The organism is Streptomyces sp. NPDC057137, assembly GCF_042670825.1.
Lineage (GTDB): Bacteria > Actinomycetota > Actinomycetes > Streptomycetales > Streptomycetaceae > Streptomyces.
In genome coordinates this window covers 113,730-168,031 of the sequence record NZ_JBHUUW010000014.1, presented here as the reverse complement: position 1 = coordinate 168,031, position 54,302 = coordinate 113,730, and the positions used below count along the sequence as shown (strand labels likewise).

Below are 54,302 nucleotides of genomic sequence, written 5' to 3'. Positions count from 1 at the left end.
GCTCCAACTCCGGCGGCAGCTCCAGCGGTGGCGGTTCCAACGGTGGCGCCGGCTCCATCGGCGGAATGGCCAGTGGCGGGCTCATCGGCGGACTCATCGGCGGCGGCTCGTCCGGCGGTGGCTCCTCCTCCGGCGGCTCGTCCGGCGGCAGCTCCTCCTCCGGCGGCGGTTCGAGCAGCGGCGGTTCGGAGGACAACGACAACGACGACGATGATGACGAAGACGACGACGACGAAGAAGACGACACCGAGACCGTCTGCAATCCGGTCATGGCCCCCTGGGGCATCACCCAGTACTGCGAGGACGTCCCCAAGCCGGATGATCCCCCGGAGGACGACGACAAGGACGAGGACAAGGACGACGAGGACAAGGACGACGAGGACGACGACAAAGACGAGGACAAGGACGACTGCCCGGACACCACCAACGTCGCCTTCTACGGCAGTGTGACCACCGGCACAGCCGGCAGCGGGCGCTACACGCTCGCCTCGGCCGGGGCCCCTCAGCAGGTTGTCGTCAGCAGTACGACGCTCGCGGCCGGCTCCGGAGCGCCCTCCCCGATGAGCATGATGGCGGCCGTGTCCGGCTCCGCCGTCGCCGGCGTCGATACCTACCAGATCGTCGAGGACAGGCTCAGCAACGCGCTCGGTCTCACCGACCCGCCGCCCCCGCCGATCAAGGACGACCCGGACGAGAAGCCCGAGCCGAAGCCGAAGCCCAAGCCGCCGCCCAAGCCGCCGCACCTCGGTGGTTGCCCCCTGAAGACCCCGATGAACGTCCTGGACGACATCCCGGAGTACCAGCGCGGTAAGGAGGCGAGCAAGAAGTGGGCGGCCGAGGTCGAGGAGATCGCCAAGAAGTACGAGCTGACCAAGGACTTCACCGCCGAGGACGCGCTCACCATCGCCGACTACACCGGCTCCTGGGCCGATGACGCGAACAGCCACCTGCGGGGCAACACGATCCCCGGCCTCCGTGGGAACAACATGGATCAGTTCATCGATCGCATGGACCGTGCTCTGGACCACCTGCCCCCGGTCGAGGGGACGTTCTACCGGGGCACGTTCATGCCGGACGAACTGATCGAGAGGTTCGCCAGCGGTGAGGTGGTCGAGATGCCCGAGTACCTCAGCACGTCCAGCGACCCGGCGAAGGCCGACCGTGCCGTCGAAGCCTCGGCGAACAAGAACCGGCCCGGCGGCGAGAACGTTCTGCTCGAAGTCACCACGGACAACGGCCGCAACATCGACCCCCTGTCCCGCTACCGGGGCAGGGAGTCGGAGGTCCTCATCCCGCGCGACGGCAAGTTCGAGAAGGTGGGAGAGCGGACGAAGATCATCGGTGGCAAGGAGTACAAGGTCATCGAGGTGAAGCAGGTCGGCTGAGCCGCCCTTACGGCCCTGTGCGGTGACCGGCCAATCACCGCGCAGGCGCCCGGCGTCGTAACGGCGTTCACGCGGCCGGCACGCGCGGCGGCCGCGTCACTTCTCGTCCAGCCAGGCGAGCATGATGCGAATGTCGCTGAACCGCCAGCCGGCCGGGGTCCGCACGGCGGTGCAGGACTCACGCAGGCCGCTCGTCCGGTAGGGCGGTTCGCCGTCGCGGTAGAAGTACGTGAGTTCGCTCGCCGTCGCCTTCGCGTGGTCGCCGTCCACATCCACCAGCACGTCACCGTGCACGTGTTGGGTGTGCTCCCCCTCCACCCGGCTTCGCCGCAGGTACGCGGTCACCTCGTCGAGGCCGTGCAGCTCGCCGCCGCGCGGTGAACGCACCACCACATCGTCGGTGTAGACGGTGTGGGCGTCGTCGTGACGGTGTTCGTCCAGCAGGTTGGCCAGGCGGGCGAAGAGTTCGGCGATCTCGACGCGGTCGGCGGTGCGAGTGTCGGCGGTGCGGGTGTCGGCGGTGCGGGTGTCGGCGGTGTGCGTGTCGGCGGACATGGCGGCCCCTTTGTCGGGTGCTCGAATGTTGGTCTGACCAACACTAATGCAGATTGTTGGTCTCGCCAACAGTGAGCATTTCTCTCGTCTAGGCTGGGCTCGGCCGCCCCTGCGACACACGACGGAGAGGGACAGATGAACGACGAGACCACCCGGGCCGCACGCCTGCTGGACGCCCAGGCCAAGGCCGCCGACCTCTTCGCCGAGATCGAGTCGCGGGGCCTGGTCGCGCCAGGTGTGGGGGAGCAGCAGGTCAGTGACCGGATCCGGGATCTGGCCAACGAGCTGTTCGGCCCGACCCGCCACTGGCACAAGCGCATCGTCCGCTCCGGGCCGAACACCCTCCACCCGTACCGGGAGAACCCGCCGGACCGGGCCATCGGCCAGGACGACATCGCCTTCGCCGACTTCGGCCCGATCTTCGAGGAGTGGGAGGCCGACTTCGGGCGCACCTTCGTGCTCGGCGACGATCCCGTCAAGCACCGGCTGCGCGACGACCTGCCCGAGGTGTTCGCCGCCGGACGCCGCGCCTTCGACGCCGACCCGGACATCACCGGTGCCCGCCTGTACGCCGAGGTCGCCCGGCTGGCCGCCGAACGCGGCTGGGAGCTGGGCGGTTGGCACGCCGGGCATCCGGTGGGCGAGTTCCCGCACGAGAAGATCGACGGGGCCGACATCGAGTCGTACATCGCACCCGGGAACGAGACCCCGCTGCGCCGCACCGACCGCGTCGGACGTGCCTGCCACTGGATCCTGGAGATCCACCTGGTCGACCGCGAACACGGCTTCGGCGGCTTCTACGAGGAACTCCTCGACCTCGGCTGAGACCCCGGCCTGCCGGGCCTCCCCCTCTCCGCCCCACCCCCGGGCCCGGCGCGTCACCGCAGATCGGCCATGTGATGATGTTCGGATCGCGAACGGGCCCGGGGGTGGAACCGTCGCGCGACATGGGGGAGAGCGGCATGGCCAAGGACGGGGAGTCCATACCGGACGAGGAGTGGGAGCGCTTCCTGCGGGATGCCGAGGCCGGGGCGTCCGGCGCGCCCCAGGAGCCGTCCGCGCGGGCCCGGATGGTCGGACGGCGGCTGCGGGAAGAGCCCGGACCTCCTGCGGGATGGCGGACTCACCAACCGCCCCGGCGTGAACGGGGCAAGGCGTGGTACGTGGTCGGACTGCTGCTCGCGGTCGGCCTGTTGGCCGTGGCGCTGGATCCGGGGCGGGTCGTCGGATGGTTCGGGGACGGCGACGGAGCCGGCGGAACCGCCTCGCCCGTCACTGAGCCGGCTTCCCAACTGCCCACGCCGGAGGAGCCGTTCAGAGGATCTCCGGCGGTGGAGTGGTTCGACGGGACGGCCGGGATCAGCATGCCCGAGGCGCGGGCGACCGGTTGGATGACCAAGGAGGAGGTCGCTCGGGCGCTCGACGAGACCCGGAACTTCCTTGAGGCGTCCAGTCTGGATCCCGCCGTGCTGCGCGGGGAGCGGCCGAAGAAGGCGATCGCGCTGATGAATCCCCATCAGAGCGATGTCCAGGACTACGTGACGGCCGCGTTCCGCGAGCCCGGTGAGGAGAACGACCCCCTGCTGCTGTTCAGCCGCTTCGCGCAGACAAAGGTGCGGCTGGTGGGGAACGTGGTGAAGACGCAGGGACAGATCACGTTCCGTGAGGGCAAGCGTGGCGCGGTCGAGGTGACCAGCGACGTCACGTACGTCTACCCGGTCGTCCGGGCGGCGAAGGGCAGCGACGAGGTCGCGCGCACCATCGCGCGCCGCGAGACGGTGATGAGCTGGGACGACCCGGCGAAGGTGATCACCGAGGCGGGGACGTTCACCCTTCTCTCCTACAAGGTGGACGCCACCAACGGCGGTTGCGCCGACTCCACCGGCTTCTTCCTCCCCGAGTTCACCTCCGAGCGTACGGACAAGGGTTCCGGCCCCGCGATGGACCCGTACGACCGCAGTACGTCGATGGACGTCCGCCTGCAGGACACCGACGAAGACGAGTGCGGAACCGCCTCGCGGTCGTGACCGGCCAAGCCCCGCCGCCGGTCAGGCGTCGTGCTGCCCCGTGATCGCCCGGGCCGTGCGAGCGGCCTTCTCCTCCGTGTCCGTGAGGGCGCCGCCGCCCGCGCCGAACAGGCCCTGACGTAGAAATACGGCGAGTCCGTGCGCGGCGGCGGCGATACGGAGCAGCAAGTCGGACGCCTCGTCCGCGTCCGGGGCCAGCCGACGGGCAACCGGCAGCAGGAGTCCGGCCACCTCGTCGCCGGCCGAGGCCAACTCGGCGAACCGGGACTTGTCGAGGCCCGCGTTGAAGGTGATGTCGAAGAGGGCCGGCTCCTCGGCGGCGAAACGGACGTAGGCGGACGCGAAGGCCGCGAGCTGCTCCACGGGACTCCCGCTGCCGCCCACAGCGACGGCGAAGCGGCTCCGTTGCTCGCGGTATCCCCTGGTGGCGAGTTCGGCCAGCAGAGTCTCCCGGTCGGCGAAGTGCTTGTACGGCGCCGCGACGCTCACGCCCGCCCGACGGCTCGCCTCGGCCAGGGTGAAACCGTGCGGGCCGCGTTCGGCGACGAGTTCGAGGGCCGCCCGCAGCAGGACGTTGCGCAGGTCCCCGTGGTGTTGGCCGGTGGGTCGCCGCTTGACAGGAGGGCACATGGCTTTAAGGTTAATCCCACTTACCAGGTAAGAGGTACTAACCACGGGAGCTGCCATGACCTCCGCTCGTTTCCACCACATCAGCCTCTCGGTCGCCGACCTCACGGCCCAGGAAGCCTGGTACGGCCGCGCCTTCGGGCTCACTCACGTGGATGAGCGCCTGGAGATGCCCGAGGCGGGTGTGCGTACCGTCGTCCTGAGCGATGGGGCCGGCCTGCGGGTGGAGTTCGTCGAACGGCCCGGGTCGAGCCCCCTCGCGCACACCGACCCCTTCGCCGCCACCGCCACGCAGACCTTCACCCACTTCGCCGTCCAAGTCCTGGACCTGGACGCCGCGTTCGCCCGTCTGACCGGTGAATGCCGCGCCGCCTCGGTGTCGTCCCCCGCGCCCGGCGTGACCGAGGGCATGCGCTACGCCTACGTCGCCGATCCGGAAGGCAATCTCCTTGAGCTGATCGAGACGACGCCACGTGACTGACGGTGGCGGCGGACCAGGCTTGGGGTGTGGCAGGCCACACCCCAAGTGGATGGCATACCGCAGTGACCGGGTGGGCGCCGGCGCGGAAGGCTGATCGGCATGACAGCAGCCCCACCGCGATCCGCGGCCATCTCCGCTCGCGCGTACACCACGCTCGTCGCCCTCGCCCTCGCCCTCGCCGTAGCCGTAGCCGTGGCGCTCGTCCCCGCCTTCGTCCTCGTCCCGCGCGCGTGGGCGGCGCGCATGTCGGACGGCGGCTTCACCGACGAACGCGCCCTCGGTGAAAGCCTTCCCGGGCCGTTCGTCGACTACTGGAACTCCGGGGACCGCGAGTTCCCGCCGGACTTGGCGAGGCTTGTCGACTACTGGTTTCACTACCACGTGGCCAAGGCCGTGATCGCCGCGCTCCTGCTGATCGTGCTGGTCGCGCTCGGCAGCGGGCTGTGGAAGGTATTCCTGAGGGCCGGCGGCCTCGGGGCGGGAAGCAGGGCGGCCCTCGCGTCGGCCGGGGTTCTCGTCACGACGCTCGCGCTGTTCTCGTTGGCCGCGCTGATGGCCAACATTCAGGGTGCGGTAGCCCCCTTCTCCTCACTGCTGCCGATGCTGCCGCTCGACGCACCCGAAGGCGAACTCGCCGCTGCGCTCGATCAGATCAAGCAGGGCCTGGCCGAGAACCCGAACCCGAACGTGAGCCCGAACGCGAACGACCGAACCACTCCCGCCCTCCAGGAGATGATCAGCGACTTCTCCCGCTACCACGCGGTGATAGCCGTGGCCGCCGCGATCGTGGGGGCCGTTCTCGTCGGCGTGAGTGTGGTGCTGTGGAAGAGGTTCGCGAGAACAGGGGCGTCCGACAGGCGAACGAGGCGGGTGCTTGGGTCGTTCGGTGTTCTCTCCGCTCTGCTCTCGCCGGCGATGATCGTCGTGGCCGTGGCGAACGCGATCACCACGGCGGACTCGACGCCGGCGCTCCTGGGCTTCTTCGAGGGCGGATGGTGATGACGGCTCACGCTACGGCCGTGCCGTCACCTAGGCGTTGAGATAGGCGAGGACGGCGAGCACCCGGCGGTGCTGGGCGTCGTCGGGCGGTAGGCCGAGCTTCGCGAAGACGTTGCCGATGTGCTTCTCCACCGCGCTGTTGGAGAGCACCAGTCGCCGGGCGATCGCCGTGTTGGAGTGGCCCTCGGCCATCAGCGCCAGCAGTTGCCGTTCGCGTGCGGTCAGCGCGCCGAGTGGGTCGTCCCGGCGCTGCCCGGCCAGCAGTTGGGCGACGACCTGCGGATCGAGCACCGTCGCGCCACGGGCGACCCGGTCCAGGGCGTCGAGGAACTCCTCGACCTTGGCGACCCGGTCCTTCAGCAGATAGCCGACGGCGCCGGAGCCGTCCGCGAGGAGGGCGGCGGCGTACGACACCTCCACGTACTGGCTGAGCACCAGCATCGGGGCGCCCGGCAGCTGTCCGCGGGCGGTGATCGCCGCGCGCAGGCCCTCGTCCCGGTGGGTCGGTGGCATCCGTACGTCGACGAGCGACACGTCCGGGCGGTGTTCGAGCACCGCATCGACCAGGGAGGGGCCGTCACCGACCGCCGCCACCACCTGGTGACCGTCCTCGGTGAGCAGCCGGACCAGGCCCTCGCGCAGGAGCACCGCGTCGTCGGCGACGACGACGCGCAGCGGCCGCCGGGCGGTGCGGTCCGTCTCGTACGAGATCAGCGACATGGCAGCTCCGCGGTGATCGTCGTCGGGCCGCCGTCGGGGCTCGTGATCAGCAGCCGGCCGCCGACCGCACGTACCCGGTCGTCCAGGCCCCGCAGACCGTGTCCCTTGGCGAGGGCCGCGCCGCCCACCCCGTCGTCGGTCGCCCAGACGCGCAAGGTTCCGTCGGCGTGGCGCATTCCGACCGTGCACCGGCGGGCGTCGCTGTGCTTCGCCACGTTGGTCAGAGCCTCGGAGACCACGAAGTACGCGGCCGTCTCGACCGCGGCGTCCAGTCGGCGGTGCAGGGGACCGGCGTCGAGTTCGACGGGTACGACGCAGCGCGCGGCCAGGGCGGCGAGCGCCTCCCGCAGTCCTTGGTCGGCGAGGATCGGTGGGGCGATGCCGCGTGACAGGGCTCGTAGTTCGTCCAGCGCCTCCTGGGTCTGGACGACCGCGTCGGCGAGCGCGGCCCGGACGATCTCCGGCCGGGTGTCGAAGTTGTGCTGGGCGCGGCCGAGTTCCATCGCCAGTCGGACCAACTGCTGTTGGGGCCCGTCGTGGATGTCGCGTTCGAGCCGGCGCAGGGCGGCGGCCTCGGCCGTCACAGCGGCGACGGCCTGCGCGCGGGCGGTGTCGCGCTCCGCCTCCAGCCCGCTGATCCGGCGGTGCAGCGCGGACATGTTGGAGAGCAACGCGTGCCCCAACCCGGCCTGGGCGGCGACGCACACCCGGGTCACCAGCGGCAGTGTGCACAGCAGCGACAGACCGAGCGTGATCGCGAAGACGAGCCGTTCGGCCGGCGACGTCAGCCCCAGGCTCAGGGCGACATGGGACTGGTCGCTGCCCGCGTACAGCGTCATGGGCGGCAGCGACCCGGGAGCGTCCCCGCTGCGCAGGGGGTACGTGACGGTCGCGACTCCCACGAACCACCACAGCCCCGTCACCACGGAGGTGACCAGCACGACGGGCAGCACCGTAACCGCGTGCACCAGGTCCAGCCACAGCCCCGGATCGGCCGCGCCGGCCACTCTCGACCGCTGTTCGCCGCCCCGGGAACGCACCTTGCCGATCCGCCACCACTCCAGATCACCGCCCCACCGCACCACCGCCGACCCCCGCCGCCCCACGCCCGGCAACACCAGCCCGGCCATCCCCATGCACAGCCCACCGACGACCAGCAGCAGACCGACCACGGCACTCACCGGCGCGGTGAGGAGATACACCGACTCCCCGAGCACACGACGCCCTACGCGTACGACAGCCCCACCACGCGGCTGCCACCGACCGGCGACCACGGAGGGCAACGACTCAGCCATCCCCCCAGCCTAATCCCGCCCCGCCCGGACCCAACCGGAGCCGCCGACCGGGCGTCCCTTTGAATCCACTTGGATCCACTTGAATCCACGTGTGCCCTGCTTGTCGGTCGTGCTTCTAGAGGGGGGTCCGACTGGGTGTCGGATCGGGAGCGTTCAGGGAGTCGAGCCAGCGCAGGAGGCGGGTTCCCTCGCGGGTCATGATGCTCGGGTCGCGCAGGGCGTTGGCCAGGAGTGACATGCCCTGATAGGCGGCGACCAGGGTGATGGCGAGATCGTCAGGGGCGGGCAGGCCCAAGGCGCGGAACTGGTGGCCGGTCCAGTCCACCAGGCGTTGGATCACGGCGCCGGCCTCCGTGTCGAGCGTGCCGTCGCCGCGTTTGTCGAGTTCGACGGCCAGGGTCCCGGTCGGGCAGCCGTAGCGGGCGGCGACGTCGCGGCTGCTGATCCAGACCTCGATCAGTGCCTTGAGGCGGTCGCGCGGATCGGGCAACTCGTCCAGTGAATGGGTGAGTTCGTCCAGGTGCGTGCTGTGCTCGGAGAGCGCCGCCCGGACCAGTTCGTCCTTGGTCTTGTAGTAGTAGTAGACGTTCCCGAGAGGGACGTCGGCCGCGCGCGCGATGTCGGCCAGGGTGGTGCGCTCGACGCCCTGCTCGTGCAGGACCTGTGCCGCCGCGGCGGTGAGCCGTCGGCGTTTGTCGGCCGCCCGCACCTTCGGCTTCGCTGAGTCAGTCACCTGACCAACTGTAGATCCCCGGCAGGGGCGCGTGCTAGCGTCCCGAGCAAGGAATTAGTCAGCCAACTAACTCACAGGGAGTTCTCATGATCACAGTGACTGGAGCCACGGGCAACGTCGGCCGCGAATTGGTCCGCGTCCTCGACGCGGCGGGCGAGGCGGTGACCGCGGTGTCGCGTGGTGCGGTGCGCGGTGAGACGGGCGATGTGGTGCGTGACCTGCCCGCCGGCGTACGCCACGTACAGGCCGACCTCACCGCCCCCGACGACCTGCGCCCCGCCCTCGACGGAGCCGACGCGCTGTTCCTGCTCGCGGTCGGCGACCACCCGCAGGACCTCCTCGACGCCGCGAAGGCGGGCGGCGTACGACGCGTCGTACTGGTCTCCTCGCTCGGCGTCGCCACCCGGCCGGACTCCTACCGCCACCCCGCCGCCTTCGAGGCCGCGCTCCGCGGCTCCGGCCTGGACTGGACCGTGCTGCGCAGCGGCGGGCTGAACTCCAACGCCCTCGCCTGGGCCGAGTCGATCCGCACCGACCGCGTGGCCTCGGCCCCGTTCGGCGACGTCGGCCTGCCGACGGTCGACCCGGCGGATGTCGCCGAGGTCGCCGCCGCGGCCCTGTTGCGGCCCGGCCACGCCGGCGCCGTGTACGAACTCACCGGCCCCGCCCCGACCACCCCCCGCGACCGGGCCGCGGCGATCGGCGCCGTGCTCGGCGAGCCGGTCCGCTTCGTGGAGCAGACCCCCGAGCAGGCCAGGGACCAGATGCGCGCCTTCATGCCCGAGCCGGTGGTGGCAGGCACGCTCGCGATCCTCGGCGAGCCGCTGCCCGCCGAGCGGCGCGTGAGCCCCGACGTCCGGCGGGTCCTGGGCCGTGCGCCGCGCCCGTTCGCGGAGTGGGCCACCCGCAGCGCCGCCGCCTTCCGCTGACCCCTTGACCCAGGGATCCGACGGTCCGTCACACGGCCTCAACTCACCCCACCCCCGGGAGAACCCGCATGCCCACCACCCCCGTCCTCGACTCGACGATCGCCCACCGCGAGCACGGCTCGGGCGCGCCGATCGTCTTCCTGCACGGCAACCCCACCTCGTCGTACCTGTGGCGCGACGTCCTGCCGGCCGTCGGCCGGGGCCGCCTGCTCGCCCCCGACCTCATCGGCATGGGCGACTCAGGCAAACCCGACATCGACTACTCCTTCGACGACCACGCCCGCTACCTCGACGCCTGGTTCGACGCGCTCGGCCTCGACCGCGTCGTCCTGGTCGGTCACGACTGGGGCGGCGCGCTCGCCTTTGACTTCGCCGCCCGCCACCCCGGACGGGTCCGCGGTATCGCCTTCACCGAGACCATCGTCAAGCCGATGACCTGGGACGAATTCCCGGCGGGCGGACGCGAGTTGTTCCGGGCCATCAAGACGGAGGGGGTGGGCGAGGCGATGATCCTCGACGACAACGTCATGATCGAGAAGGGCCTGCCCGGCACGGTGGCCACCTCCCTCGCCCCCGCCGACCTGGCCGCGTACCTCCACCCCTACCCGACGCGCGAGAGCCGCCGACCGCTGCTGCGATGGCCGCGCGCGATGCCCCTGGGGGGTGAGCCCGCCGATGTCGTGACCCGCGTCGATGCGTACGACGCGTGGCTCGCGACCAGCGAAGACGTCCCCAAACTGCTGATCGACTTCGCCCCGGGCCCCGGCGCCATGATGGGCCCCGACCTTGTCGCCTGGTGCGTGCGGCACATGGCCGCCCTGGAGGTCGCGCACCACGACGCCCCGGCCGGGCACCACACCCCTGAGGACCGTCCCGTCGAGATAGCCGCGGCGATCTCCTCCTGGGTGGATCGACACGGGCTGCACGAAAAGCGAGAACACTGTTCTTGACTTCGCCCGGAGGGGTGGGGCATGATTCTTCTCAACGGAGAACAGTGTTCTCGATTCTCGTCCCCTCACTCGAAGGATGCCCGTCATGGCCACAGCGACCGTCACCACCGCCACCTCCTCCACCACCACCGCCAATGCCACCGCCACTGTCCCGTCCCGGCGTTGGGACCTTGTCGGCCGGAGCCTGATGGGGCTGAACTCCGCGGTCACGTTCGCGGTGTTCATCAACGGGCTGTTCCTGATGGCGGATGCGGCCGATGACCGGATGATGGTCGAGGGCTGGCGGACGTTCGGGTATCTGGTGTTCAGCGCGATGTGGGCGATGCTCGCGTACCGGCCGCGTCAGGTCCCGGCGATCTGGGAGATGGTGATCTTCCACAAGGTGGCCGCGACGATCCTGGCGTTCACGATCCTGGACACCACCGAGGGGATGCAGTCCTCCATCACCGACACCTCCGTCGCGGCGCTGACGATCTTCGCGTACATCGCCTGCCGCGGCTGGCAGTCCTGGCGGGTCGTCAAGCGCGAGAACGCTCCGCTGTACGCGGCCTGAGCCGTCACGCGCAGCAGGCCGGCCGGCCGGTACACCCCGGCCGGCCTTCGCGCACTGCTGGTCCAGGAGAGAACACCGTTGACTAATAAGGTGGATGCATGGTCACTTCACGGCAAGTAGCACGCGAGCAGATGATGCAGGACATCGTGCGCGTGGGACGCGAGCACCTGGCGACGGTGCTTCCGGCCGACCTGTCCCTGCGGGCCGTGGCCCGCGACATCGGAGTCGTACCGTCGGCGCTCTACCGCTACGTCAAAGACCGCGAAGCGCTTATCACCCTGCTGATCGTCGACGCGTACGACGAACTCGCCGACGAGGTCGACGCGGCCCTCGCGACGGCATCGCGCCTGTCCCACCGCGAACGGCTTGAGGCGGCGGTACTCGCGGCGCGCGCCTGGGCCGTCCGCGAACCGTCCCGCTTCGCCATGCTCTACGGCACACCGGTCCCCGGCTACACGGCTCCCGGCGACCGGACCGTGGAGCCCGGCACCCGACTTGCCCTCGCTCTCGCCCGACTGGTCGAGGACGCTTGGCGAGCGGGCAAGCTGAGAACGGTGGAGGCACCGCGCGATCCGGCAGTCCGCGCCGACATGGAGCGACTGCGAGGGCTGTTCGGCTTCGACATGCCGGTGGGCAATGTGGCCCGGGTCTACGGACTGTGGTCCGCGGTCATCGGCGCGATCCTGTTCGACACCTTCGGCCACTACGCGGCGGACACGGTGACGGACCCCGCAGCCTTCCTCCGCGCCCACACCGACGGCCTGGCGGACACGGTCGGCCTCTGACCGGGGCGGGGCGGGGCGGGCCGAACAGAAATAGCGTTGTCGTTGAACGCCGGGACCGATCTGTCGGAATTGGCCGAGGAAATCAGTCGGATCGGTTATCGGTGATCAGGTGCGACTCGACCTGTTTGCATTCCGTTAAGTCCGCTCGCATTCCACTTGGCGATTGACCGACGGGAAGTGGTCCAGCGTTTTCGTGGTAGAGTTCAATGAATTCACAGGACGCCGCAGAAAAGGGGAATGGCGTGAATACCGAGAAGGTTACGGCTCGACGTCTTACGGCCGAGGAGGTCTCAGAACTGGGGCTCCAGGACGGCATCTTCGTCTCGGCAGAGATGGATGGCCTTCCTCTCGACTGCTACGCCTCGGCTTTCCTCACGGAGCCGGGTAAGAATTTCGAGGGAGGGTCCTTCGCCGCGAAGACGATCTTCGGCGAGGAAATTCATGTTCTCCCGGACAATGCCGAAGAGCGCGGGATCTGGGTCGCCGACAAGGCGGGGGAGGAAATCGAGGTTCTCCAGAGTGCCGGCGTCCTCCTGAACGTCGCCCTCTTCGTTCCCAACGGGAACAAGGAATCCCTGGAGGCGCTCTATTCCTCCGCGCGGGACGCGTTCGGCGCGGGGATCGTGCAGCGCTGGAGCGAGGAAGTCGCCGCGGTGCCGGACGTCAAGGTCGACCTGTTCGAGGAGCCGGCCCGGGGGCGGAAGAACACGAGCAACCAGAATCGCGACCGCCGCGCCTTGGACATCTACCCGACGCGGGTGCGGTTCCTGGAGCCCAGCGACGGCTGGAAGTTCGTTGTCGAACCGCACAAGGAGATCGTCGATGAAACACCGACGATCTGACCTGATCTGACGGCGGCACGAGAAACAGACGCTCGGCTGGGGTCTCCCAGCCGAGCGTTTCGCGTCCTGGGACCGGCGGTCTGTTACGACCCGAGGTGCCGACCGTGCCGGTCGTGCCCGGTGTGCGTGTCGTGCCCGTCGGACTCCGCGTGCCCGTCGCGCCGGGTGCGGCCGGCACGCAGGGACGCCAGCAACTGCAGCCGTTCGGCGTCCGGGGTGCCCGGCTCGGCGGTGTAGACGAACATGACCGGGCCGGGACTGCCGGGCAGCGGATAGCTGCCCCACTCGACCGTGATCTCGCCGACCTGCGGGTGCCGGAACAGTTTCGTCCCGTGCACCGTCTCACGCACCTCGTGCCGCGCCCAGAGCCGTCGGAAGTCCGCGCTGCGGATGCTGAGTTCGCCGATGAGCGTGGTGGCCCGCGGGTGCGTCGGGTCGGTGGCGACGGCGGCGCGCAGCATGCCGATGTACTGGAGCGCGGTGGCTTCCCAGTCGGGGCAGCGCATCCGGGTCTCGGGGTCGTGGAACAGCGAGGTGAGCATGTTGCGGTGCTCCGGCGGCTGTTGGTTCGGGTCGCCGAACAACTCCTCGGCGAGCGGGTTCCACGCGAGCAGGTCGAGGTGCCGGCCGAGCACCACGGCGGGGGTGTTCATGGCGGCCAGCAGGTGCCGGGTGCCGTCCGGTACGCGTTCGGGGGCGCGGCGCCTGCGGACGCGCTGCGGGCGGCGCGCCGCCTGGGCGAGGGCGAAGAGGTGCCTGCGCTCGTCGTCGTCGAGGTTCAGCGCGGTGGCGAGGTCGTCGAGGACGTGGTCGGAGGGGCGTACGTCGCGGCCCTGCTCCATGCGCTGGTAGTAGTCGGTGCTCAGCCCGGCCAGCAGCGCGATCTCCTCGCGCCTGAGCCCGGTGACCTTGCGCCGGGGGCCGGGCTCCAGCCCGATGTCCTGCGGGCGCAGCCGGTCGCGCCGGGTGCGGAGGAAGTCACCGAGTTCACGGGCGAACGAGTGGTCGGCAGCCATACGGACAGTGTGCGGGTGCGGCACGGGCCGAAGGTAGGTCTCGTACTCCTAGGGAAGCGGGTACGACGCCAACTCGCCTCCCTGCTCCTAGCGTTGAGGCCCACCAGCCGTGCACAGCGTCCCTCAGGAGCAGCGGTCATGACGGAATGGACCGAACGTGACATCCCCGACCAGAGCGGTCGGCTCGCCGTCGTGACCGGCGCGAACTCCGGACTCGGCCTGGTCACCGCGACCGAACTCGCCCGCGGCGGGGCGGAGGTGGTGATGGCCGTACGCAACACCGTCGCCGGGGAACAGGCGGTCGCCGAGATCCGGCGGACCGTACCGGGGGCGCAGGTGGAGGCACGCCAACTCGACCTGGCCTCACTCCAGTCCGTACGCGCCTTCGCGAAGGGGATGAACGACGACTTCCCCGCGGTCGATGTCCTGGTCAACAACGCCGGTGTGGTCCACCTCGGCCCGCCCCGCACCACCGGCGACGGGTTCGAGGCCCACCTCGGGGTCAACATGCTGGGCCACTTCGCGCTCACCGGTCTGCTGCTCGGCACCCTCAGCCGGGCGGCCGGCGCGCGCGTGGTCAGTATCAGCTCGACCGCGCACCGGGGCGCCCGACTCGACTTCGACGACCTGATGTCGCGGAACAACTTCAAACCCCGCCGCGCGTACGCCCGTTCCAAGCTGGCCTGCACCGTGTACGGCTTCGAACTCCACCGCCGGCTGGAGAAGGCGGGCGCGCCTGTCATCAGCGTCGTCGCCCACCCCGGGATCTGCCGCACCAACCTCAGCCGGCGGGCGTTCGAGGAGCGCGGGGCGATCCCACGGGCCATCGACCGGTGGACGCAGCGCGCGTTCGCTCCGGTCCACGAGGGCGCGCGTCCGCAACTGCACGCCGCGACCGCGCCCGGCGTACGCGGCGGCCAGTTCTACGGCCCGTCCGGTTTCCAGGAGTTCCGGGGCCCGGTCGCCCCGACGGAGCCCAACCCGGAGGCGTCCGACCCGGCGTACGGGAAGACGCTGTGGGCCGCCGCCGAGGGCCTGACCGGCATCAGCTATCTGTGACGGCCGGACGGGCCGGTCCTCCGTCAGTTCCTCGTGATGGAGTCGGCCGCGCCGAGGTCGCGGCGCATGACGCTGCGGAGTTCGGCCACGGCCGTATCGAATCGGTTCTCCAGCTCCGTGTAGGCGGCGTTGTCGATCGCCGGGCCCCGCAGGAGCAGGTCCCGGGTATCTCGCAGGACCACGAACGCGGTGCGGGCAGCCTCGACGACAACGTGTGGCGCGACAATGGCCAGTTGGTGGCGGATCTCGTACGCGCCGGGCGCCAGGAACAGCTCGCGCACCCGCTGAGGGCGCTCCTCGGCCGGGATGTCCGCCTGGGCGCACTCGTTCAGCGCCGTACGCATCCGTGACAGTGCCGCGGGGATGACCGTCGCGGATCTCCCGCGTTTGTCGCCGGCCCCCTCCGGGTTCGTCCTTGATCGGTAACAGAGGGGTCCTGTCCGGGCGTTCGTATGGCTTCATGAGTGCACGGCATCGGCGGAGACAGCGAAGGGGCGGGCGAACATGTCAAAGCACAAGGGAAAGGGATGGCACGGCCGCCTTCTCACGACGGCGCTCGGGGTCACAGCGGTGGCCGCGGCAGCCTCGATGTGGACCGCGCAGGCCAACCCCGTCGCCGCGCGGCAGCCGGATGCGCGTGTCTCCGTGCCGGACCAGGACCGGCAAGTGGCCAAGGTGGCGGCGGACATCGCGCACGCCTCGGACCGCGGCCCGCAGGGCGTCAACATCACCATCGACGACGGACCGGACCCGAAGTGGACGCCGCAGGTGCTGCAACTGCTGAAGGACAACGGTACGAAGGCCACCTTCTGCATGGTGGGCACACAGGCCCAGGCGTACCCGGACCTGGTCAAGGCGGTGGTGGCGGACGGGCACCGGCTGTGCAACCACACGGTCTCGCACGACACCACCATGGACACCAAGTCCGAGGCCTACCAGTCCAAGCAGATCCTGGATGCCGAGCGCATGATCACCAAGGCGTCCGGCGGCGTCCGGCCGCAGTACTACCGCGCCCCGGGCGGTGCCTTCACCCCGTACAGCCGGCAGCTCGCCGCGTCCCGGGGGATGCGGCCGCTGGGCTGGAACGTGGACTCCAAGGACTTCGAGCGTCCCGGCGTGGACACCATGGTCGCCACCGTCAAGAGCGAGATCTCCGACGGGCCGACCGTCCTCTTCCACGACGCGGGAGGGGAACGCTCCCAGACCGTGGCCGCGCTGCGCGAGGTGCTGCCCTGGCTGAAGCAGGAGGGGTACTCCTTCGGCTTCCCCGTACGGTGACTGAGGTCCGCCCGTACGGTGACTGAGGCCCGCCCGTACGGTGACTGATTCCCGCCCGCACTGACACGCGGCCCCGGACCTCCGCTGCCCCCGACTTCCGCCGTCGCGGCCGACTCCCGGCGCCTTCCATGAAATGACATGGATCACAAAAGTGACCCGTGTGCCGAAAGCAACTGCCCTCTTACGCGGCAATTGCCCTACCTGTGCGGACGGTCTGCCGCACTCGCGCTCTGCCTAACGCGCTTCCGACAACGGTGTTTTCGGTCATACGATCACCAGCCAAGCCCTGCGTGTCGCTGCCGCAGCGGTTGCCTCAACATGTGAACCCGCTTTTCGGGCCTCGCTTTTCGGGCCCGCTCTCAGACCCGTTGTGCAGACCTGTTTGTCGGACCCGCGAAGGACTCCGTTGAAGATTCGCCGCATTCTCGCCACGGCCGTTGTCGCCGCCGTCACCACCCCTGTCGTCCTCCTCACCGTCACGCCCGCGCTCGCCGACGCCAAGCCGTCCGCCGCGTCGCAGGCACAGGCGCAGCAGGACGAGCGGGACAAACCGTCCATCGAGGAGCTTGAGAAGGCCGCCGAGCAGGCGCAGGAGGCGTACGAGGAAGCCCTCGCCGCGCAGCGGGCCGGACAGATCGTCCTTGAGGCGGCTCTCTCCGACGACGCGCCCCTGACCGTCGCCGCGGCGGCCGCCAGGAAGGAGGCGGCAGCCGCCGCCACCGTCAAGGAGGACGCCGACAAGGCGCTCACCGACGCCCGGGCCGCACTCGCCGCGCTGCCGGAGACCGCCACCGACGAGGAGAAGGCGGCCGCGGAGAAGGCAGTCGCCGACGCCGAGACCGCCGCCGCCTCGGCGGGGGCCGCCAAGACCGCCGCGGACGAGAAGGCCGCGACGGCCGGCCGGGTCGCCGACGACGCGCGCGTCGCCGCCGCCCGGGAGTACTCCAAGGTCCAGAAGGCCCTGAAGGAGGCCCTTGAGGCGAAGGAGGCCGCCGACAAGGCGCTCGCCGACGCCAAGGAGGAGGAGCCGGAGGAGCCCAACGAGCCGGACTGCGTGTTCGAGAGCAAGCTCACCACCGTCGCTCACGGCCTGCCGTCCAAGATCGTCGCGGGCTCGACGACCGACTTCTCGGTCCGCGTGTCCAACGGTACGAAGAAGACCTTGGACAAGGTCTCCCCGTTCGTCTACTTCCACGCCACGGACAAGGGCGGCTACAACGTCATCGACGACGCCTTCCACCTGCAGTGGTCGACCGCCGCGTCCCCGGGCTGGAAGAACGTGGGCGACGGCTACGCCGGCTCCATCAGCCCGCTGAAGGCCGGCGCCCACGCCGACGTGAAGCTGCGCCTGAAGGTCGACGCCAAGGCCCCGGCCGGGGACGGCCTCGCCTTCGTCGCCGGTGACTACTTCAACAACGACGAGTCCTGCGGCGGCAACCTCTCCACCGAGTACGCCTTCGAACTCCTCGCCGCCGGCAGCGTTCCCGGCGACGTCGACGACGCCGCGCCCGGCAAGACCACGCCGACCCCGGACACCAAGCCGCAGGGCGGCACGTCCACCACCCCGACGGACTCCACGGACGGCTCCCTGGCCAGCACCGGCTCCTCCTCGCCGCTCCCGCAGCTCGCCGCGGCGGCCGGCGCGGCGCTGGCGCTCGGCGCCGTCACGGTCTTCACCGTCCGCCGCCGCCAGACCAACTCCGCCTCCTGACGCGGTCCCACCCAGCCGCACCCTGAGAGAGGGCGCCTCCGTCACCGGGGGCGCCCTTTCCCGTTCCCTTTCCCGTTCCTGGCCGTGCCCGGCGGACAACTGCTCGCAGGACTGCGAGACCCGTCCGCGAGCCCCGGCTGCGGGCCGCTCGGATCTGGGGCAGTGTGCCGAGAGTGGCAGGTGGCCGCCTCCGGGGTGGCGCGAGCGTAAGGGCGCACTGATGAGTGAGGACTCCCCCACCGGGACCGGTACCGGGCACGGGACCGGGATCGGGCACGAGACCGCGACCGGGCACGAGACCGCGACCGGTGCCGGGCACGGCCGGGCCGTGGTGCCGCTGGTCCGGATGCGGGCCCGTGATCCTCGCGAGGCGCACCGGGCCGCCACTCCGCTGGAGCTGTTCTTCGACCTGTGCTTCGTCGTGGCGGTGGCACAGGCCGGGGCGCGGCTGGTGCACGGCCTGGCCGAGGGGGACACCGGGCATGGGATCACGGGCTATCTGCTGGTGTTCTTCGCGATCTGGTGGGCGTGGGTGAACTTCACCTGGTTCGCCTCCGCCTACGACTGCGACGACGTCCCCTACCGGCTCGCCACCCTGGTGCAGATCGCCGGCGTCCTGGTCCTGGCCGCCGGAGTCCCGCGCGCCTTCGACCAGGCCGACTACACGGTCGCGATCGGGGGCTACCTGATCATGCGCGTCGCGCTCACTCTGCAGTGGCTACGGGCGGCGCGCGGCGAGAGCGGGGCCGCCCGGACGACCGCGCTGCGGTACGCGGCCGGTCTCGTCCTGGTGCAGCTGGGCTGGGTGGGGCTGCTGTTGCTGCCGAACGCGGCCTGGACCTGGGGGTTCCTGCCGCTCGTCGTCGCGGAACTGGCCGTACCGGCCTTCGCCGAGCACCGCCGGCGGACCCCGTGGCATCCGCACCACATCGCCGAACGCTACGGGCTGTTCACCATCATCATGCTCGGCGAGACGATCTCCGCCGCCACCGTGGCGGTGCAGTCGGCGCTGGACGAGTCGGCCGCCCTGGACGAGCTGCTGCCGATCGCGGCGGGGGGACTCGTCATCGTCTTCGCCGCGTTCTGGACCTACTTCGCCGTGCCCGTCCACGAGTATCTGATCTCCAACCGGCAGGCGTTCGCCTGGGGATACGGCCACTACGTGATCTTCGGCTCCGCCGCCGCGATCGGCGCCGGGATCGAGGTCGCCGTCGAACAGGTCACCCACCACGCGCACATCTCCACGCTCACGGCCTCCCTGGCGGTCACCGTCCCCACCGCACTCTTCATGATCACGGTGTGGGCGGTGCACACGCGCCACTTCAAACGGAGTACGGCGCAGCATCTCGTCTCACCGATCGGCGCGGTGCTGGTACTGGCCACCAGCCCCGCCGGGCACTGGGCCGTCCCGCTGGCCGGTGCGGTCGCGGCCGCCACGGTCGCCGTCGGCGTCCACCTCGCCGCCGTCGCGCCTCCCGGGCAGCAGGACTCGTAACCCGGTCGGATACGCCGGTCGGATACGCCGGCCGGATACGCCGATCGCTTACGCCGATCGCCGATCAGGCGGCCGCCCGCAGAGTCAGCGCCGCCAGTGCGTGGGGCGCCCCGCTCTGGCCCCGTACGCCGGGGAACGCGTTGACGTCCACGACCAGCGGGGCGCCGTCGGCCGTCTCGATCAGGTCCACGCCGTACACGTCGAGCGCGAACACCGAGCCGACCGAACGGGCCATCTCCGCCCACCCGTTGGGCAGATCGGCCGGTGCGAGCGGCAGTGTCGGGGAGCGTCCCTCCGGTGCCAGCTCCGAGCGGCGCAGGCCGGCGAAGAGCTGGTCGCCGATCACCCACAGCTTGTGATCCCAGCCGCTGTTCGGGGTGAACTCCTGTGTCACCACCGGTTCTTGGGACCAGGTGCGGCACAGGGCGGTCAGTTCCGAGGTGTCGTCGACGCGGGCGACGAGGTCGTCGCGCCGGCTGTGGCGGCTCTTGACGACCAGCGGATAGCCGAGGCCGGTCTCCACCGCGAGCCGCCCGAGGCTCGGCGCGGTCCGGGTGGCCGCGAAGGGCAGTCCGGCCGACCGGGCCAGCTCGGCCATCCGCGTACGGTCCTGGCAGAGCCCGGTCGCCGAGGCCGAGTTCAGTACCGGGACGCCGCGCTCCTCGAAGGACCGCGCGAGCGCCAGCGCGGACGGTGTACGCGCCTTCAGCAGACAGACGTCGAGGTGTCCGGACGACGACGGGGCCGGCCACGGCGGCGAAGCGCCGGGATCGATCACCTCCACCTGATGACGGGGCGTCAGCAGGGCGGCGGTGGCGGTGAGTAGAGGGTGGTCGGGACGGTGGGTGAGGAAACCGATCCGCAGCGCCCTCATCGTCCCTCGCCGCGCGCCACGGATAGCTGTACGGGGATCCGCACGGGGCCGGGCAGCGGAAGAGGTACCGGGGCGGCCCGTGTGGTCCTGCCCTCACGCGCCAGTTCCAGGACGGCACGTGACACCCGCGCCACGGCGTCCGGCACGGGCCGGAAGCTCGGGAAGTCGTTGACATCGACGATCACCGGACCGTCCGGGCCGAGCAGAACGTCCACGCCGTACAGGTCGAGCCCGTATATTCGGCCCACGTCCGTGACCATCCCGGCCACCTCGGCGGACAGCGGCACGCGCCGCTCGCGCTGAGGCCGCCGAGGCTGGTGCGGATCGAGCGGAGAGGCCCGCTCGGCCGCGAACAGCTCGCCGCGGACGCAGTACACCTTGAGGTCGGTCCCCGAGTTGGGCACGTACGACTGGGCGATCAGCATCCCTTCCCCCGCCAGTTCGGTGTTCAGCGCGGCCAGTTGGCCGGGGGAGCGCACCAGATGTACCGCGCGTCCCGAGCTTCCGTCGGCGGGCTTGACGACCAGCGGAAACTCCCCGTCGGGCAGTTCCGCCAGTGAATCGGGGTGCGCCACCACGTACGTCCGGGGCATCGGCAGCCCCCGGCTGCGCGCGATCACCGCGGCGAGTGCCTTGTCGCGTACGCCACGGATCGACCGGGCGTCGTTGACGGTCGTCAGCCCGACCGCGGCGGCGGCCTCCAGCAGAGTCAGCCCCGGCCCCCCGGACACCGTCTTGAGCACCCAGGCGTCATGGACGCCGGCCTGGATCGTCTCGGGCAGCTGGACCAGCGCACTGCCCGGCCACAGCACGTCCACCTGGTGGCCCCAGGCGGTGAGTTGACGTATCACCTCGCTGGGCATGCCGTCGTTCCGGTAGCGCTCCTCCACCAGAAAGCAGAGTCTCATCGGCTTCTTTCTCCTGGCCGCCCGGGGTGCTGAACATCGGCCGGCTTCGGCGGCGGCTCCGCGTTCACCCAGTTTCGCTCAACCAAGTCAACTCAAGTCAACTCAACTCAGATCAGCTCAGTGCAGCTCAGTGCAGCCCAGCTCGGCTCAGTTCGGCTCAGTTCGAGAAGGGGACAGCGTCAGCGGCGGACGTGTGCCAGCTGGTGACGACCGGCTTGTCGACGACGAACGGGTCGACCTCCAGGGACTCCGGGTTCGGGTCGTCGCCGGCGACGGAGACGACGAGGCTGGACAGCTCCTTGCCGCCGTCCTCGTCGGTGGTCTTCGGGTTCACACCGGCGTAGGCGGCGACTCCCGCGCGCAGCGTGATGTCGCTGCCCGCGGACTGCTCTGCGGGCTCGGCCTCGGTGCCGTCCGATCCGAAGGCCACGACCGGCAGCGCGGCGGGTATGACGCAGGTGATACCGGGCTTGGCCGCGGCCTTGATCAGGAAGTAGCCGCCCGCCTGGGACTCGGAACTGACGCTCCAGGAGATGTCGTTGGTACCGCAGGTCTGCCCGTACCCGCTCTTGTCGCCGGTGTCCTTCGAGCCGCTTCCCGAAGTGCCGGACTCACTGCCGCCGTTGCTCTTCTCCCCGCCCTCGGCGTCGCTCTCGCCCTCACCGTCGCCGTCGCCGGACGCCTGGTCGGGTGCCGTCGACGAGTCCGGCGTGGCGGTCACGGAGGACGGGGCGCCGGTCGGCGCTGACGACGTGTCATCTCCCTCGCACGCTGTCATCAGCAGGCCCGCACCGAGCGCGGCGGTGACGGCAAGGGCGGTGCGCAGACGACGGTTCATTGGAGTTTCTTCCGTTCGGAGTGACAGCTGCGGGGGTGGCAGGTGCTTCGTACCTCGTGCTTACGATCATCAGGATGGACCGCTCATGGCTGCTGGTTCACGCGGTCTCACGTCCATGACGTCGCTGGCACGGCGTCGGCACGCCGCTGTTACACAGCTCACGCGGAGGGGTCCGTCACCACCGCCGATGCACGGTTGCCTTGCTGCCGGTCACCAGGCTCGCCGCCGGAACGTCATCGGTCACGACCGCGCCTGCGGCGACGACGGCGTCGCGCCCGATGCTGACGCCCGGAAGGATCATGGCACCGGCGCCGATCCACACGTTCTCCGCCACATCGATGGGCGCGCCGCTCAGCCACCCTCTTCGCTCCTCAGGGTCGACCGGGTGACCGACGGTGATGAACGTGGCCTTCGGCCCGACCATCACGCGGTCGCCGAGCCGGATGCCGGCGTAGTCCAGGAACGTGCAGTTCTGGTTGATGAACACGCGCTCGCCGAGGTCCAGTTGAAGCCCGTGGTCCGTGTAGAAGGGCGGATAGATCGTGGCTCTCGCAGGCAGCGGGTTGCCGAGGATCTGCTCGAACAGTTCCGCCTTGCCGGCTTCGTCCTCGAAGGGCAGGACGTTCAGGCGCGAGGTGAGTTCGGTGACCCGTAGGACCCTCTCGGCCATGGCCTGGAACTCGGCGCTGTGTATGCGCATGAGTCGGTCGTTGGACATACGGCGTTCCTCTTCCGTGTAATCGGTGAACTGGACACGCCTCCGCAGGCGTTGATGGAGGCTGCTGTCAGCAGCGGCTCACGCCGTCGCCCAGGACGGGAGCCAGACCGGCTCAGGGAGCCTTGGCAGGCTTCCGAGGTGGGCGATGACTCCACTGATCCCTGGATGCGGATTCGTCCGGGGGAGGATGAGCGAGAGCGGGTATACGAGGGTCGGATTCACGACAGGGATGCGGCGCAGGTCGTGGTTCGTCGGCCAGCTGTACCGGTCGCGTGCCCCGACGAGCGTGGCCACGTCCGCGGAGTCCGCGAGGGTGTCGAGGAGTACTTCGTCTCCGAAGTGCGGGCCTGCCGCGTCGATGCGGAGGTCGAACTCGGTGACGAGCTGGTCGTAGAACTCCCCCCATTCGCTACGGGGCGCGATACCCGGCACCCAGATGCGGTGCTTGCGCAACTGCGACGGCGTCAGTTCCCGCGCGGAGGCGAGCGGATGTCCCGGGCCGACGAGAAGTTCCAGCGGAGAGTCGAACGCGTGGATCATCCGTACGCCGGGCGGCAGCGTGGCCGGGTCGGTGACGGAACGGAACGAGGCGTCGACATCCCCTGCTTCGACGGCGGCGACCGCTACGCGCGGGTCGTCGACCCGGAGGGTCACCACGTCGAGGTCGGTTCCGGGCCGCGACCGCCAGTAGTCGTGCAGCACCACGGCCTGCGCGCTCCGCAGACCGAGAACGTCGATCCGAAGGGCGCGGGAGCCCGGCCTGACCGCGCTGACGGCGCGCTCGACACCGGAGACGACGCTCCGCGCGTGGGGGAGGAGGGCCTGACCGTCGAGCGTCAGCTCAACTCCGCGGGCGTTACGTGTGAACAGCCGGACTTCCAGCTCCCGCTCCAGGGCGGCGATCCGCTTGGAGACCGCCTGCTGCGTCACGCCCAGCTCATCGGCCGCACGTCGCAACTGCCCGAGCTCGGCCGCCCGGACGAACGATCGCAATGCCTCGGTGTCCACTGATTCACCTTAGGCACCCACAACTGATCGTTGTGGCTCCCGGAGGATCGGTTGTTTGTGCGTAAGGCCGGGTGACGGCGCCTCGACCGGGCTCGGCGGTCCGCGACAGCGCGGGGCTGGCGGGGGCCGTACGGCCGTACGGCACGATACCGAACAACATGTTGAAATCGGCATCGAGTGGATCGGGTGATCGTGATGTCCAGAGAGACAGAACTCTTCGACTACGACGCGGAGTTGCGGCTCCACAACGAACACCTCCGCGCCGCCGCCCGCGTCGGCTCCCACGACCATGTGCTCGACATCGGCTGCGGCACGGGCCGGACCACGCGCGAGGCCGCCAGTGCCGCCGTCACCGGAAGCGCGCTGGGCGTCGACATCTCCGTGCCGATGCTCGAACGGGCCCGCCGGCTCAGTGCCGAACAGGGACCGCCCAACGTCAGCTACGAACAAGCCGACGCCCAGGTCCACCGCTTTCCACCGGCGCAATTCGACCTCTGTATCAGCCGGTTCGGAACGATGTTCTTCGCCGACCCGGTCGCCGCGTTCACCAATATCGGACGCGCCCTGCGCCCCGGGGCGCGCCTGGTGCTGCTGGTCTGGCAAGACCGCGACGCCAATGAATGGGCCTCCGCGATCCGCCGGAGTCTCACCGGGGCGACAGCGACATCCACGTCTCCCGCGTCCCCTGCGCCTCCCGCGTCTCCCGCCTCCGGTCCGAACGCGTTCTCACTCGCCGACCCGGGCGTCACGGAAGGCATCCTGGCGGCGGCGGGCTTCACGGACGTCAGCTTCACCGACGTCCATGAACCCGTCTACTACGGCCCCGACAGCGCCACCGCCTTCGACAGCGTGCTCCGCCTGCTGAAGTTCCAGGACCTGCTCGTCGGCCTCGACGCCGCGACGGCCGAGCAGGCACGCGCGCGGCTACGCGCCACCCTCGCCGCCCACGACACCGGCGACGGCGTGTACTTCGACTCGCGCGCCTGGCTCGTCACGGCCCGCCGCAACTGACCACCAGGCCCTGACAGGCGGCCGGCGCGGCGCTACGGGCGCGGGCTGATCGAGCTGTCCTTGTCGTAGATGTTGTCCGGCGTGGCGATCGTGGTGATCGCCCGGGCGAGGACGGTGGACGGCTCCTGGCCCTCGTACGGGATATCCGTGTTGATCATGATGACCAGGGTGGCCTTCTTCGAGGGCAGATAGACCGTCACGGTCTCGTACCCGGGGATCGAGCCGTTGTGCCCGATCCAGCCGTTGGCCTTGAAGATCCCGAGGCCGTAGGTGGTGCCGGGGAAGCCGGTGGGCAGCGTCTTGAGCCGTTGCCGCTGGGTCTCGGGGCTCAGCAGCGTCCCGGTGGCGACGATCGGGGCCCAGCGGCGCAGGTCGTTCAGGTCGGAGATCATCGCCCCGGCCGCCCAGGCCCAACTGGGGTTCCAGTGCGTGGTGTCCGCGGTGTCGCCGCTCAGCGTCTGGTCGGTGTAGCCGTGCGGGTGCGGCGCGGGGAACTCGGCGCCCTTCGGGAACAGCGTGTGGTGCAGATGGGCCGGGCCGAGCACTCGCTCGTGGATGAAGTCGGCGAGCCGGTGACCGCTGACCTTCTCGATCACCAGGCCGAGCAGGACGAGGTTGGAGTTGCAGTACTGGAACTGCGTACCCGGCGCGAAGGTGTTCCGGTGCTTGAAGCCGTACGCGAGCGATTCCCGGGGCGTGAAGGTGCGCTCCGGGTTACTCAGCAGATCGTGTGTGAAGTCGGGGTCGGCGGTGTACGGGAACAGTCCGCTGCGCATCTCGGCGAGGTGGCGCAGCGTGATCCGGTGACCGTTGGGCACGCCGTGGACGTACTCGGAGATCGGGTCGTCCAGCCCGATCCGGCCGTCGTCCACGAGTTCGAGCAGCGCGGTGACCGTGAACGTCTTGGTCTCGCTGCCGATCCGCACGGAGGTGTCGGCGGACATCGGCCTGCCGGTGGCGGTGTCGGCCACGCCGGTCGCGCGGACGTAGTTTCCCTGGCCGGGCATCCACAGTCCGACGACGGCGCCGGGGATGCCCGTCTGCTCGCGGACCTCCGCGATGGTCTTGTCGAGCCGGGCGGTGAGTTCACGACCGAGACCGTCGGACGCGGGGCCGGCCTTGTCGTGCGGGGCGGTTCCTGTGGGGGAGACGGCCGTGGCGGGTACGGCGGTGGCGGCCATCGGGGCCATCGGGGCCAGCACGGAGGCCGCGAGCAGCGCGGCGGCCACCAGACGGCGGGAGGGAGTACGTCGCATGTGGGGCGCCTCTTCCAGAAGGGGGGCGGACGGCTGAACATCACCATCCGGCCCCGTGGCTGAGGCCCCCCTGCCGTCCGGGCGCGGCGGAGTCCACTCATTCGGAGCCACGACGGCGTGGAGCCGGCCGTCGGCCCCGAACCTGCCGTCGGCCCCGCGCTTGCAGTCAGCCCCGCGCTTGCAGTCGGCCCCGGGGCCACGACCTCAAGGTCCTGCCCCTTAGGCTGCTGTCGTTGGCCGATGCATCAGTACGGGGGGAGCAGGCCGATGAGTGATGTGACGGATGTTTTCAAGCCACTTCAGGCGACCGATCCGTCCGTGGTGGCGGGCTACCGGCTCGCTGCCCGGCTGGGCGCGGGCGGCATGGGCCGGGTCTACCTCTCGCACACCCAGGGTGGCCGGCCGGTAGCGATCAAGGTGGTACGGCCGGAGCTGGCCGACGACCCGGACTTCCGGCGGCGGTTCGGCCGGGAGATCAGGGCGGCCCGGCGGGTCCGCGGGGCGTACACCGCCGAGTTGATCGACGCCGACGCGGACGGCGTACCACCCTGGCTGGCCACGCTGTACGTACCCGGCCCGTCCCTGGCGGAGGCCGTGGCCCGGCGCGGTCCGCTGTCGGTGACCGCCGTGCTGTGGCTGATGGCGGGGATGGCCGAGGCGTTGCAGGCCATCCACGCCGAGGGCATCGTGCACCGGGACCTGAAGCCGTCGAACGTACTGCTGGCCGCCGACGGGCCGCGCGTGATCGACTTCGGCATCGCACTGGCCGCCGACGGAACCTCGTACACGGCGACGGGACAAACGGTCGGCACGCCCGCGTACATGGCCCCGGAGCAGGCGTCCGGGGTAGAGGTCACGGCGGCGACCGATGTCTTCGCCCTCGCCCAGACGGCGGCGTTCGCGGCGCTGGGCAGGCCGCTGTACGGCGATGGCTCGGGTGTCCAGGTGCTGTACAGAATCGTGCACTCCGGACCAGACCTGTCCCTGTTGCCGGAGCCCTTGCGCCCGTTGTTCGCCCGGTGCCTGGCCGCCGATCCGGCGGAGCGGGCCACTCCGGCGGAGGTCGTGGAGTGGTGCCGGCAGCGACTGGGAGCGGACGGGACACCGTCCGTGTGGCGGGAGATCAGCGGCCCGGCGGTCGCGGTCCCGCCCCCCGTGCCCGACCCCACCCCGGCGCAGCCGCAACCACTGATCGGCCGGACCGCTGATCTGCCGCCGACCCGCCCGGAGCGGAAGGTCCGCAGGCGGCGCACCCCGCTGTTCATGGCCGCCGGTCTGGCGGGGGGCGCGCTGCTGATATCGGCGCTGACCTGGCGGGTCTTGGACGCGACGAGCGGGACGGATCAGCGGGACACCACGGGTTCGTCGGCGTCCACCAAGGGCCCGGCCACCGACTCCTCGGACTCCGAGTCGTCGGGCCCCGGCTCCTCGGGCCGCGACTCCTCGGACCCAGCGGCTCTGGACGACGCCGGCGAACAGGCAGTCTCGCCCAAGGAGCCACGGCCCGAGCCGTACCCCCTGATCATGCTGGACGCGAAGAACTCGGTGAACCTCAAAGACCCGGACACCGAGCCGAAGGGCCGCACGGGGGACATCCGTTTCGCCTGCCCGTCGATCGGTTGCCAACTGGAGAGCGACACAAGCGTGTTCCTCCAGCTGTACGGGAAGCCGGGCGGCACCCTCGAAGAGTGCCGCCGGCTGCTGAAGGACGAAAAGAACCACACCCTCCCGCTCGCCGGCGCGGCGAACGGCACCGAGATCTGCATCAAGGGCCCTGCGGGGGACATCGCGCTGTTCGTGATCTCGACGAAGTCGACGGCGATGCCGGACATCGCCTTCCTCCAGGGCGCCCTGTCGATCTGGCGAGACGCGGCCTAGCCGACGGAGTCCGGTCGCGGAGCCGACCAGCCGCTCCTCCGCGTCGGCGGCTGGTTCTCGCAGGACATGCCGGATGACTTCGTACGTACGGTCAGGCACTCGCGAACAGGATCGAGCTCAACGCCAACAGCCCGAAACCTGCCACGGCCACGACGGATCCGATGATCCGGAAGAACGAGGGACCGATGGAATCGTTGACCGCGAGGCCCAGGTCGCCCGTCCGTTGCCCCTTCAACTCCAGAACGGCACGTCGGCGCTGCAGGGTCGAGTCGACGGCACCACGCAGATTGAACGCCCACCGCGCTCCGATGATGACTGCCACGGCCCCCATGGCCCCAAGGAATATGAGAAGCCCCGTGGGGGTGTCGGCGTCAGTGGCCGCCGCGAAGATCATGAACATGTTGTGGAGCATCTCAGGTGGTGGCGTGAATGTCATCAGCCGATTCGGCTCCGGGCGCGATGAGTTCGGCCGACAGCGAGAGAACCGCGTTCGCAGGGTCCCGCATCAGCTGCCGCAGCAGGTCGCGGCCCCGTACTTCGAGCTCCGGCTCCGCTTCCGCGGCCGACGGACCGCGAGCGCCTCCGGGACGGTCGCCCGCGTCATCAGCGACCGGGGCTGCTGCCCGCCGTGACGGCTTTGAGCGCGTCCAGTGCCTCGCGCATCAGCAGTGACAGCTCGCGTTCCTCGTCCGCCGCGATCCAGTGGTGGAAGCCGACTTTGAAGAGGGCGATCCCCGCCTCGGCGGCCAGGCTCGCCTCTGGTTCCGTGACGCCGTGCCGGCCGCCCACGCGCCGCGAGACGCTGCTGGTCTCCGCGGCGGCGGGCGGTGTCGGATCCGCGGTCGTCCAGCTCGGCAAGATCGCGGGCTGCCGCGTGGTCGACGTCGGGGGGGACCCGAGAAGTGCGCCTGGCTGGAACAGGAAGTCGGGGCGGACGCGACCGTCGATGAGCGGACCCAAGGGAGTGCCGCTCACCCTGATCCTGAAGGACCTCACCATGAAGGGGTTCGCCTTCGGCACCTACTGGGACCAGTTCGGCGAAGCCGACCGTAACTACTCGTCCTGGCTCGAAGACCGACGGATCAAGCCCTTCTACCACGTCATCGAGGGGCTGGAGCAGGCACCGAATGCCCTCGTGGGTGTCCTGGGCGGCGCGAACCGCGGTATGGCCATGGTCCGCGTCTGAGGTCGATGGCCTGACGCCGAAGGGGACTCACCGCCCCCGTTCCTCAGCCGATGAGTGAGCGGACGGTGGGCGCCAGCCGCAGGAGTTGAGGGGCCGCGGTCTGCGCCCGCTCGATGCCCGGAAGAATCTCGTTCCGTACGAGGGACTGGGCCATCGCGTCGGCGAGGTGGCGGCGGTGGGCGTTCTCGTCCGGGTACGAGGTGAGGACCGCGACGACGTTCTCCCCGGTACGGATCGGAAGCCTGGGAAATGTGTTGGCTGCCGTCTCCGTGGTGAGTACGGCGAATGGTGCGGTCCCTGTCTGCCGCAGTAGCGGGACGAGGCCGTCCTGGATCAGTTCGCTGCCGCTGTGGGTGTTCGGAGGGAAGTGCCACAGTGCGACCGCCACGAAGCGGTGCGGTGCCGCGGCGCCTGGCCGCCGCCGTTCGGACGGGGTCGCCGCGAAGCCTCGCCAGGCCGGCGCGCGCCAGGCCGGTGCGGGCCGCAGCAGCAGGACATTGTCGGAATCCAGCATGGTGGCGTTGGCCTGGGGGCCGTGCGCGGCCCAGACCGGCCCGCCGTAGAACGCCGACAGGGCCGCCCGCCGGGCCTCCATGTCCTCGAAGCCGCGCAGCCAGACGAAACGGTCCGGATCGTCGAGGTCGCGGAACTGGCCGAGCACGATCATTCCGGTGTCTTCCTGCGTTTCGACGAACTCCCGGTCGAACAGCTCGATCAACTCGTCCCGTCGGCCGGGGCGCAGGGTGTACTGGCGCAGCTCGATCACAGCAGGGTGGCCGACGGGGTCGGTTCCGGGCACGGCGTACTCCGTTCCTTCTCGCACTTCGAGCCGGGTGGACCGACCTGGACCGACGGTAGGACCCAGGTGTGCCACCACCTGTCAGTGTTTCGGAGCAGAATCCTCGGCATGTCCGCCGACCGCTTGCTGTCGATGCTGCTGTTGCTCCAGACCCGTGGCCGCATGTCGGCGCGACGGCTGGCCGATGAGTTGGGGGTCTCCGTACGGACCGCCTACCGCGACCTGGATCGTCTTCAGGCCACCGGCGTCCCGGTCTACGCCGAGCAGGGCCGTACCGGCGGCTATCAGCTGCTCGACGGTTACCGCACCCGACTGACCGGGTTGAGCGAGCGCGAGGCCAGGGTGCTGTTCCTCACGGGACTGCCCACGCCCGCCGCCGATCTGGGGCTCGCCGACGAAGTGGCCGCGACGCGGCTGAAGTTGCTGGCCGCTCTGCCCGCGGACCTGCGCGATGAGGCGACACGGACCGACGCGGTCTTCCATCTGGACGCTCCGGGTTGGTACCGGGAAGCCGAGGCGACCCCGTATCTGCCCCTGCTCGTCGACGCGGTGTTCAGCCGGCGAGCGGTGGACGTGCGGTACCGCCGTTGGCGCGAACCGCGAGAGGTGGAGCGGCGGTTGTATCCCTACGGCCTGGTGCTCAAGTCGGGTACCTGGTATCTCGTGGCGGCGGCCGGGGGCCGGACCGCCACCTACCGGATCACCCAGGTTCTCGACGCGGCTCTGAGCGATGAGCGCTTCGAACGGCCGGAGGACTTCGTCCTGGGTGAGTACTGGTCGTCCTACCTGGACGGCTTCGAAACACGTCGCTACACGGGCACCGCCACCATCCGGCTGTCTCCCCGGGGGCGCGAGCGGCTGGCTGCCAACGTCCCCGCCGAGGTGGTACGGGCATTCGACGCCACGGCAGGCGCAGTTGGCGGTGACGGCTGGAGCGAGGCCGTCATCCCGACCGAGAGCACCGAGCACGCGTGTGGCGAACTGCTGCGGCTCGGTGCCGATGTCGAGGTCGTCGCGCCGGAAGAACTGCGTCAGCTCATGGCTGACACGGCGTGCGCCCTCGCCCGGACCTACGCGCACAGCTGCCCCGGTGGGACCGGGGCGTGACAGGGGTACCTGGCGCTGGTCTCTGTCTGTTGCCCCGCCGCACGTCGACCTCCAGCAAGTCGACGTTCATCAAGTCGACGTACGGAATTCCTTGAGCCGTAATCTGTAATTCCCAATTCGTTACCCGCGGTCGGTGGATGGCTATGGGTGACGGACTCTGTAATGACTCGCATAAACGCGTACGAGAAGAAGTTTCACGGAGTCGCACAACCATTCACTGGGTCTCCATGTCTGATCATTGGAGTCAGCAGACTCCAGAGAATGACTGGATCGGGCGCCGCGGAAGCATGCAACAGAGCCGTCCCGCGCGCCCCTTTCTCAAACGTGGGGAAACACATGCGCATTCGTGCCTCTGTCGCCGCAGTGACAGGCGCCCTGGCCCTCTCCGCTCTCGCCGTCCCGGCGGCGCAGGCGGATGACGGCAACAGCGTCTCCTCGTTCACGAAGAGCGTCGAGACGGAAGCGGCGATCGACCCGGCCGACGACGTCATTGGAGACACCACAATCTCGAACGTGGTCGTGAACGGCGGCAAGCCCGTCGTCATGGGTACGACCACGAAGAAGACCTTCACGGTCAGCTTCACCGCCACGGACGACTCGGGCATCGAATGGGCGACCGCGGTGCTGTGGCACGGTTCGACCTTCGACAACCTCGACGGGGGCGGGGTGCCCAACGAGGAGGAGGCCGTCTGCACCGAGGTCGACGACACGACCTCCACCTGCACGCACTCCTTCACCGTCGACGCCAACTACGACCTGGTGAACAAGCTGGCCGGCGGCTGGAAGGTCTGGGCGCTCGCTCAGGGCACGGACCTCGACTACGTCCAGAAGGACAACGCCAAGGGCTTCAGCCTGCAGCGCATGTCGAAGCTGACGGTCAACGCGGCCCCCGAGCCGGTGGTGAAGGGCAAGACCATCACGGTCACCGGCGCGCTGACCCGTGCCGACTGGGAGTCGCACAAGTACGCGGGTCTCAGCGGCCAGTCGGTGGTGCTGCAGTTCCGCAAGGCGGGCACCACCAACTACACCAACGTCAAGGGCATCAAGTCGACCACGGGCGGCGCGCTGAAGACCACGGTCACGGCGTCCGCCGACGGCTATTACCGCTTCACCTACGCGGGTATCGCGTCCACCGCGACGGTCAGCGCCGCGGGTGACTACGTCGACGTGAAGTAGCCCATGGCCCCGTAGGCGCGGGGCCCGTAACGGACCGACGGATCAACGGACCGGCGGATCAACGGACCGGCGGATCAACGGACCGGCGGATCCACGGATTTACGCGGGAAAGCGGCGGCCGCCCCACCTCCATACGAGCCGCGGGGTGGCCGCCGCCACCGGCGATACCCGCACTCCTCCGCCGGCGTCACGACTCAGGCGCGGGGTTGCAGGTACTCGAAGACGGAGCCGTCCGGGTGGCGGGCGAGGATTCTGGTGCCGTTGGGGACCTCCTCGGGTTCGTCGATGATCTCGGCGCCGGCCTTGGCCAGGGCGTCGAGGACGGGGGTCAGGGATTCGACGAGGACGGTCCCGTTCTGCGAGACGTACTTCTCCAGCGGGCCGGAGTAGAGCAGGAACGGTCCTACGAGTGCCAACTCCAGTTCGCGGTAAGGAAATCGGCGGACTTCCGCGGTCCCGGCCAGGTCCTGGTAGAGGGGGATCGCTTCCTCAAGGTTCTCGACTTCGACGTTTGCGATCATCGCTCGGATATTGCTGCTCACGGGAATCTCCCTCTCTCGGTCGGCGGTTCTCAGTTGGCGGCGAAAGCGGGGTAGTCGGTGTAGCCCTCGGTGTGACCGGCGTAGTAGGTGTCCCGGTTTCCTTCGGCCGGCGGGTGGCCCTGGGTGAATCGCTCGACCAGATCGGGGTTGGCGATGAAGGGGGCGCCGAAGGAGACCGCGTCGACGATCCCGGCCTGGAGAATGTCGTTGCCGGCTTCCTGGCTGAAGCCGAGGTTGGCGACGATGTTGCCCTGGTAGTGGGCGCGGTAGCGGGAGAAGACGGCGTTGCGTTTCGCGGCGACGGGGGTGCCCAGCAGGTGAAGGTAGGCCAGTTCGCTGTCGTTGAGCTTCTTCAGCAGCGAGTCGTAGTCGGCCAGTGTCTCCTCGTCCGCGGTGAACGCGGTTCCGCTGGTCCAGCCGGGGGACAGCTTCACGCTGACGCGGTCGCCGCCCCATACGTCGCTGACGGCTTCCAGGATGTCGAGGAGGAACCGGGCGCGCTTCTCGCCGCTGCCTCCGTAGGCGTCGGTGCGCCGGTTGAGGCGGGGGTTGAGGAACTGGGGGATCAGGTGGGAGCCCTGGGCGTGGAGTTCCACGCCGTCGAAGCCGGCGCGGCGGGCGTTCTGGGCCGCACGGCGGTAGTCGGCGATGGTGTCGGCGATCTCGGCGGCGGTGTAGGCGCGCGGCGTGAGGGTGTCCTTCGGGCCGGTGGGAGTGAAGGACTTCTCGCCGGGGTTGACGGCCGAGGGGCCCGCGGGCAGGCGCCCGCCGAGGTGGGAGGGGTGGGAGGCCGCGCCGACGTGGCCGAACTGGGACATGATCCGCCCGCCCGCCTCGTGGACGGCTCCGGTCACCTTCGCCCAGCCGGAGACCTGCGCGTCGGTGTAGATGCCGGGGACGTTGACGAAGCCGATCGCGTCGGCGCTGACCCAGGTTCCCTCGGTGACGATCAGGCCGGCGCCGGCACGCTGCGCGTAGTAGGTCGCCATCAGGTCGGTGGGGGCCAGTTCCGCGTTCTGGGCGCGGGCGCGGGTCATGGGGGCCATGACGACGCTGTTCGGCAGTTCCAGCGCGCCGAGGCGGACGGGCTGCAGCAGGGGCTGGGTGGTCATGCGTAACTTCCTTGTGCCGAGGGTCGGATGAGACGGAGGGGAGGGAATGGGCGGGGAATCGGCGAGGAATGGGCGGGGAACGGGCGAGGAATGGGCCGGGGGAGTCCGGCTCAGTCCTGCTTGAGGGCGTGGAGGCCGGAGAGTGGGCCGCCGAGCTGCATGAGGCGTCCGCCCTCGCGCAGGGAGCCGAGGTCGACGGGGGCGAACCCGAACTCCGCGGTGAGGTCCTTGACGGTGGTCTTGGCGTCGGTGTCGTCACCGGCGAGGAACAGCACCTGGCGGCCGGCCCGGTGGCGCGGGTCGGCGGCGATGTACTGGCCGTAGAGGGTGTTGAACGCCTTGACGACGCGGGCGCCGGGCAGCAGCGAGGCGACGTATTCGCTGCCGGTCAGCTCGCCCAGGTCGGCGATCCTCATCTGCGGGGGCAGGGACTCGAAATGGTTGGTGACGTCGATGACGATGCGCCCGTCGAAAGGCGGCAGGCCGGCCACCGCGTCCGGGATCTGGGGCCAGCCGACCGCGAGCACGACGAGTTCCGCCGCGGTGGCTTCCTTCGCGGTGCCGGCGCGGGCGAGCGGTCCGAGGTCTTCGGCGAGGCCGGCCAGGGACGCGGGGCCGCGGCTGTTGCTCAGTACGACCTGGTGGCCGTGGGCCACCGCGTGGCGGGCGATGGCCTGGGCGACGGTTCCGGCGCCGAGGGTTCCGATCTTCATGGCGGTGCCCTTCGTTGGGTTCAGGAGGCGGGGCTGGTGAGCAGGACGGTTCCGCTCCTGCCCGGGCGGCGGACATGGTCGACGGCCTTCGCGAAGTCGGCGAGGTCGTGGCGGGCGGCGACCTCGAAAAGCTCCGGGGTGGTCAGGGCCAGCCGGGCGGCGAACGCGACGTCCTCGGCCCGTTCCTCAGGTGTACGGGTCATCCACCGGCCGATGGACACGCCTCGTACGGTCAGGGCCCGCGGGGTCAGCGCGAGCGATTCCAGCGGCGTGCTGCCGGAACCGAGCTGCCCGTAGGTGATCAGCGTGCCTCCGTCCGCGAGCAGTGCGGCCAGTTCACCGGTCAGGGATCCGCCCACCGCGTCCAGTACGACCTGGGCGCCCCGGCCGCCGGTCGCGTCCTGGACCTGGGTGCGCCAGTCCGCGTCGGCCGTCGAGATCGTCGCGAGCCCGGGAAAGCGCTGCCGCAGGGCCTGCGCGCCGGTGGCGCCGCGGACCAGATTGACCAGCGGGATGCCGTGCTTCAGCGCTGCGGCGCTGACCAGCTTTCCCACCGACGAACCGGCGGCCGTCTGCACCACCGGCCCGGCCCGGCCGTGCTGGGCGTCCTCGACCGCCCGCAGCAAGGTGAGCAGGGTGAGCGGGTTGACCAGCATCAAGGCCGCGGTCTCGTCGCTGACGCCCTCGGGCACCGGCACCACAAGATCGGCCGGCGCCGTGACGAGCTCACCCCACGCGCCCGGCACCGGGAAGAACGCCACCCGCTGACCGGGGCGCAGGTCCTGCACCCTCTCGCCGACGCTCTCGATGACACCCGTCCCCTCCACGCCGGGGATCCGCGGGGTGGTGAACCGCTGCGCCGGCCCACCCGGAAACCCCTGCACTCCCGCCAGGTCACCGGGGTGGATCGGGCGGGACAGCACCCGCACCCGCACCTGCCCGGCGGTGGGTGCGGCAGGGGCCGGTCGCTCGCCCAGGCGCAGTACCTGCCCGGCATCTCCGTGCCGGTCGTGGGTGATGGCGCGCATGGCTTTCCCCTTCCGCAAAGTATTAATGACATGCATCATCATAACTCTTGTTATGATGAGAGTCGTCATCAAAAAGGTCAAGTCGAGAGCGACGCGAGAGGACGGCCATGCCGCGGATCACCAAGGAGGACAAGGCCAGAAACCGGCAGAACATCCTCGAAGCGGCAGGCCGCATGTTCCGCTCGCAGGGCATCGACGCGGTCGGCATCGCCGAGCTGATGAAGGAAGCCGGGCTCACCCACGGCGGCTTCTACAACCACTTCGCCTCCAAGAACGATCTGGCCGTGGAGGTGTGCGGCGCCGCCTTCGCCGCCTCGCTCGGGGGCCTGGCCCGCACGATCGAGGACGGTCCGGGCGAGGCCGGCTCCCCGCTGGAGCAGGTTGTCGCCGGCTACCTGTCCACCGCGCACCGTGACGCCCAGGACGGCGGCTGCCCCTCCGCCTCCCTGGTCACCGACGCCGGTCGGCAGAGCGAAGCCGTACAGAGCGCGTACGCCGAAGGCGTCGAGGGCTACCTCACCGGCTTCGCCGCCGAGTTCCTGCGCGAAGCCGAGGAGAAGGGGCAGGAGCTCGACCCGGGCGAGGCCCGCGACAGGGCCGTCCGCCTGCTCAGCGAGATGGTCGGCGCGCTGATGCTCGCCCGCGCCGTACGCCACGTCGAGCCCGAGCTGTCGGACGAGATCCTGCGGGCCGGCCGCGGCCAGGCGCTCGAGACGCGATGAACTGTTCGCGCCGGCCGAGGTGTTGGTCTGTACGGACGGTCCGGTGGCGCAGTCGCGATGCTCGCCTTCACGGCGGCCCAGCCCGCCCAGGGGGAGCAGACCTGAACCGCCCTGATGGTGGGGCGTGTTCACGCCCGCAGGCCGTAACTACGCAGCCCCGCATGGCGTTTCGGCGTGCGGGGCTGTTGTGCGTGTCTGTCACCTCGTGGGGTGACCAGGCCGGATCCGTGGCCGAGGACGACGACGTGCACCGCCGTCAGGGCCTGCGCCGACGTGCCGTCTCATGATCCGTATCTGCCGAATCCTGATGTGCGCCATTCCCGGCCGTCGGGCAGTACGGCGAGTGCCTCGTGGTCGTCCAGTGTCTCCAGCCACTCCCGTGCGCCGTCGCCTCTGGCGAACGCCGCGGTGGCGTAGGCGTCGGTCGTGGTCAGCCGGGGCCCGACGAGGGTGAGGGAGGCGAACGCGGTGGCGGGTGTGCCGCTGTGCGGGTCGAGGATGTGGGCGCCGCGTTCGGCGGTGCCGGAGGTGGCGACGGCCAGGTCGTGGCCGGCGGTGATGACGGTGGCCAGTTCGCCGGGGCGCAGCGGGTGGGTGATGCCGATACGCCACGGAGTGCCGGCGGCTGCCCGGCCGCGGAGCTGGAGGTCGCCTCCGCCGTTGACGCAGGTGTGGTGCGCGCCTGCTTCGCTGAGCAGTTGGGACGCGGCTTCGGTGGCCCAGCCCTTGACGAGGCCCGAGGGATCGAGGGTTCCGCCGGGGGCGGTGCTGAACCAGCCGTCGGTGACGTCGGCGGCTCCCGCGCAGAGGGACAGGACTTCGTGGACTTCGGGAGGGCAGTCGTCCAGCCGGATGTCGGCCCGGCCGAGGCGGCTGATGTGGCTGTCTGGCCGGTAGGTGGAGAACACGGCGTCAACGGCGTGCAGTTGGCGCACGGCTTCGGCGAGCGCGTCGTGGATGGCGGTGGTGGGCTTGTCGCGGATGTCGAAGGAGAAGACGGTGCCCATGACGTGTTCGACATGGCGCAGTCCGTGTGCGATGTCAGGCATGGGCTTGGTCCAATGCGCTCTGCAGGGACTGGATGTAGCCCTGGCTGGTGTAGCTGGCTCCGGAGACGGCGTCGATGTGCGCGCTCCGGGCGCCGATCGCCTCCTGGGTCAGGCGGGGCAGGGCGTAGGAACTGATCTGCTGGTCGCGGCCGTTCTGGTCCGGGGCCCGGACCACCTCGACGGCGGTGATCTTTCCCTGGGAGAGGGTGACGGCGACCTGCACGGTTCCGTACCGGGTGTCGACGGGATCCCCGGTGAACGTGCCCGTGCCCGCCGACGCCCCCGACGTACCCGATGTCCCCGACGAGGAGGACGCGGCGGAACGTGGTGCGACCCCTGCCAGGGTGGGGAGTTGGTGCGGTTTGAGGGCGAGCAGCGCGACGATCAGGGCGCTGGTTCCGGTGGTGACGAGGATGGCTCGGCGCATGGCGGTTGTCCTCAGAACGCGAACGACTCGTGGTGGATGCGCCGTGCCGGGACGCCGGCTTCGCGCAGGGCCGGGACGGCGGTCTGTGTCATGCCGGGCGGGCCGCAGACGTAGACGTCGTGTGCGGCCAGGTCCGGCACCAGGGTGGTCAGGCCCCGGGCGGTGAGGGGTGAGGAGTGCCCGGCGGGTTCGTCGACGACGTAATGCACGGTGGCCTGCCGGCGGGCGGCTATGGCGTCGATCTCGCCGCGCAGGGCGAGGTCGTCGGGGCTGCGGGCCCGGTAGACGAGGGTGACCTGGCCCGGCAGCGTCTCGAAGAGCGTGCGCAGGGGGGTGATGCCGACGCCACCGGCCAGGAGCAGGACCTTGGGAGCCGTGCGGCGGTTCGCGGTGAAGCCGCCGTACGGTCCCTCCGCCCACACCCGGGTGCCGGGCGCGAGGTGGGCGAGCGCGGCGCTGTGGCCACCGGCGGTCTTCACGGTGATACGCAGGTGGTGGGGGTGGGCGGGGGAGGAGAGCGAGTAGGGGTTGGCGGTCCACCACAGGCCGCGGGTCAGGAACCGCCAGCGCAGGAACTGCCCCGGCTCGCCCCCCAGTTCGTGGAGACGCTCGCCGGTGAGGTGGACGGAGACCACGCCCGGTGCCTCGGGGTGGACCGCGGCGACACGCAGGCGGTGGCGCAGCCCACGCCGGACGGGGACGGCGAAGCGGTACCAGGCGACCAGCGCGGCGACGCCGAGGAAGAGCGTGTACCAGGCCGCCCGGGCGGCGCCGTTGCCGACGAAGTCGGCTCCGTTGGAGAGCTGGTGTCCGAAGGTGAGGAACACGGCCAGGTAGGTGGCGAAGTGGAGGTAGTGCCAGGTCTCGTAACTCAGCTTGCGGCGGGCCGCGCGGGCCGAGAGGACCCCGGTGGCCAGGAACAGCAGGAAGCCTGCGGTGCCCTTGAGAAGGTCGGGGTAGTTCAGGACGAGCGTGGAGGTCTGGCTCACCACGCCCGTGTGCGAGGCCAGTGAGTAGCCCCAGATGATCAGCAGGGTGTGGGCGAGGACCAGGGAGACCGTGCAGCGGCCGCCCAGGGCGTGCCAGCGGGCGAGCCGGTCCGTGCCGATCGTGTGGTCCAGGAGCGGCACGCGGGCCATCAGTGCCAGCAGGACCGCGCAGGCGTAACCGGCCAGAAGCCCGGTGATGCGTCCCGCCCCGGTGAGCCAGCCCGCCGGGCCGATCACCGAGGTGGTGTCGCTCCACCACAGGGCGAGGACCCCCGCCGCGCCGACCCAGATCACCAGCGGCGCCAGGAGAGGCACGGCACTTCGGCGCGGACGCCGGTGGCGCAGCCCGCGGCTCGCGTACGTGGTGGTCATGAGGCTCCTACGGATGAGCCGGACAGGGAACTGGCTCCGGCGACGGGCGCCAGCCTCACAGCCCAACCTCTGCGTACCTTCTGAAACCGCCCGCCGACCGGGCCCCGGGCGTGCCTCAGGGCCGATTCAGAGGAAACTCAGAGCTACGGCTCACCCGTCGGCCGCCCCCGGCGGGGGATGCTGAAGAAACCATGGACGAGTCGCGTACGACATCCCTTCCGCACCGCCCCGACGGAGCGCCCGTGCGGGTGCTGGTCGTGGACGACGAGCCCGATGTCACCGAGGTCCTGGCCGGGGTCCTGACCGCCGAGGGCTGGCAGGTCCGCACCGCTTCCGACGGCGCGACCGCGCTCGCCACCGCCCGCGACTTCCGGCCCGACGCGGTGGTCCTGGACTGGATGCTGCCCGACCTCGACGGCCTGCACGTCATGCGCGCGCTCAGGCGCGAGGCGCCCAGCGTGTGCGTACTGTTCCTGACCGCCCGCGACGCCGTCGAGGACCGCATCGCCGGCATCACCGCCGGCGGCGACGACTACGTCACCAAGCCCTACAGCCTGGAAGAAGTCCTGGCCCGCCTGCGCGGACTCCTCCGGCGGGCCGGCATGGCCACCGGGCCGGGCCAGGACCGGCTGACCGTCGGAGACCTGGCGATGGACGAGGACGCCAGAGAGGTCAGACGCGGCGGTGCCGTCGTGGATCTGTCGCGCACCGAGTTCGAACTCCTGCGGTTCCTCATGCGCAACCCGCGCAGGGTGCTGTCCAAGGACCAGATCCTCGACCGGGTCTGGGCGTACGACTTCGGCGGCCAGGCCCATGTCGTGGAGCTCTACATCAGCTACCTGCGCAAGAAGATCGACGCCGGACGCGCCCCGATGATCCACACGGTGCGCGGCGTCGGCTACGTACTCAAACCGGAATCCTCATGAGGCGGCTGCCGCCGCGCACCCTGCGCGGCCAGCTCACCGCCGGACTCGTCCTGCTGCTCGCCCTCGCCTGCCTCGCCGTCGGCATCATCACCGCCCTCTCCCTCCGGGGCTTCCTGATGGGGCGCCTCGACGAGCAACTCACCGCGTCCGGCGGGCGCTTCGCCGCCAGCCTGGAGCACGAGGCGGTGCCCGACGCCGACAACCGCCCCGACACGCGCGGTCAGTCCGAATCGACCGTCGGCGCCCGCCTGCTGAACGGCGCCGTCACCGAGGCCGCCGTCGTCGACGACGCGATCGACCGCCCCCTGCGGCTCACCTCCGGGGACCGGCGTGCCCTGGCGGGAGTTCCCGTGGACGGACAGGGACACAGCATCCACCTCTCCACCCTGGGGGCGTACCGCGTCACCGCCGTCGAAGGCGACGACAAGGACACCCTCATCACCGGCCTGCCCCTCCACCCGGTGGAAGAGACCGTGCACCGCCTCGAAGCGGTCGAAGCCATACTCTTCGGCGCCGCCCTCGCGGTCACCGGCATCGCCGGGGCCCTGTGGGTACGGACGTCCCTGCGCCCCCTCCAGCGGGTCACCGCCCGTGCGGCCGAGGTGGCCGGGCTGCCGCTCGCCAGCGGCGAGATCGCCATGCCGGGACCACTGCCCGACACCGACCCCCGTACCGAGGTCGGCCAGGTCGGCACCGCCCTCAACCACATGCTCGGCCACGTCGAGGACGCCCTCACCCAGCGCCAGACGAGCGAGGAAAGGCTCCGGCACTTCGCCGCCGACGCCAGCCACGAACTGCGCACCCCCGTCGCCAACATCCGCGGCCACGCCGAACTCGCCCTGCGCCACCGCGGCGCCGTCCCCGCCGAAGTCCGCCGCGCCCTGGAACGTATCGACGGCGAGTCGCGGCGCATGACCCGCCTCGTCGACGACCTGCTCCTCCTCGCCCGCCTGGACGCGGGACGCCCCCTCGAACACGAGCCGGTCGATCTGACCCTGCTGATCCTGAACGCGACCGACGACGCACGCGCCGCCGGCCCCGGCCACCGCTGGCTCCTCGATCTCCCCGAAGAACCGGTCACCGTCACCGGCGACGCCCACAGGCTCCAGCAGGCTGTCGGCAACCTCCTCGCCAACGCCCGCACCCACACACCGCCGGGCACCGAAGTGACCATCACTCTCAGCACCGATCGGGCCGGCACCACCGTGAGCGTGAGCGACAACGGACCAGGCATCCCCGAAGAACTCCGGCCCGAGGTCTTCGGCCGCTTCGTCCGCGCCGACCACTCCCGCTCCCGAAGCACCGGAAGCACCGGTCTCGGCCTCGCCATCGTCCACGCCGTCATCACCGCCCACGGCGGCACCGTCACCGTCACCAGCAGCCCCGGACACACCGCCTTCCGCCTGACACTCCCGGCCGCCTGACACCGGCGTGCGGGGCCGGGCGCGCCACCACCAGCGTGTTGCTGACGCACCGTCAAGCGGGCGGCTGACAGCCTGAAGCAGGAACCGGTGGCGTCGGCGTGGCCCGTTCCCTCTTGGAGGCCGGCAGATGACGGGACAGGCGAGCGGGCACGACGAGCCGCACGGCCGGTCCATGGGACGACGGCTGAACTGGTTGCGGGCCGCCGTACTGGGCGCGAACGACGGTGTGGTGTCCACGGCGGGCCTGGTCATCGGTGTGGCCGGCGCCACCACCTCGCACAGCGCGCTGCTGACGGCGGGGCTGGCCGGACTGCTGGCCGGCTCGATGTCGATGGCGGTGGGCGAATACGTCTCCGTCAGCAGCCAGCGGGACTCCGAACGCGCCTCGCTGCGGCTGGAGGCGCGGGAACTGGCGGAGACTCCGGAGGCTGAGCTGGACGAGTTGACGGGGCTGTACGAGGCGAAAGGCCTGCCGCCCGCGCTGGCACGGGAGGTGGCCGAGGAGCTGACGGCGAGGGATCCGCTGGCCGCGCACGCGGACGCCGAGCTGAAGATCGACCCGGAATCGCTGACGAGCCCCTGGCAGGCGGCGGGGGCGAGCTTCGTGTCCTTCACCGTCGGTTCGCTGCTGCCGCTGCTGGTGATCCTGCTGCTGCCGGCGTCGTCACGGGTGGTCGTCACGGCCGTCGCCGTCCTCGTCGTACTCGTGGCAACGGGCGCGGTCAGCGCCCGCCTTGGCGGTGCTCCGCCCAGGCGGGCGGTGCTGCGCAACGTCTTCGGCGGGGCACTCGCCATGGCGGTCACCTACGTCGTGGGCTTGGCCATCAGCTCGGCCGGCGGCTGAACACGTCCCCGGTCCGGCGGCGGAGGAAGTTCGACCGGCCGGCGCCTTGGCTAATCTGCACGGGTGACTACCGACCTGACCCTGTTGCCGCGTGTCGCCTATCGCGGGCACGAGGTCACGGCGCCCCGGCTCCGTGGTCTCCTCGCGCTGCTCGCGGGCGACCTGCGTACGGGCTGCAGCACCGAGCGGCTGGTGGCAGGGCTGTGGCCGGAGGAGTTGCCGGAGCGGCCGGGAAGGGCCGTACAGGTACTCGTGTCCCGGGCGCGGGGGCAGTTGGGCGCCGATGTCATCGCGAGCACGCCGACCGGATACCGGCTCACCCTCGCCGAGGACCAGGTCGACGCCGCCGCCCTGCTGCTGCACGCCGCCGTCAGCGCCGACCGGGCCAGAGCCGGGGACTACGCGGGATCCCTCGCCGCGGCCGAGGCCGGGCTCGTGCTGTGGGAGGGCACTCCCGACGGGGCCGGGGGCACCGACGACCCCGTGACCGTGTTGCGCAACGAGCGCGCCCCCGTCCGCGGGACCCTCGTCCGCGCGCGGGCGCTCGCGCTCGCCCGCCTCGGACGGCACGCGGAGGCGGCCGGGCCGCTGGACATGGCCGCCTCGGAGAATCCGCGCGACGAGGAGGTGCTCGCCGAGCTGCTGCGCGGCGAGGCGGCGACAGCGGGCCCGTCCGCCGCGCTGGCGCGGTACGAGACGTACCGCCGTGAGCTGCGCGACGAGCTGGGTACGAATCCGGGCGCCGGACTCAAGGCCGTACAGCAGGAACTGCTGCGCGGCGAGGCACCGACGGTCAGACGCGGCGTGCCGCACGAGCCGAACCCGCTCCTCGGCCGGGACGAGGACATCGCCGCGCTCCAGGCGCTGTTGCGCACCTCCCGCGCCGTCACCGTCGTCGGCCCCGGCGGCCTCGGCAAGACCCGGATCGCGCACGCCGTCAGCCGCCGGGCCGAGCAGCGGGTGGTGTACTTCGTACAGCTCGCCGGCGTCACCGCGGACGCGGACGTGGCCGCGGAGGTGGCCTCCGCGCTCGGCACGGGCGAGGGCCGGCCCGGCGCCGGGAGCGGCCACGGCCCGGCCGCCCAGGTGTCCGGCATCCTCGGCGTGCTCGGCCCCGGGCCCGCACTGCTGGTCCTGGACAACTGCGAGCAGGTCGTACGGGGCGCCTCCGACCTCGTGCGCGCACTGGTCTCGTCCTCGAAGGACCTGCGGGTGCTCGCGACCAGCAGGGCCCCTCTCGGTCTCATGTCGGAGGCGGTGTACGCGCTGCCGGAACTCGGTCTCGACACCTCCGTCGAGCTGTTCACACAGCGGGCGCGGGCCGCCCGCCCCGGAGTTGAGCTGCCGCCTGACGTGGTGGCCGAGCTGTGCCGCCACCTCGACGGGCTGCCGCTCGCCGTGGAGCTGGCCGCGGCGCGGGTGCGGGTGCTCTCGGTGCCGGAGATAACCCGCCGCCTCGGCGACCGGTTCGCGCTGCTGCGCGGCGGGGCCCGGGACACACCGGAGCGCCATCGCACGCTGTACGCGGTCGTGGAGTGGAGCTGGAACCTCCTCGTGGAGGAAGCCAGGGCGGCGCTGCGGCTGCTGTCCGTCTTTCCCGGCGGTCTCTCGGGCGAGGCGGCGGAGCACGTCCTCGGCGCGGACGCACTGCTTCTGCTGGAGCAGTTGGCCGATCAGTCGCTGATCACCGTCGCCGACACCCCGGACGGCGTACGGTTCCGGATGCTGGAGACCGTACGGGAGTTCAGCGCGGCCCGGTGCACGGAGGCGGGCGAGGACGAGGAGGCCGTCGGCCGGTTCCTCACCTGGGCAAGGGACTTCGGGGTCACGTACCACGACTGGTTCTTCGGCTCGGAACCGCTCGCGGCCTGGGTGCGGATCAGGGCCGAGCAGGACAACCTCGTGCTGGCCCTGCGGCACGCCCTGGCCCGTACGGACGGCCCCACCCTCGCCGCCCTCACCGCCGTCCTCGCCTCTCTGTGGTCCACCGACTCCAACTTCCCCCGCCTCGCCGCCCTCGCCGCGGACACCGGCCCGCCGCTCTCGCACTACCACCCCGAGCCCGAATACGTCGAAGTCGCCCGTTCCGCCGCGGTGTTGTGCACGGCGAACCTGTTCATGGGCCAAGGCCCCCGCGCCATACGCCAGCTCGTCACCCTCCGGCGGCTGCCCCCGGCCCCGCCGGACACGCTGCTGCGCGCCAGCGCGGTGGTGCTGAGCGCGGTCCCCGAGATGCTGCCTCCCGACTACGAGGTGCTGCGAAGGCTCAGCGACAGCGAGCAGCCACTGGTCGCGGGCGTCACCGAGTCCATAGCCACCTACATCTGGGAGTACGAGCACGACATCGACCGCGCGCTCACCTCGGCCCGCCGGGCGGTCGCCGCACTGGCCGCCGTCGACAATCCGTCCATGCAACTCATGGGGCATGCCCGGCTGAGCGAGCTGTACGTGCGGACGGGGCAGGGCGAGGAGGCGTACGGGCATCTGAAGGCGGTGCTCAAGGTGCTGCCGCGGCTCAACGACGGCCAGGACTACATCTTCGTCCGCTGGCTCCTCGTCCTCGCCTGCCTGCAGCGCGCCGACCCGGACGAGGCCGAGTACTGGCTGCGGCAGGCCGAGAGCCACAACGCCTCGCAGCAGGTCGCCTTCTACAGTCCCGGCGTCGGCGGACGCGCCGAGATCGCGCTCTCCCGTGGACTGACCGAAGTCGGGCTCGGCCTGTGGCGCGGCGCCGTGGAGCGGCTGCCCGAAGCCGGCTCCACGCAGAGCGGTGACCTCTGGCTCGACCCGTGGGCGCTGCAGATCCAGTCGGCGGCGGTGACGGCGCACGCGCACGCCGGCCGTCTTGAACTGGTCGCGGAAACAGCCGAACGGCTGCGCGGGGGTCTGGGGACCCTGCTCGCCACTCCGGCCCACTCGTTCGTGGAACTCCCGGTGGTCGGGACGGTGCTGCACGCGCTGGGCATGGCGGGGCTCGCCGCAGGCGACACCGGTGGCGTACGGATGCTCGCGCTGGCAGAACGGCTGCGGGTGCTACGGGAGTTCCAGCCGACGATGTCGGCGGACCGTGCCCGGGAGGCGGCCGAGGACGCCGACGGGGCGGCGTACGCCGACGCGGTGTCGGAGTACGCCGCCCTGGTGCGGGACGAGTTGCGGGATGCTGCCCGCGCCGTCATGGCGGTTACTTCGGGTCGCGGTTGAACTGTGCCTTGGACCAGTAGTAGCCGAGGGCGGAGAGAGCCAGGCACCAGACGATCGCGATCCATCCGTCGTTCCCGATCTCGGTGCCGAGCAGCAGGCCGCGCAGGGTCTCGATGGTCGGCGTGAACGGCTGGTACTCGGCGATCGGCTGGAACCAGCCCGGCATGGTGTCGGCCGGGATGAAGGCGCTGGAGATGAGCGGCAGAAGGATCAGCGGCATGGCCATGTTGCCGGCCGCCTCGGCGTTCGGGCTGGCCAGGCCCATACCGACCGCGATCCAGGTGAGCGCCAGGGCGAAGAGTGCGAGCAGCCCGAACGCCGCCAGCCACTCCACGACCGTGGCGTCGGTGGACCGGAAGCCGATGGCCACGGCGACGGCGCCGACGAGGACCAGGCTGGCAAGCACCTGCAGGACGCTGCCGACGACGTGCCCGATGATCACGGAGCCGCGGTGGATGGCCATGGCGCGGAAGCGGGCGATGATGCCCTCGGTCATGTCGGTGGAGACGGACACGGCGGCCCCGATGACGGTGCTGCCGATGGTCATCAGCAGGATGCCCGGGACGACGTAGGCGATGTAGTCGGAGCGGTCGGCGCCGCCGCCGGCGATGCCGGCGCTCATCACGTCGCCGAAGATGTAGACGAAGAGCAGCAGCATCATGATCGGCGTGAGCAGCAGGTTCAGGGTGAGGGACGGGTAGCGCCGCGCGTGCAGGAGGTTGCGGCGGAGCATCGTGTTCGAGTCGCGGACGGCGAGAGAGAAGGCGCTCATCGGACGTTCTCCTTGGACTGGTTGGGCCGGCTCGGCCGGCTCGGCTGGTCGGGGACGGTGGCGGTGCCGGTCAGGGCGAAGAACACGTCGTCGAGGTCGGGCGTGTGCACGGTCAGTTCGTCCGCCTCGATCCCGGCGGAGTCGAGCCAGTCGAGGATGGAGCGCAGTTCGCGCTGGCTGCCGTCGCTGGGGATGGACAGTGACAGTGCCTCGTCGTCGCGGGTGGCCTCGCGCAGGGCTTCGGCCGCGCCCTGGTAGGCGGCCGGGTCGGTGAAGCGGAGCCGGACATGTCCGCCGGGGATGAGCCGCTTCAACTCGGCGGCGGTGCCCTCGGCGGCGATCTTGCCGTCGTTCAGTACGGCGATGCGGTCGGCGAGTTCGTCGGCCTCCTCCAGGTACTGGGTGGTGAGGAAGACGGTGACGCCGCCGGCGACCAGCCCGCGGATGATGTTCCACATGTTGTGGCGGCTGCGCGGGTCGAGGCCGGTGGTCGGCTCGTCGAGGAAGATGATCCGCGGGTCGCCCACCAACGTCATGGCAAGGTCCAGGCGGCGCTTCATACCGCCGGAGTAGGTGGACGCGGGCTTCTCGGCCGCCTCCGTCAGGTCGAACCGCTCCAGGAGCTCGGTGGCGGTGCGCCGGCCTTCGCCGCGGGAGAGGTGGTGCAGGTCGGCCATGAGGAGCATGTTCTCCTCGCCGGTGATCAGGTTGTCGACGGCGGAGAACTGTCCGGTGACGCCGATCGCGGCGCGTACGGCCTGCGGGTCGGCGGCGAGGTCGTGGCCGCCGACGTGCAGATCGCCGGCGTCGGGGGTGATGAGAGTGGAGAGGATCTTGACGGCGGTGGTCTTGCCGGCGCCGTTCGGGCCGAGCAGCGCGAAGACCGTGCCGGCCGGCACCGCGAGGTCGATGCCGTCGAGGACCGTCTTGTCCCCGTAAGCCTTGCGCAGCCCGTTGGCCGCGATGGCGAGTGGGTGTGAAGTCGTTGTCGTCATGCCGCAGAGACTGCGACAGGCCGCATTCAACGCTGTTTCAAGATGCTCTCAGCGCTCTGAAACAGGGGCTGGCACAAGTCGCCGTGGTGCGCCGACTCTCCGGAGGCTCGGCGTGCGGGGGCCGTTGGACAACGGCCGGGATTACGGAACTCCGGAGAGCCCGGATGGCCATGGCGGTGGCCATGGCGGTGGTGGCGTGCCACGCCCACCTGGGTCTGGCACGCCGCCCGCGCGACGTAGGCAGCCCGGTCGGCGCGGGTTTGTCCCGGTGCGACGACGGCCCTGGTGAACGCGCCAGTTGAGACACCGGCTGTCGGAGGCAGCGGATTGGATGGGGTGCATGACCTCATACGACGTGGCGCGCCGACTGCCTGCCATTGGTGACCTGCGGAGCCTGTCCCGTTCCTTGGCGGTGCTCGATGCGATCCTCAGCCCTGAGTGGGAGTACCGGTACTACTCCTTCAACTCCGCCTGGGCCGAGGGTGAGGAGATGGCCTCGATGCGTAACGGCTCGGGGGACGAGTACTCGATCGTCTTCTCGTCGGCAGGCGCCTACATGCGCGGTTTCGACCACGAGGCGCCGATGAGTCCGTACGCCAATGACGGTGACGTCTGGCCGGGCGTGATCGACGGTGTTCCCTCGGCCTTTCGCTCGTGTGTGGAGGAACCCGCCTTCACCGACGAAGACCATGTGCCGGTCGTGACGGCCTGCATATGGCGCGAGACGGCTGACACCCGGTGGAGACACGGAACGATTGACTTCCCGGCGGGCTACGACGACCCCGACGGCGCGAACCGGCTGTTCCACCTCCTCGCGGACCCTTCCCCCGAGGCGTACCAGCGATTCGCCGAGGACTACTACGAGGTCCCCGTGAACCTCGAAGCGGTGCGCCACGTATACGCGTTGCGACCGCTGACCCCCGCACTCGTCTCGTCGTTGAACGCGGCGACCGGCCTGTCGGACGTGGCTGAGGAAATCGGGGGGATCGGCTACCCCTTCCAGCCACGTCCAAGCGGGTGGACGCCTTGTCGCACGGGCACCGGAGCAGGTCGCTGAAGGACGCACCGCCGGCCGATCTCATCACGGCCGGCCGTACGCGTCGTGGTCTCGGGCGACGCGCTGCTCGCCCCCTCCCCGGGGCCGCGCCCCGCTCCACCCCCTACCGCGGTACGAGATCCACATTGGCTCCCGGGTATGACGCCCGGCGCGCGGCCGTCCCCGCACTCTGCGTTCCGTCAGCACGAGAAGAACGCGGAAGGGCAGGACATGAGGCCAGGCAGCGGTAAGCGACAGCAGACGGACGACCGGCCGGGGGCCCCGGCCGCCACACCCGGTCTCGCCGTCGAACTGCGCGGTGTCCGGCGGCAGTACGGCCGGGGCGCGCGTTCCGTGCAGGCGCTCGCGGGCGTCGACCTCGCCCTCCCGCGTGGCACGTTCACCGCGATCATGGGCCCGTCCGGGTCCGGCAAGTCCACCTTCCTGCAGTGCGCCGCCGGGCTCGACCGGCCGACGGAAGGATCCGTGCGCCTCGGCGGTACGGAGATCACCGACATGAAGGAGAACCAGCTCACCGAGCTGCGCCGCAGCCGCCTCGGCTTCGTCTTCCAGGCCTTCAACCTGCTGCCGTCGCTGACCGTGGAGCAGAACGTCCTGCTGCCCATGCGGCTCGCCGGGGAGCGCCAGGACCGCGGCCGGGCCGCCGCGGTGCTCGCGCAGGTCGGGCTCGCCGACAAGGCGCGGCGCCGGCCCGGCGAACTCTCCGGCGGCCAGCAGCAGCGCGTCGCCGTCGCCCGCGCCCTGGTCACCAGCCCCGACGTGGTGTTCGCTGACGAGCCCACCGGCGCCCTCGACACCGTGACCGCCGCCGAGGTCCTCGGCCTGCTCCGGCACGCGGTGGACACCCTCGGCGCCACGGTCGTCATGGTCACCCACGACCCGGCCGCGGCCACCTGGGCCGACCACGTGCTCTTCCTCGCCGACGGCGCCTTCGCGGGCGGACTCGAGCGCGGTTCGGCGGAGCAGATCGCGGCTCGGATGGCGGCGCTCACCGCCCGTACCTCCCACGCGGGCGCGATGGCGGGTGCGGCGGCATGAGGCTCCCCAACGGACTCGCGCGTTCGGCCGTCCGCTTCAAGCCCTCGTCCTTCGCGGGGACCTTCGTCGCGCTGATGATGTCGGCGCTGATCGTCACGGCCTGCGGCATCCTGCTTGAGACCGGTCTGCGCGCGTCGGTGCCGCCGGAGCGGTACGCGAAGGCGCCGGTGGTCGCGGCGGCGGACCAGTACGATTACGTCGTCACGGGCAGCGGCGAGGACCGCGAGAAGGAAGCGGTCCCGCTGCCGGACACGGCCCGTCTGGACGCCGGGCTGGCGGCGAAGGCCGCCGAGGCGCCGGGTGTGGCCACCGCCGTCGCGGACTTCACCTTCCCGGTGCGGCAGGGCGGCGAGGCGCTCACCGGCCACGGCTGGGGCTCGCACGCCTTCACCGGTACGGCGCTGACCACCGGCTCCGCGCCCCGCGACGGTGAGGTCGTGTTCGACGCGGCCACGGCCCGCGCGGCGAAGGCCGGCGTCGGCGACACCGTCGCGCTGGAGACCGCCTCCGGGCGGCAGGACTTCCGCGTCGCGGGCGTCGCCGAGGCCGGGCCCGCGGACACCACCCGCGACACCGGCACCACCCGCGATACCGACACCGGGGACGCCATCGCCTGGTTCGCCGACACCCAGGCCCCCACGCTCGCCGACCACCCCGGCAAGGCGGACGCCATCGCCGTGCTGGCGAAGGACGGCACCAAGGACGGCACCGACGCCGACGCTCTCGCCGACTCCGTGAAGAAGGCCCTGGCCGGCTCGGGCGCCGGTGTGCACACCGGCGACGACCGGGGCGCCGTCGAGGACCCGGGCCTCGCCTCCGCCAAGGTGACGCTCTTCGGAATCGGCGGCTCCTTCGGCGGCATCGCCGCCATCGTCGCGATCTTCACCGCGGCCGGGACCGTGGCCCTGTCGGTATCCCAGCGGGCCCGTGAGTTCGCGCTGCTGCGCGCCGTCGGCGCCACCCCCCGGCAGATCCGCCGCGCGGTCGCCTCCGAAGCACTGCTCATCGCGCCGCTCGCCGGGATCCTGGGCTGCCTGCCCGGCATCGGGCTCGCGCACTGGTGGTTCGGTCAGTTGCGGGACCGGGGCGCGATCCCGGAGGCGGTACAGGTGCATGTCTCCGGGATTCCCCTGCTCGGCGCCGTCGTCATCGGGCTGCTCACCGCGCTCGGCGCCGGCTGGACGGCCGGGCGCAGGCCCGCGAAGATCAAGCCGGGACAGGCGCTCAGCGAGGCGTCGGTGGAGCGGCTGCGGCCGGGCGTGATCCGTACGATGCTCGGCATCGCCGCCCTCGTCGGCGGCACGATCCTCACCGGTGTCTCGGCCGGCTCCACGGGGGACGACGCGGCCGGCGCCGCCCTCGGCGTCGTCATGCTCTTCATGCTCGCCGTCGCGCTGCTCGGCCCACTGGTGGCACGGCTGTGCGCGGGCCTCTTCGGCCTCCCGCTGCGCGGCGCCGGGGCGTCGGCGTCACTGGCCGCCGCCAACTCCCGTTCCAACGCCCGCCGGTTGGCCTCCGCGATCACTCCGATCGTGCTCGCCGTGGCCTTCGCGTCGACCCTCGTCTTCATGTACACGAGCGAGAGCCGCATCGCCGACAAGCAGTTGCGCGCGGGCATCACCGCCGACCACGTGGTCACGCACCCGGCCGGGCTCCCGGTGGACGCGGCGGCGAACGCCGCCCGCGCAGCGGGCGTGGACGCCGCCGTCGGCCTGCTGAACACACAGGTGCTGGTGCCGATCGGCTCCGGCGAGTTCACGTCGCTGCAGGGCGCTGCGACGCAGGGGGTCACCGGCTCCGGCGCGGAACTCGCGAAGGTGCAGGACCTGGACGTGAGCAAGGGCAGCCTCGACCGGCTCGGCGGGAACCGTATCGCCATCGACAAGAGCCTGGCGGCCTCGGCGGACGTCGGCGTGGGCGACCGGCTCCCGCTCCACCTGCCCGACGGCACCAAGGCCGACCCCGAGATCGTCGCGATCTACGGCCGCGGTCTCGGCCTGGCCACGGTGACCATGGACCGGGCGGCCCTGACGGGGCACGTCACCTCGGGTTTCGACAGCACGCTGCTCGTTCACGGCGGCTCGGAGAAGTCGCTCGCCGCCCTGGGACAGGTCACCGACGCCTCCGGCTACGCCACCGAGAAGAGCCTCGACGCGAAGCTGGGCGCCTGGCTGAACAACACCATGGCCGCGGTTCTCGGCGGCTTCGCGGCCGTCGCCGCCGTCAACACTTTGGTGATGACGGTCCTCGACCGCCGCCGCGAGCTGGGCACGCTGCGCCTCGTCGGCTCCACCCGGCGCCAGGTGCTGACGATGCTCCACTGGGAGGGCCTGCTGATCGCGGCCGTGGGCGTGGTCCTCGGCTCCGCGATCGCCGCGGCCACGCTGATCCCGATGATGCGCGGTACGACCGGCGAACTGCCGTACGTACCACCGCTGTTGTACGGATCCCTCGTAGCCGCCGCCGGCGGTCTGACCCTGCTCGCGATCACGCTGCCGGCGCGGGCGGTACTGCGCCGCTGGTCGTAGCGCGTTCGTACGGAGCGGCTACTGCGCACCGCGTCGGGCGGCCGCGTGCGTACTTCCGCGTAAGGCTGCAGCGCCAGGCGTACGACCAACCCCTCCCTCACTTACTCGCCTTACTCATTCACTCGTCCGGCAATGACGGAAGGGACGCTCATGCCCACAACTCTGGCCCCCTCGGTGCGCATCGGAAAGGCCGCTGTCGGGGCTCTCGGCATGCTGGCGGTCGCCACCGGTGCCCTGGAGTCGGTGGTGACTCCGACGCTCCCGCTCCTGCAAAGGGAGTTGGACATGAGTCCGGCCGAAGGGGCGCTGCTCAGCATCGTGCTCCTCATCACCGGCGCGCTCATCACGCCGGTCGCGGGCAAGTTCGGCGACCGGTACGGCGGGAAACGGGTCCTGGTCCGGCTGATGGCGGTGGTCTCCGTCGGGGGTCTGGTGTCCGCCCTGGCGCCGAACCTGCCCGTGCTGCTGCTCGGCCAGGTACTGCAGGGAGCGATGGTGGGCGCGCTGCCCCTGTCGTTCATCCTCGTACGCGAACACCTCCCCGCCGGAGAGTCGAAGGTGGCCATCGGGGTGGTCAGCGGGCTCTTCGTGGGGGGCGGGATGGCGGGCACGCTGGCCGCCGGGCCCGTCGCCGAAGGGCTGTCCCGGCACTGGATGTTCGCGCTGCCGACGTTCGCGGTCATCGGGTCCACGCTGCTGGTGAACAGGCTCATGCCGGAGGATCCGCCGGGCAGGTCCGACGACGAAGGCGGGATCGACTGGGCCGGCCTGCTTCTCCTGAGCGGGACGCTGGTCACGCTCATGCTCGTACTCGCGCTGGCACCCGACATCGCCTCGCGACCACTCGTACTCGTCGCCCTCGTCCTCCTTCTGGCCGCCTTCGTGAGCGGATGGGTGGCCGTCGAGCGACGTGCGGCGGCGCCGATGGTCGACCTGCGCATGCTGGCACTGCCCGCCGTGTGGAAGTCGTGCGTACTGACGTTCCTGATATGCGTCGGTACCTCGGCGGCGGTCTATCTCGTACCGCAGTTGTTCGCGGTGTCCGAGGACGCGTACGGCTTCGGGGCCGACGCCACCGCGATCGGCTTCTTCCTGCTGCCCGGCGCCGTGGCCGCGACGCTGGCCGGACCGCTCGGCGGGATCGGGGCGCGGCGGTTCGGCTCACGTGCCGTGGTCGCCACCGGCGTCGTCCTGATGGCCTTCGGCCTGCTCGCCCTGGCAGCCGTACACACCGAGGTCTGGCACCTCGTCGTCGGCAAGGCGCTGATCGGGCTCGCCAACGGCCTGTGCGTCACGGCGCTGGTGACCACCACCGCCACGTCCGTCGATCAGAGCGACACCGGCATCGCCACCAGCCTGGTCCTGGTGACTCGCGTGATCGGGTTCGCCGTGGGTGTGCAGCTCAGTGGGGCGCTCCTCACCGCCGCGACCCCGTCCGGGGCGGACATCCCGGCCGAATCGGCCTTCGTCACCGGCTTCGTCATCGCCGGCGCCCTCACGGCGCTGTCCCTGCTTGTCGTCCGCACCATGAACAACCGCACCACGAACAGCCGCACCACGAACATCCGCACCACGAACAGAGGAGTCGAGGAATGACCCGCACCGATCAGCCGACGGGCATCCGTACTACGCCGAGGCGCAAGGTCCTGATCTCCGGGGCCGGCATCGCGGGTCCGGCTCTCGCCTACTGGCTGAACCGCTACGGATACGAGGTCACGGTCGTCGAGAAAGCAGCCACACCACGGAGCGGCGGCTACCCCATCGACATACGTGGCACCGCACTGGAGGTCGTCCGCAGGATGGGAATCCTGCCCCAACTGCGGGACGTACACATCGACCTGCGCCGGTTGACCTTCCTCGACGGGGACGGCGGCACGGTGGCCTCCATCCACCCCCACACCGTCACCGGCGGTGTCGCGGGACGCGATCTCGAAGTGCGCCGCGGGGATCTGACCGAAGCTCTGTACACGGCGGTCCGTGACGACGTGGAGTTCCTCTTCAACGACTCCGTCGCCGCCCTCCACGAGACCACCAATGGCGTCGACATCACCTTCCACGGGGGCGGCGGCCGCACCTTCGACATGGTCTTCGGAGCGGACGGTCTGCACTCCCACACCCGGGAGATCCTGTTCGGCCCCGAGGAACCGTTCCACCGCTACCTCGGGTACCGCTTCGCCATCTTCACCATGCCCAACACCTTCGGGCTCTCCCACGAGACGGTCATGTGGAACACCCCGGGCAGGGCGGCGGCTCTCTACGCCGTGGGGGACGACGACGCTGTCCACGCCTTCCTGAACTTCGCCCGGCCGGAACCGCCGTTCGACGCGTTCCGGAACCCGGAGGCCCAACGGGACCTGGTCGCCG

Annotated in this window: 54 protein-coding genes (1 of these 54 only partly in view); 29 read left to right on the top strand and 25 right to left on the bottom strand. The window is 70.7% G+C overall.

The genetic code is table 11. The annotated features are described in order from the left end of the window. On the top strand, positions 1-1,385 hold a 1,385-nt coding region (locus ACFT9I_RS15090; protein ID WP_382564292.1), incomplete at its 5' end, for an ADP-ribosyltransferase. 96 nt (positions 1,386-1,481) lie between these two features. Here the strand turns inward: ACFT9I_RS15090 and ACFT9I_RS15085 are convergent. After that, positions 1,482-1,940 (bottom strand): nuclear transport factor 2 family protein, encoded by a 459-nt coding sequence (locus ACFT9I_RS15085; RefSeq protein WP_382564291.1) that lies wholly within the window; start codon positions 1,938-1,940, stop codon positions 1,482-1,484. A gap of 135 nt (positions 1,941-2,075) precedes the next feature. Here ACFT9I_RS15085 and ACFT9I_RS15080 point away from each other — a divergent pair, with 135 nt between their 5' ends. Next, positions 2,076-2,765, top strand: coding sequence for a M24 family metallopeptidase (locus ACFT9I_RS15080; RefSeq protein ID WP_382564290.1), 690 nt, complete (start codon positions 2,076-2,078; stop codon positions 2,763-2,765). 137 nt (positions 2,766-2,902) lie between these two features. Next, a complete protein-coding gene (locus ACFT9I_RS15075; protein WP_382564288.1) occupies positions 2,903-3,967 on the top strand; it encodes a hypothetical protein in 1,065 nt (354 codons plus the stop codon). 21 nt (positions 3,968-3,988) lie between these two features. On the opposite strand, the gene ACFT9I_RS15070 is transcribed toward ACFT9I_RS15075, so the two are convergent. Continuing rightward, the gene (locus tag ACFT9I_RS15070) at positions 3,989-4,597 is read right to left on the bottom strand and encodes a TetR/AcrR family transcriptional regulator (protein ID WP_382564286.1); all 609 of its coding nucleotides are present in this window, start codon (positions 4,595-4,597) and stop codon (positions 3,989-3,991) included. Between the two features lie 55 nt (positions 4,598-4,652). Here ACFT9I_RS15070 and ACFT9I_RS15065 point away from each other — a divergent pair, with 55 nt between their 5' ends. Together ACFT9I_RS15065 and ACFT9I_RS15060 are read left to right on the top strand one after the other, a co-directional pair. Next, positions 4,653-5,075 (top strand): VOC family protein, encoded by a 423-nt coding sequence (locus ACFT9I_RS15065; RefSeq protein WP_382564284.1) that lies wholly within the window; start codon positions 4,653-4,655, stop codon positions 5,073-5,075. 99 nt (positions 5,076-5,174) lie between these two features. Further along, positions 5,175-6,074: a hypothetical protein gene (locus ACFT9I_RS15060; protein ID WP_382564283.1), complete on the top strand. Its 900-nt coding sequence runs from the start codon at positions 5,175-5,177 to the stop codon at positions 6,072-6,074. A gap of 30 nt (positions 6,075-6,104) precedes the next feature. On the opposite strand, the gene ACFT9I_RS15055 is transcribed toward ACFT9I_RS15060, so the two are convergent. The 3 genes from ACFT9I_RS15055 to ACFT9I_RS15045 all read right to left on the bottom strand — a co-directional run bounded on the left by ACFT9I_RS15055 (position 6,105) and on the right by ACFT9I_RS15045 (position 8,822). Then, positions 6,105-6,749 carry a response regulator gene (locus ACFT9I_RS15055; RefSeq protein WP_382564304.1) on the bottom strand — a complete coding sequence of 215 codons (645 nt, stop codon included), beginning with the start codon at positions 6,747-6,749 and terminating at the stop codon, positions 6,105-6,107. A gap of 35 nt (positions 6,750-6,784) precedes the next feature. Then, on the bottom strand, positions 6,785-8,089 hold the full coding sequence (locus tag ACFT9I_RS15050) for a histidine kinase (RefSeq protein WP_382564281.1): 1,305 nt from the start codon (positions 8,087-8,089) through the stop codon (positions 6,785-6,787). Positions 8,090-8,204: 115 nt separating this feature from the next. Next, positions 8,205-8,822 (bottom strand): TetR/AcrR family transcriptional regulator, encoded by a 618-nt coding sequence (locus ACFT9I_RS15045; RefSeq protein ID WP_382564279.1) that lies wholly within the window; start codon positions 8,820-8,822, stop codon positions 8,205-8,207. 86 nt (positions 8,823-8,908) lie between these two features. Between ACFT9I_RS15045 and ACFT9I_RS15040 the strand changes: the two genes are divergently transcribed. From ACFT9I_RS15040 to ACFT9I_RS15020, 5 genes are all read left to right on the top strand, one after another. Beyond that, positions 8,909-9,751, top strand: coding sequence for an NAD(P)H-binding protein (locus tag ACFT9I_RS15040; protein ID WP_382564277.1), 843 nt, complete (start codon positions 8,909-8,911; stop codon positions 9,749-9,751). Positions 9,752-9,819: 68 nt separating this feature from the next. Next, a complete protein-coding gene (locus tag ACFT9I_RS15035; protein WP_382564275.1) occupies positions 9,820-10,701 on the top strand; it encodes a haloalkane dehalogenase in 882 nt (293 codons plus the stop codon). An 85-nt stretch (positions 10,702-10,786) separates the two neighbouring features. Further along, a complete protein-coding gene (locus ACFT9I_RS15030; protein ID WP_382564274.1) occupies positions 10,787-11,254 on the top strand; it encodes a hypothetical protein in 468 nt (155 codons plus the stop codon). A gap of 98 nt (positions 11,255-11,352) precedes the next feature. After that, positions 11,353-12,039 carry a TetR/AcrR family transcriptional regulator gene (locus ACFT9I_RS15025; RefSeq protein WP_382564272.1) on the top strand — a complete coding sequence of 229 codons (687 nt, stop codon included), beginning with the start codon at positions 11,353-11,355 and terminating at the stop codon, positions 12,037-12,039. 242 nt (positions 12,040-12,281) lie between these two features. After that, positions 12,282-12,881, top strand: a complete 600-nt coding sequence (locus ACFT9I_RS15020) for a hypothetical protein (RefSeq protein ID WP_382564271.1) — start codon at positions 12,282-12,284, stop codon at positions 12,879-12,881. Between the two features lie 83 nt (positions 12,882-12,964). Here ACFT9I_RS15020 and ACFT9I_RS15015 read toward each other — a convergent pair whose 3' ends face one another. Continuing rightward, a complete protein-coding gene (locus tag ACFT9I_RS15015; protein WP_382564269.1) occupies positions 12,965-13,897 on the bottom strand; it encodes a helix-turn-helix transcriptional regulator in 933 nt (310 codons plus the stop codon). A 138-nt stretch (positions 13,898-14,035) separates the two neighbouring features. Between ACFT9I_RS15015 and ACFT9I_RS15010 the strand changes: the two genes are divergently transcribed. Next, entirely contained in the window at positions 14,036-14,956 is a 921-nt protein-coding gene (locus ACFT9I_RS15010; protein WP_382564267.1) for an oxidoreductase, read from the top strand. 23 nt (positions 14,957-14,979) lie between these two features. Here the strand turns inward: ACFT9I_RS15010 and ACFT9I_RS15005 are convergent, their stop codons facing one another. Next, positions 14,980-15,300, bottom strand: a complete 321-nt coding sequence (locus ACFT9I_RS15005; RefSeq protein ID WP_382564266.1) for a hypothetical protein — start codon at positions 15,298-15,300, stop codon at positions 14,980-14,982. Positions 15,301-15,460: 160 nt separating this feature from the next. On the opposite strand from ACFT9I_RS15005, the gene ACFT9I_RS15000 reads away from it, so the two are divergent. The 3 genes from ACFT9I_RS15000 to ACFT9I_RS14990 all read left to right on the top strand — a co-directional run bounded on the left by ACFT9I_RS15000 (position 15,461) and on the right by ACFT9I_RS14990 (position 19,440). Further along, entirely contained in the window at positions 15,461-16,234 is a 774-nt protein-coding gene (locus ACFT9I_RS15000) for a polysaccharide deacetylase family protein (protein ID WP_382564264.1), read from the top strand. A 406-nt stretch (positions 16,235-16,640) separates the two neighbouring features. Continuing rightward, on the top strand, positions 16,641-17,945 hold the full coding sequence (locus ACFT9I_RS14995) for a peptidase (protein ID WP_382564262.1): 1,305 nt from the start codon (positions 16,641-16,643) through the stop codon (positions 17,943-17,945). Between the two features lie 220 nt (positions 17,946-18,165). Further along, a complete protein-coding gene (locus tag ACFT9I_RS14990) occupies positions 18,166-19,440 on the top strand; it encodes a low temperature requirement protein A (RefSeq protein WP_382564260.1) in 1,275 nt (424 codons plus the stop codon). A gap of 64 nt (positions 19,441-19,504) precedes the next feature. On the opposite strand, the gene ACFT9I_RS14985 is transcribed toward ACFT9I_RS14990, so the two are convergent. From ACFT9I_RS14985 to ACFT9I_RS14965, 5 genes are all read right to left on the bottom strand, one after another. Beyond that, positions 19,505-20,305 carry a RimK family alpha-L-glutamate ligase gene (locus ACFT9I_RS14985; protein ID WP_382564303.1) on the bottom strand — a complete coding sequence of 267 codons (801 nt, stop codon included), beginning with the start codon at positions 20,303-20,305 and terminating at the stop codon, positions 19,505-19,507. Positions 20,306-20,310: 5 nt separating this feature from the next. Next, the gene (locus ACFT9I_RS14980; RefSeq protein ID WP_382564259.1) at positions 20,311-21,222 is read right to left on the bottom strand and encodes a RimK family alpha-L-glutamate ligase; all 912 of its coding nucleotides are present in this window, start codon (positions 21,220-21,222) and stop codon (positions 20,311-20,313) included. A gap of 157 nt (positions 21,223-21,379) precedes the next feature. Continuing rightward, positions 21,380-22,060, bottom strand: a complete 681-nt coding sequence (locus ACFT9I_RS14975; RefSeq protein ID WP_382564257.1) for a DUF4232 domain-containing protein — start codon at positions 22,058-22,060, stop codon at positions 21,380-21,382. A 175-nt stretch (positions 22,061-22,235) separates the two neighbouring features. Beyond that, positions 22,236-22,778 carry a DapH/DapD/GlmU-related protein gene (locus ACFT9I_RS14970; RefSeq protein ID WP_382564255.1) on the bottom strand — a complete coding sequence of 181 codons (543 nt, stop codon included), beginning with the start codon at positions 22,776-22,778 and terminating at the stop codon, positions 22,236-22,238. 78 nt (positions 22,779-22,856) lie between these two features. Then, on the bottom strand, positions 22,857-23,786 hold the full coding sequence (locus tag ACFT9I_RS14965; RefSeq protein WP_382564253.1) for a LysR family transcriptional regulator: 930 nt from the start codon (positions 23,784-23,786) through the stop codon (positions 22,857-22,859). A 195-nt stretch (positions 23,787-23,981) separates the two neighbouring features. Here ACFT9I_RS14965 and ACFT9I_RS14960 point away from each other — a divergent pair, with 195 nt between their 5' ends. Then, positions 23,982-24,797, top strand: a complete 816-nt coding sequence (locus ACFT9I_RS14960; protein WP_382564251.1) for a class I SAM-dependent methyltransferase — start codon at positions 23,982-23,984, stop codon at positions 24,795-24,797. A gap of 32 nt (positions 24,798-24,829) precedes the next feature. Here ACFT9I_RS14960 and ACFT9I_RS14955 read toward each other — a convergent pair whose 3' ends face one another. Next, positions 24,830-26,053: a serine hydrolase domain-containing protein gene (locus ACFT9I_RS14955; RefSeq protein WP_382564250.1), complete on the bottom strand. Its 1,224-nt coding sequence runs from the start codon at positions 26,051-26,053 to the stop codon at positions 24,830-24,832. Between the two features lie 267 nt (positions 26,054-26,320). Between ACFT9I_RS14955 and ACFT9I_RS14950 the strand changes: the two genes are divergently transcribed. Continuing rightward, complete coding sequence (locus tag ACFT9I_RS14950; RefSeq protein ID WP_382564248.1) at positions 26,321-27,931, top strand: serine/threonine-protein kinase; 1,611 nt, start codon at positions 26,321-26,323, stop codon at positions 27,929-27,931. A gap of 91 nt (positions 27,932-28,022) precedes the next feature. Here ACFT9I_RS14950 and ACFT9I_RS14945 read toward each other — a convergent pair whose 3' ends face one another. After that, the gene (locus ACFT9I_RS14945; protein ID WP_382564246.1) at positions 28,023-28,331 is read right to left on the bottom strand and encodes a hypothetical protein; all 309 of its coding nucleotides are present in this window, start codon (positions 28,329-28,331) and stop codon (positions 28,023-28,025) included. A gap of 203 nt (positions 28,332-28,534) precedes the next feature. Further along, a complete protein-coding gene (locus ACFT9I_RS14940) occupies positions 28,535-28,789 on the bottom strand; it encodes a hypothetical protein (protein WP_382564245.1) in 255 nt (84 codons plus the stop codon). 88 nt (positions 28,790-28,877) lie between these two features. Between ACFT9I_RS14940 and ACFT9I_RS14935 the strand changes: the two genes are divergently transcribed. Then, entirely contained in the window at positions 28,878-29,117 is a 240-nt protein-coding gene (locus ACFT9I_RS14935; RefSeq protein WP_382564243.1) for a hypothetical protein, read from the top strand. Positions 29,118-29,160: 43 nt separating this feature from the next. Here the strand turns inward: ACFT9I_RS14935 and ACFT9I_RS14930 are convergent, their stop codons facing one another. Continuing rightward, complete coding sequence (locus ACFT9I_RS14930) at positions 29,161-29,916, bottom strand: NIPSNAP family protein (protein WP_382564241.1); 756 nt, start codon at positions 29,914-29,916, stop codon at positions 29,161-29,163. A gap of 108 nt (positions 29,917-30,024) precedes the next feature. Between ACFT9I_RS14930 and ACFT9I_RS14925 the strand changes: the two genes are divergently transcribed. Both ACFT9I_RS14925 and ACFT9I_RS14920 read left to right on the top strand, forming a co-directional pair. Next, on the top strand, positions 30,025-31,023 hold the full coding sequence (locus ACFT9I_RS14925) for a helix-turn-helix transcriptional regulator (RefSeq protein WP_382564240.1): 999 nt from the start codon (positions 30,025-30,027) through the stop codon (positions 31,021-31,023). Between the two features lie 336 nt (positions 31,024-31,359). After that, the gene (locus tag ACFT9I_RS14920; RefSeq protein WP_382564238.1) at positions 31,360-32,199 is read left to right on the top strand and encodes a DUF5707 domain-containing protein; all 840 of its coding nucleotides are present in this window, start codon (positions 31,360-31,362) and stop codon (positions 32,197-32,199) included. Positions 32,200-32,393: 194 nt separating this feature from the next. On the opposite strand, the gene ACFT9I_RS14915 is transcribed toward ACFT9I_RS14920, so the two are convergent. The 4 genes from ACFT9I_RS14915 to ACFT9I_RS14900 all read right to left on the bottom strand — a co-directional run bounded on the left by ACFT9I_RS14915 (position 32,394) and on the right by ACFT9I_RS14900 (position 35,594). Continuing rightward, on the bottom strand, positions 32,394-32,741 hold the full coding sequence (locus ACFT9I_RS14915) for a VOC family protein (RefSeq protein ID WP_382564236.1): 348 nt from the start codon (positions 32,739-32,741) through the stop codon (positions 32,394-32,396). Positions 32,742-32,770: 29 nt separating this feature from the next. Continuing rightward, a complete protein-coding gene (locus ACFT9I_RS14910) occupies positions 32,771-33,853 on the bottom strand; it encodes an alkene reductase (RefSeq protein ID WP_382564234.1) in 1,083 nt (360 codons plus the stop codon). Positions 33,854-33,963: 110 nt separating this feature from the next. Beyond that, on the bottom strand, positions 33,964-34,566 hold the full coding sequence (locus ACFT9I_RS14905; protein ID WP_382564233.1) for an NADPH-dependent F420 reductase: 603 nt from the start codon (positions 34,564-34,566) through the stop codon (positions 33,964-33,966). Positions 34,567-34,586: 20 nt separating this feature from the next. After that, positions 34,587-35,594 carry an alcohol dehydrogenase catalytic domain-containing protein gene (locus ACFT9I_RS14900; protein WP_382564231.1) on the bottom strand — a complete coding sequence of 336 codons (1,008 nt, stop codon included), beginning with the start codon at positions 35,592-35,594 and terminating at the stop codon, positions 34,587-34,589. A gap of 107 nt (positions 35,595-35,701) precedes the next feature. Here ACFT9I_RS14900 and ACFT9I_RS14895 point away from each other — a divergent pair, with 107 nt between their 5' ends. After that, entirely contained in the window at positions 35,702-36,316 is a 615-nt protein-coding gene (locus ACFT9I_RS14895; protein WP_382564230.1) for a TetR family transcriptional regulator, read from the top strand. Positions 36,317-36,597: 281 nt separating this feature from the next. On the opposite strand, the gene ACFT9I_RS14890 is transcribed toward ACFT9I_RS14895, so the two are convergent. From ACFT9I_RS14890 to ACFT9I_RS14880, 3 genes are read right to left on the bottom strand one after another with little or no spacing between them, the layout of a single operon-like run. Then, on the bottom strand, positions 36,598-37,365 hold the full coding sequence (locus ACFT9I_RS14890) for an FAD:protein FMN transferase (protein ID WP_382564228.1): 768 nt from the start codon (positions 37,363-37,365) through the stop codon (positions 36,598-36,600). After that, a complete protein-coding gene (locus ACFT9I_RS14885) occupies positions 37,358-37,792 on the bottom strand; it encodes an FMN-binding protein (RefSeq protein ID WP_382564226.1) in 435 nt (144 codons plus the stop codon). The genes ACFT9I_RS14890 and ACFT9I_RS14885 overlap by 8 nt, the downstream gene beginning before the upstream one ends. An 11-nt stretch (positions 37,793-37,803) precedes the next feature. After that, positions 37,804-39,153, bottom strand: a complete 1,350-nt coding sequence (locus ACFT9I_RS14880; RefSeq protein ID WP_382564224.1) for a ferric reductase-like transmembrane domain-containing protein — start codon at positions 39,151-39,153, stop codon at positions 37,804-37,806. 191 nt (positions 39,154-39,344) lie between these two features. On the opposite strand from ACFT9I_RS14880, the gene ACFT9I_RS14875 reads away from it, so the two are divergent. The 4 genes from ACFT9I_RS14875 to ACFT9I_RS14860 all read left to right on the top strand — a co-directional run bounded on the left by ACFT9I_RS14875 (position 39,345) and on the right by ACFT9I_RS14860 (position 45,548). After that, positions 39,345-40,079 carry a response regulator transcription factor gene (locus ACFT9I_RS14875; RefSeq protein WP_382564221.1) on the top strand — a complete coding sequence of 245 codons (735 nt, stop codon included), beginning with the start codon at positions 39,345-39,347 and terminating at the stop codon, positions 40,077-40,079. After that, positions 40,076-41,503 carry an ATP-binding protein gene (locus tag ACFT9I_RS14870; protein ID WP_382564220.1) on the top strand — a complete coding sequence of 476 codons (1,428 nt, stop codon included), beginning with the start codon at positions 40,076-40,078 and terminating at the stop codon, positions 41,501-41,503. The genes ACFT9I_RS14875 and ACFT9I_RS14870 overlap by 4 nt, the downstream gene beginning before the upstream one ends. Positions 41,504-41,630: 127 nt before the next feature. Further along, positions 41,631-42,347: a VIT family protein gene (locus ACFT9I_RS14865; RefSeq protein ID WP_382564217.1), complete on the top strand. Its 717-nt coding sequence runs from the start codon at positions 41,631-41,633 to the stop codon at positions 42,345-42,347. A 63-nt stretch (positions 42,348-42,410) separates the two neighbouring features. Then, the gene (locus ACFT9I_RS14860; RefSeq protein ID WP_382564214.1) at positions 42,411-45,548 is read left to right on the top strand and encodes an ATP-binding protein; all 3,138 of its coding nucleotides are present in this window, start codon (positions 42,411-42,413) and stop codon (positions 45,546-45,548) included. Here ACFT9I_RS14860 and ACFT9I_RS14855 read toward each other — a convergent pair. Together ACFT9I_RS14855 and ACFT9I_RS14850 are read right to left on the bottom strand one after the other, a co-directional pair. Continuing rightward, the gene (locus ACFT9I_RS14855; protein ID WP_382564212.1) at positions 45,529-46,320 is read right to left on the bottom strand and encodes an ABC transporter permease; all 792 of its coding nucleotides are present in this window, start codon (positions 46,318-46,320) and stop codon (positions 45,529-45,531) included. The genes ACFT9I_RS14860 and ACFT9I_RS14855 overlap by 20 nt on opposite strands. Beyond that, positions 46,317-47,315, bottom strand: a complete 999-nt coding sequence (locus tag ACFT9I_RS14850; protein WP_382564209.1) for an ATP-binding cassette domain-containing protein — start codon at positions 47,313-47,315, stop codon at positions 46,317-46,319. The genes ACFT9I_RS14855 and ACFT9I_RS14850 overlap by 4 nt, the downstream gene beginning before the upstream one ends. Positions 47,316-47,655: 340 nt before the next feature. Between ACFT9I_RS14850 and ACFT9I_RS14845 the strand changes: the two genes are divergently transcribed. The 5 genes from ACFT9I_RS14845 to ACFT9I_RS14825 form a co-directional block, all read left to right on the top strand. Next, on the top strand, positions 47,656-48,372 hold the full coding sequence (locus ACFT9I_RS14845; protein WP_382564208.1) for a hypothetical protein: 717 nt from the start codon (positions 47,656-47,658) through the stop codon (positions 48,370-48,372). Positions 48,373-48,582: 210 nt separating this feature from the next. Next, entirely contained in the window at positions 48,583-49,410 is an 828-nt protein-coding gene (locus tag ACFT9I_RS14840; protein WP_382564207.1) for an ABC transporter ATP-binding protein, read from the top strand. Further along, positions 49,407-51,938, top strand: a complete 2,532-nt coding sequence (locus ACFT9I_RS14835) for an FtsX-like permease family protein (protein ID WP_382564205.1) — start codon at positions 49,407-49,409, stop codon at positions 51,936-51,938. The genes ACFT9I_RS14840 and ACFT9I_RS14835 overlap by 4 nt, the downstream gene beginning before the upstream one ends. 150 nt (positions 51,939-52,088) lie before the next feature. Next, complete coding sequence (locus ACFT9I_RS14830) at positions 52,089-53,534, top strand: MFS transporter (RefSeq protein WP_382564204.1); 1,446 nt, start codon at positions 52,089-52,091, stop codon at positions 53,532-53,534. Beyond that, a protein-coding gene (locus tag ACFT9I_RS14825; RefSeq protein ID WP_382564202.1) for an FAD-dependent monooxygenase crosses the window boundary here: on the top strand, positions 53,531-54,302 show its 5' portion. It continues 446 nt past the right edge of the window; the window shows 772 of its 1,218 coding nt (coding positions 1-772); the start codon lies at positions 53,531-53,533; its stop codon lies beyond the right edge, outside the window. The genes ACFT9I_RS14830 and ACFT9I_RS14825 overlap by 4 nt, the downstream gene beginning before the upstream one ends.

Bases quoted from the DNA above. Each gene is read 5' to 3' on its own strand.
- ACFT9I_RS15085 (WP_382564291.1), bottom strand. From the start codon at position 1,940: ATGTCCGCCGACACGCACACCGCCGACACCCGCACCGCCGACACCCGC.
- ACFT9I_RS15080 (WP_382564290.1), top strand. From the start codon at position 2,076: ATGAACGACGAGACCACCCGGGCCGCACGCCTGCTGGACGCCCAGGCC.
- ACFT9I_RS15075 (WP_382564288.1), top strand. From the start codon at position 2,903: ATGGCCAAGGACGGGGAGTCCATACCGGACGAGGAGTGGGAGCGCTTC.
- ACFT9I_RS15070 (WP_382564286.1), bottom strand. From the start codon at position 4,597: ATGTGCCCTCCTGTCAAGCGGCGACCCACCGGCCAACACCACGGGGAC.
- ACFT9I_RS15065 (WP_382564284.1), top strand. From the start codon at position 4,653: ATGACCTCCGCTCGTTTCCACCACATCAGCCTCTCGGTCGCCGACCTC.
- ACFT9I_RS15060 (WP_382564283.1), top strand. From the start codon at position 5,175: ATGACAGCAGCCCCACCGCGATCCGCGGCCATCTCCGCTCGCGCGTAC.
- ACFT9I_RS15050 (WP_382564281.1), bottom strand. From the start codon at position 8,089: ATGGCTGAGTCGTTGCCCTCCGTGGTCGCCGGTCGGTGGCAGCCGCGT.
- ACFT9I_RS15040 (WP_382564277.1), top strand. From the start codon at position 8,909: ATGATCACAGTGACTGGAGCCACGGGCAACGTCGGCCGCGAATTGGTC.
- ACFT9I_RS15035 (WP_382564275.1), top strand. From the start codon at position 9,820: ATGCCCACCACCCCCGTCCTCGACTCGACGATCGCCCACCGCGAGCAC.
- ACFT9I_RS15030 (WP_382564274.1), top strand. From the start codon at position 10,787: ATGGCCACAGCGACCGTCACCACCGCCACCTCCTCCACCACCACCGCC.
- ACFT9I_RS15025 (WP_382564272.1), top strand. From the start codon at position 11,353: ATGGTCACTTCACGGCAAGTAGCACGCGAGCAGATGATGCAGGACATC.
- ACFT9I_RS15015 (WP_382564269.1), bottom strand. From the start codon at position 13,897: ATGGCTGCCGACCACTCGTTCGCCCGTGAACTCGGTGACTTCCTCCGC.
- ACFT9I_RS15010 (WP_382564267.1), top strand. From the start codon at position 14,036: ATGACGGAATGGACCGAACGTGACATCCCCGACCAGAGCGGTCGGCTC.
- ACFT9I_RS15005 (WP_382564266.1), bottom strand. From the start codon at position 15,300: ATGCGTACGGCGCTGAACGAGTGCGCCCAGGCGGACATCCCGGCCGAG.
- ACFT9I_RS15000 (WP_382564264.1), top strand. From the start codon at position 15,461: ATGTCAAAGCACAAGGGAAAGGGATGGCACGGCCGCCTTCTCACGACG.
- ACFT9I_RS14990 (WP_382564260.1), top strand. From the start codon at position 18,166: ATGAGTGAGGACTCCCCCACCGGGACCGGTACCGGGCACGGGACCGGG.
- ACFT9I_RS14980 (WP_382564259.1), bottom strand. From the start codon at position 21,222: ATGAGACTCTGCTTTCTGGTGGAGGAGCGCTACCGGAACGACGGCATG.
- ACFT9I_RS14975 (WP_382564257.1), bottom strand. From the start codon at position 22,060: ATGAACCGTCGTCTGCGCACCGCCCTTGCCGTCACCGCCGCGCTCGGT.
- ACFT9I_RS14970 (WP_382564255.1), bottom strand. From the start codon at position 22,778: ATGTCCAACGACCGACTCATGCGCATACACAGCGCCGAGTTCCAGGCC.
- ACFT9I_RS14960 (WP_382564251.1), top strand. From the start codon at position 23,982: ATGTCCAGAGAGACAGAACTCTTCGACTACGACGCGGAGTTGCGGCTC.
- ACFT9I_RS14955 (WP_382564250.1), bottom strand. From the start codon at position 26,053: ATGCGACGTACTCCCTCCCGCCGTCTGGTGGCCGCCGCGCTGCTCGCG.
- ACFT9I_RS14950 (WP_382564248.1), top strand. From the start codon at position 26,321: ATGAGTGATGTGACGGATGTTTTCAAGCCACTTCAGGCGACCGATCCG.
- ACFT9I_RS14945 (WP_382564246.1), bottom strand. From the start codon at position 28,331: ATGTTCATGATCTTCGCGGCGGCCACTGACGCCGACACCCCCACGGGG.
- ACFT9I_RS14935 (WP_382564243.1), top strand. From the start codon at position 28,878: ATGAGCGGACCCAAGGGAGTGCCGCTCACCCTGATCCTGAAGGACCTC.
- ACFT9I_RS14925 (WP_382564240.1), top strand. From the start codon at position 30,025: ATGTCCGCCGACCGCTTGCTGTCGATGCTGCTGTTGCTCCAGACCCGT.
- ACFT9I_RS14920 (WP_382564238.1), top strand. From the start codon at position 31,360: ATGCGCATTCGTGCCTCTGTCGCCGCAGTGACAGGCGCCCTGGCCCTC.
- ACFT9I_RS14910 (WP_382564234.1), bottom strand. From the start codon at position 33,853: ATGACCACCCAGCCCCTGCTGCAGCCCGTCCGCCTCGGCGCGCTGGAA.
- ACFT9I_RS14905 (WP_382564233.1), bottom strand. From the start codon at position 34,566: ATGAAGATCGGAACCCTCGGCGCCGGAACCGTCGCCCAGGCCATCGCC.
- ACFT9I_RS14900 (WP_382564231.1), bottom strand. From the start codon at position 35,594: ATGCGCGCCATCACCCACGACCGGCACGGAGATGCCGGGCAGGTACTG.
- ACFT9I_RS14895 (WP_382564230.1), top strand. From the start codon at position 35,702: ATGCCGCGGATCACCAAGGAGGACAAGGCCAGAAACCGGCAGAACATC.
- ACFT9I_RS14890 (WP_382564228.1), bottom strand. From the start codon at position 37,365: ATGCCTGACATCGCACACGGACTGCGCCATGTCGAACACGTCATGGGC.
- ACFT9I_RS14885 (WP_382564226.1), bottom strand. From the start codon at position 37,792: ATGCGCCGAGCCATCCTCGTCACCACCGGAACCAGCGCCCTGATCGTC.
- ACFT9I_RS14880 (WP_382564224.1), bottom strand. From the start codon at position 39,153: ATGACCACCACGTACGCGAGCCGCGGGCTGCGCCACCGGCGTCCGCGC.
- ACFT9I_RS14875 (WP_382564221.1), top strand. From the start codon at position 39,345: ATGGACGAGTCGCGTACGACATCCCTTCCGCACCGCCCCGACGGAGCG.
- ACFT9I_RS14870 (WP_382564220.1), top strand. From the start codon at position 40,076: ATGAGGCGGCTGCCGCCGCGCACCCTGCGCGGCCAGCTCACCGCCGGA.
- ACFT9I_RS14865 (WP_382564217.1), top strand. From the start codon at position 41,631: ATGACGGGACAGGCGAGCGGGCACGACGAGCCGCACGGCCGGTCCATG.
- ACFT9I_RS14855 (WP_382564212.1), bottom strand. From the start codon at position 46,320: ATGAGCGCCTTCTCTCTCGCCGTCCGCGACTCGAACACGATGCTCCGC.
- ACFT9I_RS14850 (WP_382564209.1), bottom strand. From the start codon at position 47,315: ATGACGACAACGACTTCACACCCACTCGCCATCGCGGCCAACGGGCTG.
- ACFT9I_RS14845 (WP_382564208.1), top strand. From the start codon at position 47,656: ATGACCTCATACGACGTGGCGCGCCGACTGCCTGCCATTGGTGACCTG.
- ACFT9I_RS14840 (WP_382564207.1), top strand. From the start codon at position 48,583: ATGAGGCCAGGCAGCGGTAAGCGACAGCAGACGGACGACCGGCCGGGG.
- ACFT9I_RS14835 (WP_382564205.1), top strand. From the start codon at position 49,407: ATGAGGCTCCCCAACGGACTCGCGCGTTCGGCCGTCCGCTTCAAGCCC.
- ACFT9I_RS14830 (WP_382564204.1), top strand. From the start codon at position 52,089: ATGCCCACAACTCTGGCCCCCTCGGTGCGCATCGGAAAGGCCGCTGTC.